General features: G+C 72.4%; 54 protein-coding genes (1 of these 54 running past the window's edge). 31 read left to right on the forward strand and 23 right to left on the reverse strand.

Features of this window, described 5'->3' with window-relative positions; all coding sequences use genetic code 11:
- Positions 1 to 167: 167 nt before the first annotated feature.
- From ACLJQF_RS46155 to ACLJQF_RS46175, 5 genes are all read right to left on the reverse strand, one after another.
- A complete protein-coding gene (locus ACLJQF_RS46155) occupies positions 168 to 1877 on the reverse strand; it encodes a hypothetical protein (protein WP_410616803.1) in 1710 nt (569 codons plus the stop codon).
- Between the two features lie 116 nt (positions 1878 to 1993).
- A complete protein-coding gene (locus ACLJQF_RS46160) occupies positions 1994 to 2875 on the reverse strand; it encodes a 3-methyladenine DNA glycosylase (RefSeq protein WP_410616804.1) in 882 nt (293 codons plus the stop codon).
- Positions 2872 to 3915 carry a hemolysin family protein gene (locus tag ACLJQF_RS46165; RefSeq protein ID WP_410616805.1) on the reverse strand — a complete coding sequence of 348 codons (1044 nt, stop codon included), beginning with the start codon at positions 3913 to 3915 and terminating at the stop codon, positions 2872 to 2874. Before ACLJQF_RS46165 ends, ACLJQF_RS46160 begins: the two co-directional genes overlap by 4 nt.
- Complete coding sequence (locus ACLJQF_RS46170) at positions 3912 to 5249, reverse strand: hemolysin family protein (protein ID WP_410616807.1); 1338 nt, start codon at positions 5247 to 5249, stop codon at positions 3912 to 3914. The genes ACLJQF_RS46165 and ACLJQF_RS46170 overlap by 4 nt, the downstream gene beginning before the upstream one ends.
- Before the next feature lie 210 nt (positions 5250 to 5459).
- Complete coding sequence (locus ACLJQF_RS46175) at positions 5460 to 6041, reverse strand: TetR/AcrR family transcriptional regulator (RefSeq protein WP_103352903.1); 582 nt, start codon at positions 6039 to 6041, stop codon at positions 5460 to 5462.
- Positions 6042 to 6224: 183 nt separating this feature from the next.
- Between ACLJQF_RS46175 and ACLJQF_RS46180 the strand changes: the two genes are divergently transcribed.
- From ACLJQF_RS46180 to pip, 5 genes are all read left to right on the forward strand, one after another.
- Positions 6225 to 6620 (forward strand): hypothetical protein, encoded by a 396-nt coding sequence (locus ACLJQF_RS46180; protein WP_410616809.1) that lies wholly within the window; start codon positions 6225 to 6227, stop codon positions 6618 to 6620.
- Between the two features lie 11 nt (positions 6621 to 6631).
- A complete protein-coding gene (locus ACLJQF_RS46185) occupies positions 6632 to 7270 on the forward strand; it encodes a DUF3558 domain-containing protein (RefSeq protein WP_410616811.1) in 639 nt (212 codons plus the stop codon).
- A 3-nt stretch (positions 7271 to 7273) separates the two neighbouring features.
- Complete coding sequence (locus tag ACLJQF_RS46190; protein ID WP_410616813.1) at positions 7274 to 8644, forward strand: hypothetical protein; 1371 nt, start codon at positions 7274 to 7276, stop codon at positions 8642 to 8644.
- A 25-nt stretch (positions 8645 to 8669) separates the two neighbouring features.
- Positions 8670 to 9398, forward strand: a complete 729-nt coding sequence (locus tag ACLJQF_RS46195) for an ESX secretion-associated protein EspG (protein WP_410616815.1) — start codon at positions 8670 to 8672, stop codon at positions 9396 to 9398.
- Between the two features lie 79 nt (positions 9399 to 9477).
- Positions 9478 to 10425, forward strand: coding sequence for a prolyl aminopeptidase (gene pip / locus ACLJQF_RS46200; protein ID WP_410616816.1), 948 nt, complete (start codon positions 9478 to 9480; stop codon positions 10423 to 10425).
- On the opposite strand, the gene ACLJQF_RS46205 is transcribed toward pip, so the two are convergent.
- Entirely contained in the window at positions 10415 to 11608 is a 1194-nt protein-coding gene (locus ACLJQF_RS46205; protein WP_410616817.1) for a Glu/Leu/Phe/Val dehydrogenase dimerization domain-containing protein, read from the reverse strand. The genes pip and ACLJQF_RS46205 overlap by 11 nt on opposite strands.
- 119 nt (positions 11609 to 11727) lie before the next feature.
- On the opposite strand from ACLJQF_RS46205, the gene ACLJQF_RS46210 reads away from it, so the two are divergent.
- From ACLJQF_RS46210 to ACLJQF_RS46245, 8 genes are all read left to right on the forward strand, one after another.
- Positions 11728 to 12654: a LysR substrate-binding domain-containing protein gene (locus ACLJQF_RS46210; protein ID WP_410616818.1), complete on the forward strand. Its 927-nt coding sequence runs from the start codon at positions 11728 to 11730 to the stop codon at positions 12652 to 12654.
- Positions 12655 to 12786: 132 nt separating this feature from the next.
- The gene (locus ACLJQF_RS46215) at positions 12787 to 14049 is read left to right on the forward strand and encodes a glutamate-cysteine ligase family protein (protein WP_410616895.1); all 1263 of its coding nucleotides are present in this window, start codon (positions 12787 to 12789) and stop codon (positions 14047 to 14049) included.
- The gene (gene egtB, locus ACLJQF_RS46220) at positions 14046 to 15428 is read left to right on the forward strand and encodes an ergothioneine biosynthesis protein EgtB (protein ID WP_410616819.1); all 1383 of its coding nucleotides are present in this window, start codon (positions 14046 to 14048) and stop codon (positions 15426 to 15428) included. The genes ACLJQF_RS46215 and egtB overlap by 4 nt, the downstream gene beginning before the upstream one ends.
- A 4-nt stretch (positions 15429 to 15432) precedes the next feature.
- The gene (gene egtC, locus ACLJQF_RS46225; protein WP_410616820.1) at positions 15433 to 16188 is read left to right on the forward strand and encodes an ergothioneine biosynthesis protein EgtC; all 756 of its coding nucleotides are present in this window, start codon (positions 15433 to 15435) and stop codon (positions 16186 to 16188) included.
- Positions 16185 to 17162, forward strand: a complete 978-nt coding sequence (gene egtD, locus ACLJQF_RS46230; RefSeq protein WP_410616822.1) for an L-histidine N(alpha)-methyltransferase — start codon at positions 16185 to 16187, stop codon at positions 17160 to 17162. Before egtC ends, egtD begins: the two co-directional genes overlap by 4 nt.
- 46 nt (positions 17163 to 17208) lie before the next feature.
- Positions 17209 to 17631 (forward strand): nitroreductase family deazaflavin-dependent oxidoreductase, encoded by a 423-nt coding sequence (locus ACLJQF_RS46235; RefSeq protein ID WP_410616896.1) that lies wholly within the window; start codon positions 17209 to 17211, stop codon positions 17629 to 17631.
- A 141-nt stretch (positions 17632 to 17772) separates the two neighbouring features.
- Positions 17773 to 19371 carry an alpha/beta hydrolase gene (locus ACLJQF_RS46240; protein WP_410616823.1) on the forward strand — a complete coding sequence of 533 codons (1599 nt, stop codon included), beginning with the start codon at positions 17773 to 17775 and terminating at the stop codon, positions 19369 to 19371.
- A 207-nt stretch (positions 19372 to 19578) separates the two neighbouring features.
- Positions 19579 to 20298 carry an MgtC/SapB family protein gene (locus ACLJQF_RS46245; RefSeq protein ID WP_410616824.1) on the forward strand — a complete coding sequence of 240 codons (720 nt, stop codon included), beginning with the start codon at positions 19579 to 19581 and terminating at the stop codon, positions 20296 to 20298.
- Positions 20299 to 20354: 56 nt separating this feature from the next.
- On the opposite strand, the gene ACLJQF_RS46250 is transcribed toward ACLJQF_RS46245, so the two are convergent.
- Complete coding sequence (locus tag ACLJQF_RS46250) at positions 20355 to 23168, reverse strand: aconitate hydratase (protein WP_410616825.1); 2814 nt, start codon at positions 23166 to 23168, stop codon at positions 20355 to 20357.
- A 355-nt stretch (positions 23169 to 23523) separates the two neighbouring features.
- Between ACLJQF_RS46250 and ACLJQF_RS46255 the strand changes: the two genes are divergently transcribed.
- From ACLJQF_RS46255 to ACLJQF_RS46265, 3 genes are read left to right on the forward strand one after another with little or no spacing between them, the layout of a single operon-like run.
- Positions 23524 to 24837, forward strand: coding sequence for an NlpC/P60 family protein (locus tag ACLJQF_RS46255; RefSeq protein ID WP_410616826.1), 1314 nt, complete (start codon positions 23524 to 23526; stop codon positions 24835 to 24837).
- Positions 24838 to 24881: 44 nt separating this feature from the next.
- Positions 24882 to 25598, forward strand: a complete 717-nt coding sequence (locus ACLJQF_RS46260) for an SAM-dependent methyltransferase (RefSeq protein ID WP_410616827.1) — start codon at positions 24882 to 24884, stop codon at positions 25596 to 25598.
- A 9-nt stretch (positions 25599 to 25607) separates the two neighbouring features.
- A complete protein-coding gene (locus ACLJQF_RS46265) occupies positions 25608 to 26153 on the forward strand; it encodes a molybdenum cofactor guanylyltransferase (protein WP_410616828.1) in 546 nt (181 codons plus the stop codon).
- A gap of 83 nt (positions 26154 to 26236) precedes the next feature.
- On the opposite strand, the gene ACLJQF_RS46270 is transcribed toward ACLJQF_RS46265, so the two are convergent.
- Positions 26237 to 27145: an HD domain-containing phosphohydrolase gene (locus ACLJQF_RS46270; RefSeq protein ID WP_410616897.1), complete on the reverse strand. Its 909-nt coding sequence runs from the start codon at positions 27143 to 27145 to the stop codon at positions 26237 to 26239.
- Complete coding sequence (locus tag ACLJQF_RS46275) at positions 27054 to 27863, reverse strand: hypothetical protein (protein ID WP_410616830.1); 810 nt, start codon at positions 27861 to 27863, stop codon at positions 27054 to 27056. Before ACLJQF_RS46275 ends, ACLJQF_RS46270 begins: the two co-directional genes overlap by 92 nt.
- A gap of 263 nt (positions 27864 to 28126) precedes the next feature.
- On the opposite strand from ACLJQF_RS46275, the gene ACLJQF_RS46280 reads away from it, so the two are divergent.
- The 3 genes from ACLJQF_RS46280 to ACLJQF_RS46290 are packed head-to-tail and all read left to right on the forward strand — an operon-like array spanning position 28127 to position 31129.
- A complete protein-coding gene (locus ACLJQF_RS46280) occupies positions 28127 to 29200 on the forward strand; it encodes an AAA family ATPase (RefSeq protein ID WP_410616832.1) in 1074 nt (357 codons plus the stop codon).
- 7 nt (positions 29201 to 29207) lie between these two features.
- Complete coding sequence (locus ACLJQF_RS46285; RefSeq protein ID WP_410616833.1) at positions 29208 to 30152, forward strand: DUF58 domain-containing protein; 945 nt, start codon at positions 29208 to 29210, stop codon at positions 30150 to 30152.
- On the forward strand, positions 30149 to 31129 hold the full coding sequence (locus tag ACLJQF_RS46290) for a VWA domain-containing protein (RefSeq protein WP_410616834.1): 981 nt from the start codon (positions 30149 to 30151) through the stop codon (positions 31127 to 31129). Before ACLJQF_RS46285 ends, ACLJQF_RS46290 begins: the two co-directional genes overlap by 4 nt.
- Before the next feature lie 40 nt (positions 31130 to 31169).
- Here the strand turns inward: ACLJQF_RS46290 and ACLJQF_RS46295 are convergent, their stop codons facing one another.
- Entirely contained in the window at positions 31170 to 31679 is a 510-nt protein-coding gene (locus ACLJQF_RS46295; RefSeq protein WP_410616835.1) for a hypothetical protein, read from the reverse strand.
- A 514-nt stretch (positions 31680 to 32193) separates the two neighbouring features.
- Between ACLJQF_RS46295 and ACLJQF_RS46300 the strand changes: the two genes are divergently transcribed.
- Positions 32194 to 33042 carry a DUF222 domain-containing protein gene (locus ACLJQF_RS46300; RefSeq protein WP_410616836.1) on the forward strand — a complete coding sequence of 283 codons (849 nt, stop codon included), beginning with the start codon at positions 32194 to 32196 and terminating at the stop codon, positions 33040 to 33042.
- A 40-nt stretch (positions 33043 to 33082) separates the two neighbouring features.
- Here the strand turns inward: ACLJQF_RS46300 and ACLJQF_RS46305 are convergent, their stop codons facing one another.
- The 7 genes from ACLJQF_RS46305 to ACLJQF_RS46335 all read right to left on the reverse strand — a co-directional run bounded on the left by ACLJQF_RS46305 (position 33083) and on the right by ACLJQF_RS46335 (position 39106).
- Positions 33083 to 33550, reverse strand: a complete 468-nt coding sequence (locus ACLJQF_RS46305; protein ID WP_410616838.1) for a tRNA (cytidine(34)-2'-O)-methyltransferase — start codon at positions 33548 to 33550, stop codon at positions 33083 to 33085.
- A 4-nt stretch (positions 33551 to 33554) separates the two neighbouring features.
- Positions 33555 to 33977 (reverse strand): acyl-CoA thioesterase, encoded by a 423-nt coding sequence (locus tag ACLJQF_RS46310; protein ID WP_410616840.1) that lies wholly within the window; start codon positions 33975 to 33977, stop codon positions 33555 to 33557.
- Between the two features lie 116 nt (positions 33978 to 34093).
- The gene (locus tag ACLJQF_RS46315; RefSeq protein ID WP_410616842.1) at positions 34094 to 35053 is read right to left on the reverse strand and encodes a TAXI family TRAP transporter solute-binding subunit; all 960 of its coding nucleotides are present in this window, start codon (positions 35051 to 35053) and stop codon (positions 34094 to 34096) included.
- Positions 35050 to 36444 (reverse strand): sensor histidine kinase, encoded by a 1395-nt coding sequence (locus ACLJQF_RS46320; RefSeq protein WP_410616844.1) that lies wholly within the window; start codon positions 36442 to 36444, stop codon positions 35050 to 35052. Before ACLJQF_RS46320 ends, ACLJQF_RS46315 begins: the two co-directional genes overlap by 4 nt.
- Positions 36445 to 36447: 3 nt before the next feature.
- Positions 36448 to 37116, reverse strand: a complete 669-nt coding sequence (locus ACLJQF_RS46325) for a response regulator transcription factor (RefSeq protein ID WP_410616846.1) — start codon at positions 37114 to 37116, stop codon at positions 36448 to 36450.
- 23 nt (positions 37117 to 37139) lie between these two features.
- Positions 37140 to 38468, reverse strand: coding sequence for an MFS transporter (locus ACLJQF_RS46330; RefSeq protein ID WP_410616848.1), 1329 nt, complete (start codon positions 38466 to 38468; stop codon positions 37140 to 37142).
- Positions 38469 to 38548: 80 nt separating this feature from the next.
- On the reverse strand, positions 38549 to 39106 hold the full coding sequence (locus ACLJQF_RS46335) for a hypothetical protein (RefSeq protein WP_410616850.1): 558 nt from the start codon (positions 39104 to 39106) through the stop codon (positions 38549 to 38551).
- Between the two features lie 158 nt (positions 39107 to 39264).
- On the opposite strand from ACLJQF_RS46335, the gene ACLJQF_RS46340 reads away from it, so the two are divergent.
- The 4 genes from ACLJQF_RS46340 (at position 39265) to fabI (ending at position 42626) form a co-directional block, all read left to right on the forward strand.
- The gene (locus tag ACLJQF_RS46340; RefSeq protein ID WP_410616852.1) at positions 39265 to 40320 is read left to right on the forward strand and encodes a sensor histidine kinase; all 1056 of its coding nucleotides are present in this window, start codon (positions 39265 to 39267) and stop codon (positions 40318 to 40320) included.
- Positions 40317 to 40943, forward strand: coding sequence for a response regulator (locus ACLJQF_RS46345; protein WP_410616854.1), 627 nt, complete (start codon positions 40317 to 40319; stop codon positions 40941 to 40943). The genes ACLJQF_RS46340 and ACLJQF_RS46345 overlap by 4 nt, the downstream gene beginning before the upstream one ends.
- 177 nt (positions 40944 to 41120) lie before the next feature.
- The gene (fabG, locus tag ACLJQF_RS46350; RefSeq protein ID WP_410616855.1) at positions 41121 to 41825 is read left to right on the forward strand and encodes a 3-oxoacyl-ACP reductase FabG; all 705 of its coding nucleotides are present in this window, start codon (positions 41121 to 41123) and stop codon (positions 41823 to 41825) included.
- 33 nt (positions 41826 to 41858) lie between these two features.
- Entirely contained in the window at positions 41859 to 42626 is a 768-nt protein-coding gene (gene fabI / locus ACLJQF_RS46355; RefSeq protein ID WP_410616856.1) for an enoyl-ACP reductase FabI, read from the forward strand.
- A 3-nt stretch (positions 42627 to 42629) separates the two neighbouring features.
- Here fabI and ACLJQF_RS46360 read toward each other — a convergent pair whose 3' ends face one another.
- Together ACLJQF_RS46360 and ACLJQF_RS46365 are read right to left on the reverse strand one after the other, a co-directional pair.
- Positions 42630 to 43790: a Cmx/CmrA family chloramphenicol efflux MFS transporter gene (locus tag ACLJQF_RS46360; protein ID WP_410616857.1), complete on the reverse strand. Its 1161-nt coding sequence runs from the start codon at positions 43788 to 43790 to the stop codon at positions 42630 to 42632.
- Between the two features lie 90 nt (positions 43791 to 43880).
- Positions 43881 to 44465, reverse strand: a complete 585-nt coding sequence (locus ACLJQF_RS46365) for a TetR/AcrR family transcriptional regulator (RefSeq protein WP_410616858.1) — start codon at positions 44463 to 44465, stop codon at positions 43881 to 43883.
- Between the two features lie 86 nt (positions 44466 to 44551).
- Here ACLJQF_RS46365 and ACLJQF_RS46370 point away from each other — a divergent pair, with 86 nt between their 5' ends.
- On the forward strand, positions 44552 to 45595 hold the full coding sequence (locus tag ACLJQF_RS46370) for a ferrochelatase (RefSeq protein ID WP_410616859.1): 1044 nt from the start codon (positions 44552 to 44554) through the stop codon (positions 45593 to 45595).
- On the opposite strand, the gene ACLJQF_RS46375 is transcribed toward ACLJQF_RS46370, so the two are convergent.
- Complete coding sequence (locus tag ACLJQF_RS46375; RefSeq protein ID WP_410616861.1) at positions 45592 to 46350, reverse strand: class I SAM-dependent methyltransferase; 759 nt, start codon at positions 46348 to 46350, stop codon at positions 45592 to 45594. The genes ACLJQF_RS46370 and ACLJQF_RS46375 overlap by 4 nt on opposite strands.
- 9 nt (positions 46351 to 46359) lie before the next feature.
- Positions 46360 to 47157: a hypothetical protein gene (locus ACLJQF_RS46380; RefSeq protein ID WP_410616862.1), complete on the reverse strand. Its 798-nt coding sequence runs from the start codon at positions 47155 to 47157 to the stop codon at positions 46360 to 46362.
- Positions 47158 to 47270: 113 nt separating this feature from the next.
- Here ACLJQF_RS46380 and ACLJQF_RS46385 point away from each other — a divergent pair, with 113 nt between their 5' ends.
- The 4 genes from ACLJQF_RS46385 to mshC all read left to right on the forward strand — a co-directional run bounded on the left by ACLJQF_RS46385 (position 47271) and on the right by mshC (position 52286).
- A complete protein-coding gene (locus ACLJQF_RS46385) occupies positions 47271 to 48668 on the forward strand; it encodes an ATP-binding protein (protein ID WP_410616863.1) in 1398 nt (465 codons plus the stop codon).
- On the forward strand, positions 48665 to 50626 hold the full coding sequence (locus ACLJQF_RS46390) for a hypothetical protein (RefSeq protein ID WP_410616864.1): 1962 nt from the start codon (positions 48665 to 48667) through the stop codon (positions 50624 to 50626). The genes ACLJQF_RS46385 and ACLJQF_RS46390 overlap by 4 nt, the downstream gene beginning before the upstream one ends.
- A gap of 74 nt (positions 50627 to 50700) precedes the next feature.
- Positions 50701 to 50994, forward strand: coding sequence for a hypothetical protein (locus tag ACLJQF_RS46395; RefSeq protein ID WP_410616866.1), 294 nt, complete (start codon positions 50701 to 50703; stop codon positions 50992 to 50994).
- Between the two features lie 53 nt (positions 50995 to 51047).
- Positions 51048 to 52286 carry a cysteine--1-D-myo-inosityl 2-amino-2-deoxy-alpha-D-glucopyranoside ligase gene (mshC, locus tag ACLJQF_RS46400; protein WP_410616867.1) on the forward strand — a complete coding sequence of 413 codons (1239 nt, stop codon included), beginning with the start codon at positions 51048 to 51050 and terminating at the stop codon, positions 52284 to 52286.
- 84 nt (positions 52287 to 52370) lie between these two features.
- Here mshC and ACLJQF_RS46405 read toward each other — a convergent pair whose 3' ends face one another.
- Both ACLJQF_RS46405 and ACLJQF_RS46410 read right to left on the reverse strand, forming a co-directional pair.
- Positions 52371 to 53987 carry an ABC-F family ATP-binding cassette domain-containing protein gene (locus ACLJQF_RS46405; RefSeq protein ID WP_410616869.1) on the reverse strand — a complete coding sequence of 539 codons (1617 nt, stop codon included), beginning with the start codon at positions 53985 to 53987 and terminating at the stop codon, positions 52371 to 52373.
- A 156-nt stretch (positions 53988 to 54143) separates the two neighbouring features.
- Complete coding sequence (locus ACLJQF_RS46410; RefSeq protein ID WP_410616871.1) at positions 54144 to 54620, reverse strand: MarR family winged helix-turn-helix transcriptional regulator; 477 nt, start codon at positions 54618 to 54620, stop codon at positions 54144 to 54146.
- Between the two features lie 145 nt (positions 54621 to 54765).
- Between ACLJQF_RS46410 and ACLJQF_RS46415 the strand changes: the two genes are divergently transcribed.
- Positions 54766 to 55353 carry an ArsR/SmtB family transcription factor gene (locus ACLJQF_RS46415; RefSeq protein ID WP_410616873.1) on the forward strand — a complete coding sequence of 196 codons (588 nt, stop codon included), beginning with the start codon at positions 54766 to 54768 and terminating at the stop codon, positions 55351 to 55353.
- Positions 55350 to 56312: the 5' portion of an MFS transporter gene (locus ACLJQF_RS46420; protein ID WP_410616875.1), read on the forward strand. It continues 276 nt past the right edge of the window; only the first 963 of its 1239 coding nucleotides appear in the window; the start codon lies at positions 55350 to 55352; the stop codon falls past the right edge of the window. The genes ACLJQF_RS46415 and ACLJQF_RS46420 overlap by 4 nt, the downstream gene beginning before the upstream one ends.

Consider the following 56312-nt stretch of genomic DNA (forward strand, 5'->3'; position numbering starts at 1 on the left):
TAACCCCTTCACCCCGGGCCCCGGCTCCGCTGCGCTACGCCGGGGGCGCTACCGCGCGCCCACAGTCACCTCGATTTACGAGCCAGGACCTCGCAGGTCCTGAATGAGTCATTCAAGACCTCCGCACTCGCCGCCGCGCCTGGCGACGAACCTCGCCACGCGCGACGCTAGGCGGCCTTGATGCCCGCCGCGGCGAAGTCGGCCTGCTGGGCGGGCTGCTCCAGGTACTCGCGGAACGTCTGGGCGGCGCGCAGCGCGGTGTCGTCGATGCCCGGGCCGGCGAGCCCGATGAACGGGTAGTCCGCCGAGCGCGCGTTCGCCACCGACTGGGCGGGCGAGCCGATCATCTCGGGCTTCTTGGTGGTGAGCTCGCTGACCCAGTACGACGATTCGGGCAGCCACGCGGCCGGGAGCCCGCCGATGGAGTCGATCTTGGCTCGCCCGACCAGCGCGTCGAGCACCTGCGCCGACGGCTTGGCTTCGATCATGATGTGCACGCACTGCCCGTGGACGACGGTGGCGGCCTGGTTCCACCGGTCGGCCGCGGCGGCGACCGGCTTCTGCACGCTCGGCGTGACGACGACCCGCATGTGCGAGGTACCGCCGTCGCAGCTGGCGGCCTGCGCCTCGGCGCGACTGTTCAGCTCGTTGTCGGCCCAGTTCCAGCCGACGACGCCGAGCCCGATCAGGATGGCGAGCACGAGGCAGGCGATCGGCCAGCCGGCGATCCGGCGGCGGGGCGCCTTCTTCCCGACGATGCGGTGCGAACCGGTGGCGTCGCTCTTGGCGACGACGCGGTGCGAACCGGTGCCTTCGCCGCGAGGGGTCCGGTCCGGCCCGGTGCTGTCGCCGCGGCCGTCGCGCTGCGGGCCGGTGGGGTCGCCGCGCTCGCCGCGGACCGCGGCCCGGGTGCCGGTGTCCCCGGTGCGGTCGAGGGTGCGTGCCGTTTCGCCGCGGGCGGTGACGTCGTCGTCCTGCCGGGTGATGACCTCGGTCCGCTCGGCCGCGGATTCGGCGGGGGCTTTGCCGCCCTTGCGGCGCGAGCGGGGGGCGGCCGATTCGGCCGGGGTGGCGAGGTTGGCGGTGGGGTGGGCGCCGGAAGCTTCGGCTCGGCGGGCGGCTCGGGTGGGCCTGCCGGAGGTGGGCGCTTCGGTGCGGTCCGGTGCCGGGCCGGCCTTGCGACGGGAGCGCCTGGTGGTGTCGGTGGTGGCGAAGGCGCCCGTCTCGGCGCGGCCGGCGGCCGGGTGGGCGCCGGTGGCGTCGCGGCGAAGCGCGGCGGTGGTTTCGCCGGTGCCGGCCGGGTGGGCGCCGGAGGCTTCACCGCGGCGGGAGGCGCGGGTGGCGGTGGTTTCGCCGGTGGCGTCACCGCGGCGGGTGGAGAGGGTCGTGGTGATTTCGCTGCTGCTCGTGGCCGGGTAGGCCCCGGAGGCCTCACCGCGGCGAGGCGCGTGCGTCACGGTGGACTCGCGGCCGGCGACCGGGTACGAGCCGGAAGCTTCGCCGCGGCGGGGGGCGTGGGTCACGGTGGACTCGGCTCTGCCCGGAACCGGGTACGAGCCCGAAGCCTCACCACGGCGAGCGCCCGCGGCCGGGTACGACCCCGAAGCTTCGCCCCGCCGGGTGACCGGCTGCGCCGGGCCGTTCTCGGGTGGGAAGCCGGGCGCCTCCGCCCCTTCCGTGAAGAACGCCGAACCGGACGACTCGCCCGGCGTGCGCGCGGCGGCACCGCGGCCGGCGATGCCGAAGGCGTCGGAGATGGAGCTGCGTCCCGGGGTGCGGAAGGCGCCGGAAGTCTCGCTGCGTCCCTCGGCGGGGACTTGCGGCGTGCGGTCCTCAGGGTGCGGCACCGGCTCCTCGTCCCGGTAGTGTCGCCCCATCCGTCATCCTTTCGGGGTGAGCGCATGCCAAGCACGCGCTGCTATGCAATCAAACCGTTATCACCCTAACAGGTGAGTATCGGAGAGAGAATAATCTGACTCACAGTGGGCTGTTCTCAGGGTGCTGCGCTGACCAGGCGATGGCAATGCGCAATCAGGCGATGACGCAGCGGCGCCGCCCGGCGGGCGAACTCCCCTTGGGCCCTGGCGTACCCGGCCCGGCCCGCGGCGGTCTCGATCCGCACCGGCGGGTAGCCCAGCTCCGCCAGGTCGTACGGACTCGCCCGCATGTCCAGCGTCCGGATCTCGACCGCCAGCTCGAAACAGTCCGCCACGAGCTCCGCGGGCACGAACGGGTCGAGCTTGTACGCCCACTTGAACAAATCCATGTTCGCGTGCAGGCACCCCGGCTGCTCGAGTGCGATCTGCGTCTCCCTCGACGGCGTCAGCTCGTTCAACGGCCGCGCGGGCGCCGTGAAGAAGCGGTACGCGTCGAAGTGCCCGCAGCGGATGTCCAGTGACTCGACGACCGCGTCGGTGCCCGCCGAGCCCAGCCGCAGCGGTACCTGGTCGTGCCGCACCGAATCCGCCGGCTCCCGGTACACCATCGCCCATTCGTGCAGGCCGAAGCAGCTCAGCCGGGGCGCGCGGGACGCCGTCGCGGTCAGCAGGCCGAGGACGAACTCGGCCGTCCGCACCTTGCCCGCGCCGAAGCCGGCGGGATCCAGCACCACGCCGTCCGGCGTTTCGACGTAGCCCTTGCGGTCCAGGAAGCGCCGCGCCGCGGGCCCGGCGAGCGCGACGCCGGGCCCGGGCTGCCACCGCTCGAGGTGGGATGGCCGGTACGAGTAGTACGTGAACAGGAAGTCCAGCACCGGGTGCTTCTCGCCGCGCGAGCGCCGCTCCTGGTGTGGGCCGGTCCACCGGCGCATCCGCGAGACGTGCTCCGCCTCCCGGGCCAGCCAGTCCGGCTCGGCGAGCACCTCGACGGCGGTCATGCGCCCACGTGGGTGCCGTCGCGCACCGTGCCCACGTACTCCTCGACCAGGTCTTCCAGCGCGACGACGCCGACGGCGTTCCCGGCCGCGTCCAGCGCCCGCGCGAGGTGGCTGCGTTCCTTGCGCATCGCCGAAAGGGCCTCGTCGAGCCGGGCGTCGGCGCGCAGTTCGGTCAACGCGCGCGTCTTCGAGTCGGGCACGGTCGTGCCCGGGTCCTGCCCGGCCAGGTCGAGGATGTCCTTGACGTGGATGTAGCCGGTCAAGCGCCCGTCGTCGGTGCACACCGGGAACCGCGAGAACCCGGTGGACGACACCGCCCGCTCGACGTCGCCGACGGTCGGCCCGCAGGGGAGCGTGGTCAGCTCGGCGGTGGGCACCAGCACGTCGGCGACGGTCTTCTGCACCGACGAGAGCGTCTGGGCGAGCCGCTGGTGCTCGGACTGGTCGAGCAGGCCCTCGCGGCGGGACTCGCTGAGCAGCTCGGCCAGCTCGTCGGAGGTGTAGGCCGTCTCCAGCTCGTCCTTCGGCTCGACGTGGAACGCGCGCAGCAGCGAGTTGGCCACCGAGTTCAGCAGCCAGATGAACGGGTTGACCAGCTTCACCCAGGCGACGTGCGCCGGCACCAGCCACAGCGCGAGCCGTTCGGGCTCGGCGATGGCGAGGTTCTTCGGCACCATCTCGCCGATCAGCACGTGCGCCACGGTGATGAAGGCCAGCGCGATGGCGAACGAGATGGGGTGCAGCAGCGCCTCGGGCAGACCCACCGCGTCGAACGCCGCCGACAGCCGGTGCGCGATGGCGGGCTCGCCGAGGCGCCCGAGCAGCAGCGAGCAGATGGTGATGCCCAGCTGCGCGCCGGCGAGCATCAGCGACACGTGCTTGCTCGCGTTGATGACGATCTTCGCGCGCGTCTTGCCCTGTTCCAGCAGCGCTTCGAGCCTGTCGCGCCGCGAGGAGATCAGGGTGAACTCCGCGCCCACGAAGAAGGCGTTGGCCAGCAGCAGGACCGCGACGAGGGCGATGTTCAGCCAGTCGTTCACGAGGCCACCTCCACTTCCGCGGCCGCGCGGACCGGGGCGACTTCGACCTCGGCGATCCGGCGCTTGTCCATCGTGGTCACCGTGAGCAGCCAGCCGTCGACCTCGGTGGCGTCGCCCTCGGCGGGAATCTTGCCCAGCCGCTCGAGGATCAGCCCGGCGATGGTCTCGTAGTCACCGTCCGGCATCCGGAACCCGGTGACGCCGGTGACCTCGTCGGCGCGCAGCTGCCCGGAGACCAGCCAGCTGTCCGCGCCGACCTGCTGCGACGCGGGTGCTTCGCGTTCGTCGTGCTCGTCGCGGACGTCGCCGATGATCTCCTCGACGACGTCCTCCAGGGTCACCAGCCCGGCCGTGCCGCCGTACTCGTCGACGACGATGGCCAGCTGGAAACGCGAGTCGCGCAGGCGCAGCAGCAGGTCGTCGCCGGGCAGGGACTCCGGCACGGTCGGCACCGGCCGCATCACCGAGCCGATCGGCACGGCGGCCCGATCCGCGGCAGGCACCGCAAAGGCTTGCTTGACGTGCACGGCACCGCGGACGTCGTCGAGGTCCTCGTCGTGCACCGGGAATCGCGAGAACCCGGTGCGGCGGGAGATCTCGATGAGGTCTTCCACAGTGTCGTCGATCGCGAGGGATTCGAGCTGCACCCGCGGGGTCATCAGCTCTTCCGCGGTGCGCTCGCCGAACCGCAGCGAGCGGTCGAGCAGCTCGGCGGTGGACGTGTCGAGCGTGCCGCTTTCGGCGCTGGACCGCACGATCGAGCCCAGTTCCTGGGGCGAGCGCGCGGACCGCAGCTCTTCCTGCGGCTCGACGCCGAACTTGCGCACGAGGAAGTTCGCGCTGTTGTTCATCAGCGTGATGAGCCAGCGGAAGAGCGAGGAGAACCGCGAGTGGTAGCCGGCGACCGCGCGTGCGGTCGGCAGCGGCCGGGCGATCGCCAGGTTCTTCGGCACCATCTCCCCGAGGATCATCGACAGCGACGTCGCCAGGACCAGGGCGATCACGATCGACGCGCCCCCCGCGAACCCGGTCGGGAGCCCGAGGCCGGTCAGCAGCGGCCGGACGAGCTCGCCGATCAGCGGCTCGGCCAGGTACCCGGTGATCAGCGTGGTCAGGGTGATCGCGACCTGGGCGCCGGAGAGCTGGAAGGACAGCGTCCGGTGCGCCTTCTGGACGGTCAGCGCGCGGCGGTCGCCGACCTGGCGGACGTTGGCCTCGACGGTGCTGCGCTCGAGCGCGGTCAGCGAGAACTCGGCCGCGACGGCGAGCCCGGTACCGACCGTGAGCAGCACGAAGAGGAGGACGCCGAAGACGGCGAAGAGGATCTGGATCATTTCGCACCCGCCTCGGCGGCGGGGGATGAACCTATCGGACAGCCGGGTCGGTCACCCGGCCCGGTACTGTCACCGGGTGACTGCGCTGCGCGCACGAAACGGTCACTCCTAGCAATAAATCGGCGTGTACTGCGGATATGCGGACAAGCTTAACGTGTCCCGGCCCGGGTTCGCTGGCGTGCCCGGTGTGTCGGAGCGCTCATCTGCGGATCAGGCGGTCCCCGGCCGGTGCCGCCGCACGGTTTCCTCGACGAGGTCGAGCACCGGCCCCAGGCCGGCGGCGGGCAGGCCCATGGCCAGGTGCGAGACGAGTCCTTCGAGGACGAGCTCGAGGAACGCGGTGAGGACGTCGACGTCGACGTCGTCCCGCAGGTTCCCGGCCTCGCGCTGACGCAGCAGGCGCAGCCGGGTGGCGGTGGTGAGCTGCTCGGACCGTTCGGCCCACCGCGCCCGGAATTCCGGGTCGGTCCGCAGCCGCCGGGACACTTCGAGCCGCGTGCCGAGCCAGTCGGCGGGGTGGTCGCCGCCGGCCAGCAGGTCCCGCATCACCTGGACGAGGCCCTGTTCGGCGACGACGTCGGCCATCCGGAGGGCGTCGTCCTCGGCGAGGGCGAGGAAGAGCGACTCCTTGTCGCGGAAGTGGTGGAAGATGGCCCCCCGCGAGAGGCCGGTGGCTTCCTCCAGGCGCCGGACTGTGGCACCTTCGTAGCCGTAGCGCGCGAAGCAGACACGCGAGCCGTCGAGGATCTGGCGCCGGCGTGCGTCGAGGTGATCCTGGCTTACGCGTGGCATCCTGAAATCCTGGCACCGCGGACCGGGATCTCGCAATCCGTACGTACGTACTGTGACCCGGAGTGCGGGGAACCGTTCTCCCCGCCCGGCCGTCTGAACGTTGCGGCGATTCGCTGACACGAAGTGAGACGGTTGGCTAAGGTTTGCCCCATCACGGTGGGTGAGCTGAGGGGAAGGTGCGGCGTGATCATCGGCGAGGCCGGAGCGGCGGCGCAGGCCCTGTGGGGAGACGTCCTCGGTACGCCGGGCCGCGTCTACGGCGGCGGTGGCAAGGGCGGCCGGTTCCAGATGGACCCCGAGGAGCTGTCGACGGTGATCGGCCAGTGGGAAGACCTGGTCGACAAGATCGCCGAGGACGGGGACAAGATCAAGAACCTGGCCTACTTCGGATCGCTGGCGCCGGGACAGGATGCGGCCAGTGGCAGCTTCGCGTCGACGAGTGGCGACTCGATCGCCGCACTGCAGCGCCAGAACGATTCCATGCGCAAATACGCGCAGGAGTACATCAAGAAGCTCAAGAAGGCTCGGGAAGCGGTCCAGGGCACCGACCAGAGCATGTCGGACTCCCTCAAGGCATAGGCGACAACCTCGTGCGAAGCAAAATCTGCGTCCTTGTCCTGTCCGTGATCGTCTCCGGGGGGCTCGCGGCTGCCTGTAGCCCGACGACCGGGGGCACCGCGTCCCCCGCACCGAGCGCCTCGGCGTCGACGGGCGCGCTGTCGGCGGATCCGGAGGTCCCCAAGGTGACCCAGCCGCCGCTCGATGCGACCAAATACGTCTCGGACCCCTGCAAGCTGGTATCCACGGACCTGCTCACGTCCATGCGGTACACCGACGCCGGCGTATATCACCCCGCGGGCAACACGCCGCTGACCGCGGCAGGACCGTCCTGCTCGTGGCGGATCAAGGGTGAAGGCGTCGGTCTCCAGGTGATCCTCGGTACCGGGAACCGTGAACGGGGTGCCGGCGGGCTGGCGGGCAGCTATGCCGCGTACCGCAGCGGGACGATCGCCCGGTTCCTCGAACGTGCTCCGGATGTCGAGGGCTATCCGGCCATCTACTTCGACGTTCAAGACGAGCGTTCGATGGGCACCTGTGGCCTCGTCGTCGGCATCGCGGACGATCTTTCCTTCAGCATCCAGGCCCAGGGGTACCAGGGCCAGGACGATTCGTGTGCGGCGGCGGCCCAGGCGGCCGCCGGTGTGGTCAAGACACTCAAGGGGGCATGACGAGTGGACGGCAAGCAGATCTACGACAACTTCAGACAGGGCGACACGACCGGTCTGACCCAGATGGCCGAGACGGTTCAGCAGCTGTCGGATGCCTATATGGAGCGCGGCGCGAGCATCAAGGCGCTCCAAACGCGCATGGTGAACTCGTGGACCGGCGACGCCGCCGATGCGGCGAACGCCGGGGCGGGCCCGCTTGAACAGGCCTTCCGGGACACGGCTATGCCGCTCGACGTGACCAAGGTTTCCGTCGACACCCAGACCGCTGTCTTCGACTCCTCCAGCAATGCCGTCGTCGAAGTCCCGCCGAAGCCGGACAAGCCGAACCCCTGGACCACCGGCCTGAAGGCCGCCATCCCGATTGCCGGCCCGTTCATGGCCAAGGACGACATCGACAACTACCAAGAGGGCATGACGCGGTACAACGCCGCGAACGAAACCAACGTTCGCGTCATGGACCAGTACAGCAACGTCACCAGTGGCACGAGGGCGGCCATCCCCACTGAATACGGCGTCCTCGAGGCCGACGGCGCCGCCATCGCCGTGAACACCCCGGAGGGCCCCGGCCGGATCATCGAGCCGACCGACCGGAGCAGGTGGCTGCCGGAGCACCCCGGCGGTGACCCGGGCAGCGCCGACCACACCTCCACCACCAGCGTCGATCCCTCCCGCACCGGCGGACCCGACCAGCCCGGCGGGACCGATCGCCCCGGCGGGACCGATCGGCCGGGTGGGACCGATCGGCCGGGTGGGACCGATCGGCCGGGTGGGACCGATCGGCCGGGTGGGACCGACCGCCCCGGCGGGACCGACCGGCCCGGCGACGACACCCACACCACCGGCTCCGGCCGCCCCACCGTGCCGACCAGGCCCGGCCGGCCGGCCGACCAGCCCGGCAAGACGCCGCCGAACACCGGGGGGATCGACTTCTATCCCACCGTCACCGGCGGCGGCCAGAACTACGGCCAGAACTCCCCGAACCCCAACGATCCCTACTCCGGACGCGGCCCGAACAGCGGCAACGCCGGCGGCCGGCTCCTCGACCCGACGGGCCGAGGCGGCGCCGGCAGCGGCACCGGTGCCGGCAGTGGCGCCGGAGCGGGCAGTGGCAGTGGAGCAGCGGGTGAACGCGGGCTCGGCGGCGGCCGCGGTTCCGGCATGGGCAGCCTCGGCAACGCCGCCGCCGCGGAGGCCGCGGCCGCGCGGGCCGCCGGTTCGAGGTCGGGGCAGATGGGGCCGATGGGGCCCGGGGGCCGCCGCGGTGAAGGCGATGAAGACGATGAGCACCAGCGGCCGGACTACCTGATCGAAGCGGATCCGGACGCGATCTTCGGCATCGACCAGCGGACCAGTCCGCCGGTGATCGGCGAGTAGGCGGGTGGGCGTGGCACCAGGCCGGGTGGACGTTCCGGTCGAGGCACTGGCGGCGCTGGCCGACCGGGAACAGGTCGGCCAGTTGCACCTCACCCTGCGTCCGGAGCCGCTGTGGCTCTCGGACGAAGAGCGCGAGGAAGCCGGCAAGCGGGTCGACGTCGCGCTCGCCGAGGCCGGGCTGATCGATGCCCGCGGGCGGGCCACCGTCGACTTCCTCGACTGGCTTCCGCTGCTGGTCAGCCCCGCACGGGAGTGCTACGGCTGGGTCGGCGCCGGCGGCCGGACCTACGGCGTGCTCGCCGCCGCCAAGGGGCTGCAGGCCGTCCTGGCCGTCTCCGACGGGACGCACGTCGGCGTGCAGGAGATCGACCGGAACCGGCTGGCCGAATCCCTCGTCGAGCAGTTGCCCCCGGTCGGGGCGGGTGGTGGGCGGCCGCGCACCGTCCGGGTCGCCGACCTGACCGAGGCAGCCCGCCGCGGGCAGGCCGCCTACCCGCTGGACCCGGCCGTCGCCGACGTCGTCAGCCTCGTGCAGCGGCCGGTCTCGGGCAGCGGGGAGCTCTACGCCGGCCGGCGTGACGACGTCGGCCGGCACACCTGCCTGCAGCAGCCGCTGCACTACGCCGACACCGACTGGGGCCGCTACCTCAGCTACACCTCCGGCTCGGGCGACGACGCCGTCATCCACATCGGCCCGGCCGGCCCGCAAGAGCTGGCCGACACGCTCGCCGAGCTGGCCGGCACGCTCGGCTGAACCGGAAAAGACCGTGCGCGGGGGAGCGTGCGCCGCTAACGTGACAGCGCTGTTGCATCTCCGGTGGAAGGACGCGCTGATGCTGTATCCCGAGATCGAACCGTACGACCACGGCCTGCTCGACGTCGGCGACGGGCACGAGATCCACTGGGAGACCTGCGGAAACCCCGACGGCAAACCCGCGCTCGTCGTGCACGGCGGCCCCGGCACCGGCTGCTCGACGAACCTGCGCCGGTACTTCGACCCGGAACGCTACCGGATCGTCCTGGCCGACCAGCGAGGCTGCGGGCGCAGCACCCCGCACGCCGGCGCCCCGGTCGCCGACCTCTCCGCCAACACCACCGACCACCTGGTGGCGGACTTCGAACTCCTCCGCGCCCGGCTCGGCATCGAGAAATGGCTGCTTTTCGGCGGTTCCTGGGGCTCGGTGCTCAGCCTGACCTACGCCCTGCGCCACACCGAGCGGGTCAGCGAGCTGGTCCTGATGGGTCTCGCGACCGACCGGTTCATCGAAATCGAGATGCTCATCCGCGGGCTCGGGGCGTACTTCCCGGAGGCCTTCGAGAAGTTCCGCCAGGGCGTGCCGGAGGGCGAACGGGACGGCGACCTGTCCGCCGCCTACCACCGGCTGCTGATGGATCCCGACCCGGCGGTCCACCACAAGGCGGCCGGCGACTGGTGTGCCTGGGAAGACGCGATGCTCCCGGGCGTGCCCGCGTACAAGTCCTTCGAGGACCCGGCCTACCGGCTCTGCTTCGCCCGGCTGGTCACGCACTACTTCGCCAACCGGGCCTTCCTGCCCGACGGCGAAATCCTGCGCACCCTCGGCAAGCTCGCCGGGATCCCCGCCGTGCTGGCCCAGGGCGTGCTCGACACGAGCAACATCGTCGGCACGCCCTGGCTGCTGCACCACGGATGGCCGGGCAGTGAACTGGTCATGCTCGACAACGTCGGGCACTCCACGCAGGACGCCCCGATGCAGGACGTCCTGATCGGCGCGACCGACCGGTTCGCGCTCAGGGGATGAGCAGCGCCGGCTCGCCTTCCGGGGTGAGCGCGGCTTCGGCGCGCCCGGCGCGGTTGGCCTCGGCCAGCCGCAGCCCGGTGACGCGCAGGGGGAGCCGGTCCATGTTCCACTCCGCCAGCAGCAGCGCGATCTTCGCCTGCATTTCGGTGCGCAGCCGCAGGAACGAGTCCGCCGGATCCGCGCCGACCTCGCCCAGCAGCAGCCACCACGCCCAGGCCGCCGCGCCCGCGTTGGCGACGAAGTCGGGCACCACCGCGACCCCGCGGGCCGACAGCGCCGCCTCCGCTTCCGGCGTCGTCGCCGCGTTGGCCGCTTCGACGACCACCTTGGCCTTCACCACGCTCTCGTTGTCCGGCCGCAGCGCGTAGGAGATCGCGGCCGGCACGAAGATGTCCGCGTCGATCCCGACGATCGTCTCGCGCGGCAGCGAACGGACCCCGGCGGGCAGCCGGGACCGGTCCACCTCGCCGAAGCGGTCGCGCAGGTCCAGCAGTGCCGGGACGTCGAGGCCGGTGGGGTCGTACAGCGTGCCCGCGGCGTCGGCCACCGCGACCACCTTGACCCCCGCCTCGTGCAGGTACCAGGCCGCGCCGCCGCCCATGGTGCCGATGCCCTGGATCGCCACCGTCGTCTCGTGCACGTCCCAGTCCCACGCCGCCGCGATGCCCAGGCACGCCTGCGCCACGCCGTAGCCGCCGACGACGTCGCCGAGCAGCAGCCCGCCGGGGACCGGCGCGGTGAGGCCCGCCTGCACCCGGCGCAGGGTGCGCGCCGGATCGGCCGAACGGCGGATCGCCGCGTGGTAGGACTGCTCCAGCCCGAGCTCGGCGAACACCGAGTCGATCAGGTGCTGCGGCACGCCCAGGTCCTCCGCGGTCACCCAGTGTGCGTCGAGCCACGGCCGCAGGAACGCGCAGAAGCGCTTCAGCACGTCGAACGCGCGCGGGTCCTTCGGGTCGAAGTCGATGCCGCCCTTGGCCCCGCCGACCGGAAGGTTGAAGGTCGCGGTCTTGGTGGCCATGCCCCGGGCGAGGTCCTCGACCTCGGTCATCGTGCAGCCGGCCCGCATCCGGGTGCCGCCGGTGGCGACGCCGGAGACGAGGCTGTGCACGACCAGGTAGCCGTGCGCGCCGGTGATGGGATCGGTCCAGGTCAGTCGCATCAGCGGCTCGGCGGGGGTCATCAGGCCACTCACCTCCAGGGAAGTCCGGGGCGGCCTCGTGACCGCCATCACGAGCGTGCGCCCCCGGTGGCCCGCCCGTCCATTTAACGCTCCTGCACGATCTCGTTTAGGTTTTGTGTATGGAGCTTTCGTTGCACCGCTTGCGGATGCTGCGCGAGCTGCACCGCCGGGGCACGGTGACGGCGGCGGCCGCGGCATTGCACTACACCGCTTCGGCGGTGTCGCAGCAGCTCGCGCAGCTCGAACGGGACGTGGGCGCGAAGCTGTTCGAACGGCTCGGCCGGCGCGTCCAGCTGACCGAGCTCGGCACCCTGCTCACCGAGCACGCCGAAGAGATCCTCGGCTCGGTCGAGCGGGCGACGCTCGCCTTGGAGGAGGCCCAGGAGGCCCGCACGGTCCGGCTCACCGCCGGGGTGTGGGCGTCGGTGGCTTCGGGGCTGTTGCCGACCGCTCTGACGGCGCTCGCCGGCGAGCATCCCGGCATCGAGGTCCGGACCCGCGAACTGGCGCCGGAAGACACCGCCGAGGCGGTCCGCGACGGCACCCTCGACCTGTCGTTCGTGATCGAGTACTCCGACGCGCCGACCTCCTGGGACGCCGGGCTGGAGCGGGCCGTCGTGGCCGTCGAACGGCTGCACGCGGCGGTGCCCAGGGGCGCCGTGCCGTCCGGGGCGGCGTCCCTGCACGACCTCGCCGAGCACCCGTGGATCCTGGCCAGCCCGAAGTCGCACTTCGGCCGCGCGATGCGCACGGCCTGCCAGCGCCACGGCTTCGCGCCGAAGATCAACCACGAGGTCGAAGAGCAGTCGACGGCGATGGCGATGGTGGGCGCCGGGCTGGGCATCACCCTCGTGTCGGACCTCGGCCTGCGCCTGCTGCGGCCACCCGGGATCGACGTCGTCACGCTCACGACGCCGCTGCTGCGCACGGTGTCGATCGCCTACCGGCGCACCGCGCCCCGGCGGCCCGCGCTGCACCTGGTGATCGACGCCGTGCGGGCTTCCGCGGCCGAGCTCGGGCTCGGCACCGAACCCGCTTTGCCCTGATCAGGGGCTTCTTACAGAGTGGTGAACACCTCCCGGTGCGCAAGATCCGCCCTGAATTTGTCGTACCCCGCGTGTAGCGTCCGAAGGCGAGAAGTTCCCCAACAGACCTATCCACAGGGAACAGGAATGGACATGCAAGCGGTGCACGATTTCCCCGAGAAGTCGGGTAGTGCGTCCAACCGGACCGCGCGGGTCCTGGCGGACCGCGCGGCCGGCGAGGCGTACGTCGCATCGGTGTGTTTCAAGCACGGGCCACCCCGCCTGACCGGCGTGGAGCTGGAGTTCACCGTGCACCATGCCGACGACCCGGCCAGACCCCTCGATCCCGACGTCCTCGCCGCGGCGCTGGGCCCGCACACCCCGCGGACGCTCCGCCCCGACAGTCCCGCCGCCCCGCTCCCGGCCGGCTCGCCCATGAGCCTCGAACCCGGGTGCCAGGTCGAGATTTCCGCTCTTCCCCAGGCCTCGCTGCGTGAGCTCGACGCAGTCGTCACGGCCGACCTCCACCACCTGCGCGACCGCCTCACCCGGCACGACCTCGTGCTGGGCGAAACGGGCATCGACGCCCACCGAGCGCCCCGCCGGCTGCTCCACACCCCGCGGTACGCGGCCATGGAGCGCCGGTTCACGCCGATCGGTCCCGGCGGCCTCACGATGATGTGCAGCACCGCGGGCCTGCAGGTCTGCGTCGACGCGGGGGAGCCCGAGCACTACGCCGCGCGGTGGGCGGCCGCGCACGCGATGGGCCCGCCGCTGCTCGCCCTCTTCGCCAATTCCCGCGTCCACGCCGGACGCGATACCGGGCACGCCTCGGCCCGCTGGCTGGCGGTGCACGACACGGAAGCGGTGCGCACGCGTACGGCCACCGTGGCGGGCGACGACCCGGCCGGAGCGTGGGCCGGGCGCCTGATGGACGTCCCCCTGATGGTGCTGCCCCGCGGCGACCGGCCGTGGGACGCGCCCGAGGGGCTGACGTTCGCCGACTGGATCGACGGCCGGGGCGCGGCGGCGCTGCTGCCGCGGCCCACCGTCGAGGACCTCGACTACCACCTCACGACCATGTTCACGCCGGTCCGCCCGCAGGGGTACCTGGAGATCCGGTACCTCGACGCGCAACCGCCGGACGAGTGGCTGGCCCCGGTGGCCCTGGTGTCCGCGCTGCTCGCCCGCCCGGCCACCGTCGACAAGGTGCGCGAGATCTGCGCGCCGGTCGCCGGCCGGTGGACCACGGCGGCGCGGCGCGGCCTGGCCGACCCGGAGCTGGCGGCCGTCGCGGCGGTCCTGGCCGACCTCGGCTGTGCCGAGCTGGGCGCGACCGGGCTGGCGGAGGAGTCGATCAGCGAGATCAGCGAGAGCGTGCAGGGGCGCGCGTACCGATCGGGGAACGAAGCATGAGCACGGAAGCACTGGGTGAAGCGGCACTGGGTGAAAAGACAGTGCGCGAAAAAGCGCTGGGTGACCTGAGCGCGCAGGACCTGCGTGCCCGGGCGGCCGAAGCGCTGACCCGGGCGCGGGCGCGCAGCGTCGCGCTGACCGACGCCGTGGACGACGAGGACCTGGTCCGCCAGCATTCGAAGCTGATGTCGCCGCTGGTCTGGGACCTGGCGCACATCGGTGTCCAGGAGGAGCTGTGGCTGGTCCGCGACGTCGGCGGCCGGGAACCGCTGCGCCCGGAAATCGATGACATCTACGACGCGTTCCAGCACGCCCGCGCCGACCGGCCGGAGCTGCCGCTGCTCGGCCCGGCCGAGGCGCGCGCGTACGTCAAGCAGGTCCGCGAGAAGGCGTTCGACGTGCTCGAACGCGTGCCGCTGCAGGGCAGCAGGCTGACCGAGCAGGCGTTCGCGTTCGGCATGATCACCCAGCACGAGCAGCAGCACGACGAGACGATGCTGGCCACCCACCAGCTCCGCAGGGGCGACCCGGTGCTGCACGCGCCCGAGCCGCCGCCCGCGCGCTCCGGCACGCTGCCGGCCGAGGTGCTGGTGCCGGGCGGTGCCTTCACGATGGGCACGTCGGCCGAGCCGTGGGCCCTGGACAACGAGCGCCCGGCGCACGAGATCGCCGTCGACGCGTTCTGGATGGACACCGTGCCGGTGACGTGCGGCGCCTACGTCGAATTCCTCGACGGCGGCGGCTACGACGACGAGCGGTGGTGGAGCCCGGCCGGCTGGGCCTACCGGCAGGACAACGGCATCACCGCGCCGCGGTTCTGGAAGCGCGAGCAGGACGGCTGGTGGCGCACCCGGTTCGGGGTGTACGAGCGGATGCCGGCCGGCGAGCCGGTCGTGCACGTCTCCTACCACGAGGCCGAGGCCTACGCGGCCTGGGCCGGGCGGCGGCTGCCGACCGAGGCGGAGTGGGAGAAGGCGGCGCGGTTCGACCCGGCGACCGGCCGGTCGCGCCGGTTCCCGTGGGGCGACGACGAACCGGCCGCCGAGCACGCCAACCTCGGCCAGCGGCACCTGCGCCCGGCGCCGGTGGGGGCGTATCCGGCGGGCGCGTCGCCGACCGGCGTGCACCAGCTGATCGGCGACGTCTGGGAGTGGACGAGCACGGACTTCCACGGCTACCCCGGCTTCGCGCCCTTCCCGTACCGGGAGTACTCGGAGGTGTTCTTCGGGCCGGAGCACAAGGTGCTGCGCGGTGGCTCGTTCGGCACCGACTCGGCCGCGATCCGGGGCACGTTCCGCAACTGGGACTACCCGGTCCGGCGCCAGATCTTCGCCGGCTTCCGCACCGCCCGCGACGCCGCACCCGGCGAGGTGGGATAGGCGCATGTGCCGTCACATCGGCTACCTCGGCGAGCCGGTCCCGCCCGCCGAGGCGCTTTTCCGCGCCCCGCATTCCCTGCTGGTGCAGTCCTACGCGCCGGCGGACATGCGCGGCGGCGGCTCGGTCAACGCCGACGGGTTCGGGCTGGGCTGGTACCCCGGCCCGGGCTCGCCACCGCTGCGCCACCGCCGGTCCACTCCACTGTGGACGGACGAGACGCTGCCGCCGCTGGCGGCGGCGGTGACCGCGAGCGCGTTCGTCGCCGCGGTCCGCAACGGCACCACCGGCCTGCCGGTGACCGAGGCGGCCGCGGCGCCGTTCACCGCCGGGCCCTGGCTGTTCAGCCACAACGGCGTCGCCGGTGGCTACCCGGACTCGCTGGCCGAACTGGCCAAGACCCTGCCGGTCACCGAACTGCTGACGCTGGAAGCGCCGACGGACTCGGTGGTGCTCTGGGCGTTGCTGCGCGCCCGGCTCGCCACGGGGGAGGACCCGCTGACGGCGGTGGCGGAACTGACCCTCGCCGTCGAAGCGGCCGCGCCCGGCTCCCGGCTCAACTTCCTGCTCACCGACGGCGCAACGCTGATCGGCACGACCTGGACGCACGCGCTGTCCGTGCTGGAGACCCCGGCCGGCGTGTGGCTTGCGTCCGAACCCCTCGACGGGGACCCGCGCTGGCGGCCCGTCCCCGACCACCACGCCGTGCGCGCCACCGCGGCCGGCGTCGACCTGCTTCCCCTCACCCAGGAGTCTCGATGACCGAAGTCGATCTCGACCACCACCGCTCCGGCGACGCCGTCACCGCGGAACTGCGCGCCGACGTCGTCGCCGGGCTGACCGCGGCGCAGAAGTGGCTGCCGCCCAAGTGGTTCTACGACGCCGACGGCAGCGAGCTGTTCGAGAAGATCACCCAGTTGCCGGAGTACTACCCGACCCGCAGCGAGCGCGAGGTGCTGGCCGCGCACGCCGGCGACGTCGCGGAGCTGACCGGCGCGCACACGCTCGTCGAGCTCGGCTCGGGGTCGAGCGAGAAGACCCGGCTGCTGCTCGACGCGCTCACCGCGCACGGCACCCTGGAGGCGTTCGTCCCCCTGGATGTGTCCGAATCCGCGCTCGCCGAGGCCGCCGAGGCGATCTCGAAGGACTACCCGGACCTCGCCGTCCGGGGTGTCGTCGGCGACTTCACCCAGCACCTCGCCCTGCTGCCGGACGGCCAGCCGCGGGTCGTGGCCTTCCTCGGCGGCACGATCGGCAACTTCCTGCCCCCCGAACGCGCGGCCTTCCTGCGTTCGGTCCGGGACGTCCTCGACGAGGGGGAGTGGCTGCTGCTCGGCACCGACCTGGTCAAGGACGCGGCCATCCTCGAACGCGCCTACGACGACGCCGCCGGTGTCACGGCCGAGTTCGACAAGAACGTGCTGCGGGTGATCAACGCCCGGCTCGGCGCGAACTTCGACCCCGACGAGTTCGAGCACGTCTCGCACTGGGACGCGGACAACGAGTGGATCGAGATGCGCCTGCGGGCCCGCCGGGACCTGACCGTCGAGATCCCGGGCGCGGACCTCACGGTGACCTTCGCCGCGGGCGAGCACATCCGGACGGAGATCTCGGCCAAGTTCCGGCCGGGCGGCGTCGAGGCCGAGCTGGCCGCGGCCGGCTTCGCCCTCGAGCACTGGTGGACCGACTCCCAGCAGCGGTTCGGGGTGAGCCTGGCAAAATCCGTGCGTGGCTAATCCTCTCCGGGCACTGGCCCGGGCCGCCGGCACGAAACCCTGGCTGATGCGCACAGCCCGGTTCGTCGTCTGGGCGGACCAGAAACTGCACAAGGCGTTCGGCGGCCGGGTGAGCCTCGTGGCGCTCGCCGGGCTGCCGTCGCTGCGGCTCACCACGACGGGCCGCAAGAGCGGGCTGCCCCGCAGTACCAACCTGCTCTACCACCCGCGCGGCGGCGACTTCGTGCTGACGGCGTCGAACTGGGGCCGTCCGCACGACCCGGCGTGGGCGCTCAACCTGCGCACGAACCCGAAGTGCCAGGTCGCGCTGGCCGGAAAGCCGGTCGACGTCGTCGCGCGGGAGCTGCACGGCGAGGAGTACGAGCGGATGTGGGCCGAGTTGCTCGCCTTCTGGCCGGGGTATGCGATGGAGCAGCGCGAGGCCGCCCGGCCGTTGCCGGTTTTCCTCCTGACGCGGGTGGCCCGATAGGTTCCGACCATCCGTTCGGCCGGTGCCGGGATTCACCGGTTTGTGCCAGTCTCACCCGGGTAACGCGCCGTGACGTCGTGACCGCGCGGCGGAGCGCGTGACCTAGGGAGGGACGTCTTGCCGAGATCTGCACAAGGCCGGATGCGGTCGTTCGCACTGGTGGGGGCGCTCGTGGCCGGCGTGGGACTGGCCGGGCCGGCCGGGACCGCCGCCGCGGCCGAGGACGCCGCGATCAAGCCCGCCGTCGTCGGCGCGACCCCGGCCGTCGCCTGGGGTACCTGCGCGAGCGACGTCCTCGCCGGCGTGCCCGCGGACCAGGTCCCGTTCTACAGCTGCGCGCGCTACCGCGTGCCGATCGACCACGACAACGCTTCGCTGGGGACCATCGACATCGCGCTGCTCAAGCGCGCCGCCCGCACGCCCGACAAGCGCGTCGGGTCGCTGTTCCTCAACCCGGGCGGTCCCGGTGGCCCGGGCTTGACCATGCCGATCGCCGGCCAGGCGATCTTCCGGCCGCAGGTCCTCGACCGCTTCGACCTCATCGGCTTCGACCCGCGCGGGGTCGGCGCCAGCAACCCGCTGCGCTGCTTCACCACCCAGGAGGACGCGGACGAGGTCTTCGGTTCCGTGGTCGGTGTGCCGCTGTCGCGCGCCGAAATCTCGGGCACCCTGGCCGGCTACCGCGACTACGGCCGGTTCTGCAAGAACAACGCCGGTTCGCTGCTGAACCACATGTCCACCAAGGACGTCGTGCGCGACCTCGACACGCTGCGCGCGGCGGTCGGCGACCGGAAGCTGACCTACGTCGGCTTCTCCTACGGGACGCTGATCGGCTCGACGTACACATCGATGTTCCCGAAGCAGTCGCGGGCGATCGTGATCGACGGCAACGTCGACCCGGCGCTGCGCACCAGCGACGGCGTGCAGTACGACCGCGAGCGCGCGCAGGGCTTCGAAATCGCGCTGGACGCGTTCCTGAAGCGCTGCGACCAGGTGGGCGCGAAGTGTGCGTTCAGCGACGGCGACCCGCGGGCGAAGTTCGACGAGCTGCGGGAATACCTGCGCAAGCAGCCGATCACCATCCCCGGCGCCGGCCCGCTCGACATCAGCATGTTCACCGGCACCGTGGGGAGCTTCCTCTACAGCCCGGGGGCGTTCGGCGGCCTGGCCGAATTCCTGCAGGCGCGCTACACCGCGATCCACCCGTCCGCGCAGGCGCAGGCCCCGCAGCCGCGGCCGCTGAAGGCGCCCGCCATCGGTCATCGGGGCCTGGCCGACCTGAGGCCGGACAGCCCGTACACCAGCGACGACTCGTACTTCGCCGTCAACTGCGCGGACAAGCCGTTCCGGATCAGGCAGGAGCAGGCGCCGGACATCGCCGCGAAGTGGGAGCGCGAGTCGCGGACCTTCGGCCGGTCGCAGGCGTTCTCGGACACGGCCGCCTGCCCGGTGTGGCCGGCGAAGAAGCCGGACGCCTACCGCGGCCCGTGGCGCGCCAAGACCGACGTCCCGGTGGTCGTGGTCGGCAACTACTACGACCCGGCGACGCAGTACAAGTTCGCCCAGCGGATGGCGGCCGAACTCGGCAACGCGCGACTACTCTCGGTCGACGCGTTCGGCCACTGCATCCTGGGTGACGCCCTCGGCGTCGACCAGGCCGTGGCCGACTACCTGACCGACCTGAAGGTGCCGGCGAACGGGCAGGTGTTCCAGCCGAACGTCCAGCCCTTCGGAGTGTGAACCCGGTCCCGCGGCCCTTCCCCGGGCCGCGGGACCGGCTACCCTGGCGACGTTGATCATCGACGAACACGGGAAGCGAGGTGAGCGGCACATGCCAGCGGACAGTCCACGGACGGCCGGGCACGCGCTCACCGGAGGTTTCCGGCGGGGCTGAGTCCGCACCGCCCCCTGTCCGGCAGTGCGCGCACGCCGGAAAAGAGCCGGATCATGACCATTTTTCGAAATGATGCTGCCGAAATGCTGCTGCGCGTGGGCGCCGGCGTCGGCCTGGGCGCCGTCATCGGGGTCGAGCGCCAGTTCCGCGCCCGAATGGCCGGGCTGCGCACCAACGCCCTCGTCGCGGTCGGCGCGACACTGTTCGTGCTGCTGTCGGCCCACGGCTTCGGCGGGCTGGCGGCGAGCGGCGACGCCGACCCGACCCGGGTGGCGGCCCAGATCGTCTCGGGCATCGGGTTCCTCGGCGCCGGGGTCATCATGCGCGATGGCCTCAACGTCCGCGGCCTCAACACGGCCGCGACGTTGTGGTGCTCGGCCGCGGTGGGCGCCCTCGCCGGGGCGGGCCTGTACGCGATCGCGGCGGCCGGGACCGCCGTCGTGGTCGGGGTGAACGTGGTGCTGCGCCCCCTCGGCCGGGTCGTCGACCGCCGGCCCGACGCGGGCGACGAGACGCCGACCCGGTACGCGTTCCAGGCCGTCACGCGCGACTCGACGGAAGCCCACGTGCGGGCGTTGCTCGTGCAGTCCTTGACCCGCACGGACTTCCGGCTGCTCTCGGTGCTGAGCACCGACCGCGAGGACCGCACGGTGGAGGTACGGGCGGAGCTGGTCGGCGACCAGCGCGACGACGCCCAGATGGAGGCGGCGGTGTCGCGGCTTTCGCTCGAGCCTTCGGTGTCCAGCGTCCGCTGGGAGGCGGTGCCCGCGTAGCGAGAAGGCCTCCCCGCTCAACCGAGCGGGGAGGCCTTCGGGGAACCGCGAAACCCTTACGCCTGCGTCATCTTCCGCAGCACGTACTGCAGGATGCCGCCGTTGCGGTAGTAATCCGCCTCGCCCGGGGTGTCGATGCGGACGTCCGCGTCGAACTCCACCTTCGTCCCGTCCGCCTTGGTCGCCGTGACGTGCACCGTGCGCGGCGTCGAACCGTCGTTGAGCGCCGTGATACCCGCGATGTCGAACGTCTCGGTGCCGTCGAGGCCGAGCGACGAGGCCGACTCGCCCGCCGGGAACTGCAGCGGGATGACGCCCATGCCGATCAGGTTGGAGCGGTGGATGCGCTCGAACGACTCGGTGATGACCGCGCGGACGCCCAGCAGCGAGGTGCCCTTGGCCGCCCAGTCACGCGAGGAACCCGAGCCGTACTCCTTGCCACCCAGCACGACCAGCGGGGTGCCGGCGGCGGCGTAGTTCTGCGCGGCGTCGTAGATGAACGCCTGCGGCGCGCCCTCGACGGTGAAGTCGCGGGTGTAGCCGCCCTGCACGTCGTCCAGGAGCTGGTTGCGCAGCCGGATGTTCGCGAACGTGCCGCGGATCATCACCTCGTGGTTGCCGCGCCGGGAGCCGTAGGAGTTGAAGTCCTTCTTGTCCACGTTGTGCTCGGTGAGGTACTGCGCGGCCGGGGTGCCCGGCTTGATCGCCCCGGCGGGGGAGATGTGGTCGGTGGTGACCGAGTCGCCCAGCTTCGCCAGCACGCGCGCGCCGGAGATGTCGGTGACCGCGGCCGGCTCCGGCGTCATGCCCTCGAAGTACGGGGGCTTCCGGACGTAGGTGGACTCGGCGTCCCACTCGAAGGTCTTGCCCTCCGGGGTGGGCAGCGACTTCCAGCGCTCGCCGCCGTCGAAGACGTCGGCGTAGTCCTTGGTGAACATCTCCTGCGTGATCGCGTAGTCGATGGTCTCCTGGATCTCCTGCGCGGTCGGCCAGATGTCCTTGAGGAAGACGTCGGTGCCGTGCTCGTCCTGGCCCAGCGGCTGGTTCGCGAAGTCGAAGTCCATCGTGCCGGCCAGCGCGTAGGCGATGACCAGCGGCGGCGACGCGAGGTAGTTCATCTTCACGTCGGGGTTGATCCGGCCTTCGAAGTTCCGGTTGCCCGAGAGCACCGAGACCGCGGTGAGGTCGTTCTCCTGGATGGCGGCGGAGATCTCGTCCGAGAGCGGGCCGGAGTTGCCGATGCAGGTGGTGCAGCCGTAGCCGACCAGGTGGTAGCCCAGCTTCTCCAGGTACGGCCACAGGTTGGCCTTGGTGTAGTAGTCGGTGACGACCTGCGAGCCCGGCGCCATCGACGTCTTCACCCACGGCTTGACCGCGAGGCCCTTGTCGACGGCGTTGCGCGCGAGCAGCGCGGCGCCGAGCATGACCGACGGGTTCGAGGTGTTGGTGCACGAGGTGATCGAGGCGATCACCACGGCGCCGTGGTCGAGGACGAACTCGCCGCGGTCGGAGGTCGAGACCTTGACCGGCTTGCTCGGGCGGCCCGACGCGCCGTTCGCGGCGGAACTGGTGACCGGCGCGGCGTCGTCCTCGGCGAACGACAGCGACGGGGCGTCGCTGGCCGGGAAGGACTCCTCCGAGGCCTCGTCCATCTTGGTGTGCGGCGTGGTGTCCTCGCCGTCCACGTAGTCGTGGATCGACTTGCGGAACGCCGACTTCGCGTCCGACAGCTCGATGCGGTCCTGCGGGCGCTTCGGGCCGGCGATCGACGGGACGACCGTCGAGAGGTCCAGCTCGAGGTATTCGGAGTAGGCCGCCTCGCGCGTCGCGTCGTGCCAGAGGCCCTGCTCCTTGGCGTAGGCCTCGACCAGCGCGACCTGCTCGGCCGAGCGGCCGGTCAGCTTGAGGTAGCGGACGGTCTCCTCGTCGATCGGGAAGATCGCGGCGGTCGAGCCGAACTCCGGGCTCATGTTGCCGATCGTGGCGCGGTTGGCCAGTGGCACCGCGGCCACGCTCTCGCCGTAGAACTCGACGAACTTGCCGACCACGCCGTGGCGGCGCAGCATCTCGGTGATGGTGAGCACGACGTCGGTGGCGGTGACGCCGGCCGGGATCTCGCCGGTCAGCTTGAAGCCGACGACACGCGGGATGAGCATCGACACCGGCTGGCCCAGCATGGCCGCCTCGGCCTCGATGCCGCCGACGCCCCAGCCCAGCACGCCCAGGCCGTTGACCATGGTGGTGTGCGAGTCGGTGCCGACGCAGGAGTCGGGGTAGGCCTGGCCACCCCGGGACATGACGGTGCGGGCGAGGTGCTCGATGTTGACCTGGTGCACGATGCCGGTGCCCGGCGGGACGACCTTGAACTCGTCGAAGGCGCCCTGGCCCCAGCGCAGGAACTGGTAGCGCTCGCGGTTGCGCTCGTACTCGATCTCGACGTTGCGCTCGAAGGCGTCCGGGCGGCCGAAGACGTCGATGATCACCGAGTGGTCGATGACCAGCTCGGCCGGGGCCAGCGGGTTGACCTTGTCCGGGTCGCCGCCCAGGTCGGTGACCGCTTCGCGCATGGTGGCGAGGTCGACGACGCACGGGACGCCGGTGAAGTCCTGCATGATCACGCGGGCCGGCGTGAACTGGATCTCGATCGACGGGTCGGCGTTGGGGTCCCAGGAGCCGAGCGCGCGGATGTGGTCGGCGGTGATGTTCGCGCCGTCCTCGGTCCGCAGCAGGTTCTCGAGCAGGATCTTCAGGCTGTAGGGCAGCCGCTCGGCGCCCTCGACCTTGTTCAGGCGGAACACCTCGTACGAGGCGTCGCCGACCTTCAGCGTGTCTTTGGCGCCGAAGCTGTCCTTGCTGGCGGGTGAGGTCACGTCTAACTCCAGTGGCGGGGACGCCGCTCCATCGCGGCAGGGGAGTCCCGGGTCAGTTCGGTCGGTTCGGTGGGGCGAGTCTTGCGCACCCCCACCGTAGGACCGGATGCGGGATGGCACACCTCGCGGTGGTTCAAACAGTACGCGTGTCCTGTTTAGGGTTCAAGGTGACACGCGGTGTGGGCTGCGTCATCTGAGCAGCCGACACCGCGGGGGTCCCTCAATGAGGGGAATTGGTGCCTACGTTGTGTAAGTTTCCGCTGATGCTTGTGATAGTGATGTGACTGCAGTGACACGCGGTGTGGGCTGGTGAGCGGAGGTGTCGGTCTTGAGTGGACGGTGCGGAGGTCCGCGGGTGCCGCGCGTCCGCCGGGGACTCAGCGTGAGCACGCTCACGCTGGTGATCTTGTTCGGCGCCGGCGGCACGGGCCTCGCGGCGCCCCCGCCGCCCCCCAATCCCAGCGACTCCGAGATCCAGGCGGGCAAATCCGACGCGAACGCGAAAGCCGGTGAGGTCGGCCGGCTGACCAACCAGCTGGCCCAGGCCGAGCAGAAGCTGACGCAGCTGCAGGACGACGTCGAGCTCAAGCAGGAACAGGCCAACAAGGCCCTGGTCGACCTGCAGACCGCGCAGGACGACGCGGCGCAGGCGGAGAACGACGCGAAGGCGGCGCGCACCGAGGCGGACGCGGCCTCGGCGGCGATCGAGAAGGCCCGGGCGGACCTCAGGACGTTCGCCGCCGCGAGCTTCCAGCAGGGCAGCACGGTCGGCTCGCTCTCGGCGTACCTGAGCGCGGACAGCCCCAAGGACATGCTCGCCCGCGCGCAGCTGCTCGACGCCGTCGGCGGCAACCGGCTCAACGCCCTCGACCGGCTCCAGCAGGCGCAGACCGAGAAGTCCAACAAGGACGCCGCCGCTCGCAAGGCGGCCGAGATCGCCCAGCAGAAGCAGGACGCGGCCCGCCGGGCGAAGAGCAGCGCCGACGCCGCGCAGACCACCGCCGAGCGGGCCCAGGACGGCCAAGCCGCCCAGAACGCTCAGCTGGAGAAGAACAAGACCGACGTCGAGCAGCAGCTCTACACCGCCCAGGCCAAGGTCAGCGGCCTGCAGGGGCAGCGGCAGCGCTACCAGGACTGGCTCGCCCAGAAGCAGCGAGAAGACGAGGAACGCGCCCGCCAGGCCGCGCTGGCCGCGGCCGGGGGCGGTGGCCGTCCCGCGGGTCGCCCGGCGCCGTCGGGCCCGGCCGGCTCGTCGGTCGAGGCGGTGATCGCGCGGGCGCTGTCCAAGCTCGGCATGCCGTACGCGTGGGGCGGCGGCAACACGAGCGGCCCGACCCGCGGCATCCGCGACGGCGGCGTCGCCGACCGCTACGGCGACTACAACAAGATCGGCTTCGACTGCTCCGGCCTGATGATCTTCGCCTTCGCCGGGATCCGCTCGCTGCCGCACTACAGCGGCTACCAGTACTCGTCGGGCCGGCAGGTGCCGCTGTCCCAGATGCGCCGCGGCGACCTGCTGTTCTGGGGCGGCCCCGGCGGCATCCACCACGTCGCGCTCTACCTCGGCGGCGGGCAGATGGTCGAGGCGCCCCAGTCCGGCCTGCGGGTCCGGATCGCCCCGGTGCGCTACGGCGGGATCATGCCGTACGCGACGCGGCTGGTCGGCTGAAACCCGTTCGACGCCGCCCGCCGCCGGGGCCCAGAATCGCCCCGGTGGACGACGAACTGAACCTGCTGCGGCGCTCGCGGATGTGCTGGAACACGCCCCTGTCCGAGACGCACGCCGAGCTGCTGCTCGACCGGATGGACCTGACCGGTGGGCACCTCGTCGACCTCGGCTGCGGCTGGGGCAAGTTGTTGCTGCAGGCGCTCGGCCGGGCCCGGGACCTGCGCGGGACCGGCGTCGACACCGACGAGGGGGCGCTGGCCCGTGCCCGCGCGGCCACTCTCGACCGGGGCCTCGGCTCGCGGGTGGACTGGGTCGAGGCGGACGCCGCCGACTGGGCCGATCCCGCCGAGCGGGCCTTCTGCATCGGCGCCGCCCACATCTTCGGCTCGACGAAGGAGGCGCTCGAGCGCCTCGCGCGGGTGGTGCCGTCCGGCCGGCTGCTCTACGGCGACGGCTTCTGGGCGGCTCCGCCAGGGCCGGCGGCTCTCGAGATCTTCGGCCCGGACCTGCTGACCCTGCCGGAGCTGCTCGACGCCGCGGACGCCGCCGGCTGGCGCGTGCTGCACGTCAGCACCGCCGACCAGCTGGAATGGGACGACTTCGAGTCGACGTCGCGCGCGGCCTGGGAGGAGTGGCTGGCCGGCCACCGGGACGATCCGCGGGCCGGGGAGGTCCGGGAGTGGCTCGACCGGCGGTTGCGCGAATACGTCCGGGACTACCGGGGCGTGCTGGGCTTCACCTACCTCGTGCTGGGCCGCTAGGGTGCCCCGGTGCGCTACGCGGGGATCGTGGTGGCCGGTGGCTCGGCCCGCCGGCTGTCCGGTGTGGACAAGCCGGCGTTGACGGTGGGCGGGAAACCGTTGCTGGCCCGCGCGATCCACGCCCTGGCCGGCGCCGAGCGGGTGATCGCGGTCGGCCCGCGGCGCCCCGGCTTCGACGTGGTGTGGACCCGCGAACCGGTGCCGGGCACCGGACCGGTGGCGGCCCTGGCGGCGGGCCTGGCGTTCGTGCCCGACGACGTCGAGGCGGTCGTGGTGCTGGCCGCCGACCTGCCGGGCGTCCGCCGGTCCACAGTAGACAGACTGGTCGCGGCCATCGGCGACGGCGAGGGAGCGGTCCTGGTGGACGGCGCGGGGGAGCGGCAGTGGCTGCTGGGCGCCTGGCGGCTCGCGCCATTGCGGGCGGCGGTGCCGGAGCAGGCGGAGAACGCGGCCCTGCGCCGGGTCCTGGGCGGGCTGGCGGTGGCCGAAATCCCGGCGGAACGGGGCGAAGCGGACGACATCGACACGCCCGAGGACCTCGAGCGCCACCGCTGACCCGCCTTTGCAGCGGGGGAGCCCGGTGTCTTGAATGACTCATTCAGCCAGGACCTCGGACGACGCTGTTGGCGAATTCGGATTCATGCCGACCGGAGCGGCCAACACGGCGACCGGAGCGGCCAACATGCCCGGGTGCTCCGGTGAGTTGGCCGCTCCGGCTGGTGAGTTGGCCACAGAACCGGACTCAGCACACCGCCCGAATTCGCCAACAGCGTCCGCGTCGTGACCCCGAGCTTCGCGTAGATGTGCTCCAGGTGGGTCGACACGGTCTTGCGCGAGACGGTCAGCGCGGCCGCGATCTCGGCGTTGGACAGCCCGCGCGCCAGCTGGACCAGGACCTCCGTCTCCCGTGCGGTCAGCCCGGACCGGCCGGGCAGGGGGCGGCGCACCCGCCGTCCGGCCGCGGCCAGCACGGCCTCGACCGCCTGGCCGTCGAGACGTCCGGCGCGGGCTTCCTCCGCCAGCACCTCCGCGGCGGCCGACGCGGGCCGGGCCGCGCGATGCGGGCGGGACTCGCCCAGTGCGTGGTAGACGTCCGCGGCCGCGAGGACCCGCGAGGGCATGGCCAGTGCGTCGCCGGAGAGACCGTGGGGGTAGCCCGAGCCGTCGAGCCGTTCGTGGTGCTGCGCCGCGCACCGCGCCACCGGCGCCAGCGCCGGCACCCGCGCCAGCATCCGCTCGGTCAGGTACGGGTGGGTCCGGGCCCGTTCGCGCTGGGACCGGGACCACGGCTTCGGCGCGTTCCACACCGCGCTCGGCACGCCGATCATCCCGATGTCGTGCACCCACCCCGCCCGGCGCACCACGGCGACGTCCGCCTCGGCCAGGCCGAGCCGGGCCGCCGCGGCCGCCGCGAGCCCGGCGACGCCGCGGGAGTGCCCGAGCCGGTGCGGCGACTTAAGGTCCGCGAAGTCGGCGAACGCCTGCAGGGCCCGGTCGAGCTCCTCGTCGGGAAGCCGCTCGCCGAGCCGCGGGTCGAGCGCGATCACCTCGTCCCAGGCCCGGACGTCCTCGAGGCCGGCGAGCACGGTGGCGTGCCGGTCGAGGAAGCAGTCCACCAGCCGCGGGTCGAACTGGGTGCCCCGGCGTTCGCGGGCGACCGCGAGCGCGCCCACGACGCCCCGCGGTGTGGTGGAAGGCCTCGACGTGGTCGGCGAGCTGCACCAGCCGCGTCGCCAGGGCGAGCTCGTCGCCGCCGGCCAGGCCCGGCACCCCGCGGCCGTCCCAGCGCTCGAACGCCTGCAGCAGCGGGCGGCAGACGTCGTCGCCGAGCCGCAGCCGGTCCGCGAGTTCGCTGGCGCCCTGGCAGTGCGCCTGCATCACCCGCTGTACCGGCTTCCCGGCCGTGGCGAGGAACTTGCCCACCAGGCCGGCCCGCCACAGCCGCGAGCTGCCGCCGCCGAGGTGCCGCGCGATGAACATCGCCATCGTGACCCCGGCCAGGTCTTCGTCGTGGGTGTCGGCGTAGAGCTGCGTCTCGTCCCCGAACAGCTCGGCCAGCTCGCTCGTGTCCGCCGCACAGCCGATCCAGGTCAGCAGCGACGTGTAGCAGGCCGCGGCCCGGATCCCGGGCTCGACGCCGGCCGCGTCGGCCAGCCGCAGCGTGATCACCGTCTGGCGCAGGACCCGCTCCATCGGGCGGCCCATGCCGAGGTCGGCCACCAGCGACAGGGTGGCGACCAGCTCGGCGAGCCTGACACGGGTCACCTCCGCATCCTCGCCCAGCCCGGGCCCCCTGTCAGTTCGAGGTGCACAGTCAGTTCGAGGGCACAGTCAGTTCGAGGTGCACAGTCAGTTCGAGGTGCGCCGCCGGGGGGCTTCACAGGTGCCACACCGCTGACCGTGTTGGCTGATCGTGGGCCCAGTGCGTCCGTCCGCGTGCCGGATGAGACGGACGACCGGGGGCGCAGTACGGTCGCACCGCGTGATCACCGTCGCGGGGGCGGCGCACGAGATTTCGAGGAGGCAGAGTGACCGAGCCCGGCTACGCCGAGGGCGGGAACGGGCAGCAGCCCGGGACGCCGGCCCGGGACGCCCAGTTGCTGGAGCGGACCGTGTTCGAGGTCAAGCGGATCATCGTCGGCCAGGACCGCCTGGTCGAGCGGATGCTGGTCGGCCTGCTGGCCAAGGGCCACCTGCTCCTCGAAGGCGTGCCCGGCGTGGCGAAGACCCTCGCCGTCGAGACGTTCGCGCGGGTCGTCGGGGGCTCGTTCTCGCGCGTGCAGTTCACCCCCGACCTGGTGCCCGCCGACATCCTCGGCACCCGGATCTACCGTCAGGGCGCCGAGCGCTTCGACGTCGAGCTCGGCCCGGTCGTGGCGAACTTCGTGCTCGCCGACGAGATCAACCGTGCGCCCGCCAAGGTCCAGTCGGCGATGCTCGAGGTGATGGCCGAGCGGCACGTGTCGATCGGCGGGCAGACGTTCCCGATGCCCGACCCCTTCCTCGTGCTCGCCACGCAGAACCCGATCGAGAACGAGGGTGTGTACCCGCTGCCGGAAGCCCAGCGCGACCGGTTCCTGTTCAAGATCGTCGTCGAGTACCCCTCCGCCGAGGAGGAACGCGAGATCATCTACCGGATGGGCGTCACCCCGCCCACCCCGCACGAGGTGCTCAGCCCGGGCGAGCTGGTCCGGCTGCAGGGCGTCGCGGCGCAGGTGTTCGTGCACCACGCGCTGGTCGACTACGTCGTGCGGCTGGTGCTGACCACCCGGACGCCGAACGAGCACGGCCTCGCCGACGTCGCCGGCTGGGTCTCCTACGGCGCTTCGCCGCGGGCGAGCCTCGGCATCATCGCCGCCGCGCGGGCGCTGGCCCTGGTCCGCGGCCGCGACTACGTGCTGCCGCAGGACGTCGTCGACGTCGTGCCGGACGTGCTGCGTCACCGGCTCGTGCTGTCCTACGACGCGCTGGCCGACGGCGTGCCGATCGACCACATCATCACGCGCGTGCTGCAGACCGTGCCGCTGCCGCAGGTCTCGGCCCGGCCACAGGGCGGGACGGGCCAGGGCGGCCCGGTCCCGGCGGGCGCGCCGGTCAGGTAACCCGGCGATGGCGAAGAAAGAGGACGGCGTCCGCCCTTCGTGGGCGCCGCCGGTGCTGCGCGGCGACCGGCTGGAAGCGGGGCTCCGGACGCTGGAGCTCGACGTCCGCCGCCGGCTCGACGGGCTGCTGCAGGGCAACCACCTCGGCCTGGTGCCCGGGCCGGGGTCCGAGCCCGGCGAGGCGCGCCCGTACCAGCCCGGCGACGACGTCCGCCGGATGGACTGGGCGGTCACCGCCCGCACCACGACCCCGCACATCCGCGAGACCGTGGCCGACCGCGAGCTGGAGACGTGGGTGGTCGCCGACCTTTCGGCGAGCCTCGACTTCGGCACCGCGCTGTGCGAGAAGCGCGACCTGGTGGTCTGCGCCGTCGCGGCGGTCGCCCACCTCACCGGAGGCGGCGGCAACCGGATCGGCGCGCTGGTCTCCACCGGCGCCGACACGGTCCGCATCCCGGCCCGCGGCGGTCTCGCGCACGCCCGCGGGCTGGTGCGCAAGCTCGCCGAGACACCGCGCGCGGCCGAGGGCACCCGGGGCGACTTCGCCCAGGCCCTCGAAGCGCTGCGGCGCCCGCCGCGCCGGCGTGGGCTCGCGGTGGTGATCTCCGACTTCCTGGGCGACACGTCCTGGGAGCGGCCGCTGCGGGCGCTGGGCGGGCGCCACGAACTGATCGCGATCGAAGTCCTCGACCCGCGCGACATCGACCTGCCCGAGGTGGGCACCGTCGTGCTGGCCGACCCGGAGACAGGGAAACAGCGGGAAGTGCACGCTTCGGCCTTGCTGCGCAAGGAGTTCGGGGCCGCGGCCCACGCCCACCGCCAGCGCGTGGCGGCCGGTCTGCGGCGCGCGGGTGCGGCCCACCTGACGCTGCGCACCGACGCCGACTGGATCGCCGACATGGTGCGGTTCGTCGTCGCCCGCAAGCGCCGCTGGTCGGGGGGTGTGGCGTGAGTTTGACGGGGTTCGCGTCACCCTGGTGGTTCCTGCTGCTGATCGCGGTGGCCGCGGTCGCCGTCGGGTACGTGCTCGCCCAGCGGGCGCGCCGGAAGCGGACCATGCGGTTCGCCAACCTGGACCTGCTCGATAAGGTCGCGCCGAAGAGCCAGGGCTGGGTCCGGCACCTGCCGGCGGTGCTGATCGTGCTGTCGCTGCTGCTGCTCACCGTGGCGCTCGCCGGGCCGACTGCCGAGCAGAAGGTGCCGCGCAATCGGGCGACCGTGATGCTGGTGATCGACGTGTCGCTGTCCATGGAGGCCACCGACGTGCTCCCGACGCGGCTGCAGGCGGCCCAGGAGGCGGCGACGAGCTTCGCGCGGAACATGACGCCGGGGATCAACCTGGGGCTGATCTCGTTCGCGGGCACGGCGACCGTGCTGGTCAACCCGACCACCGACCGCAACGGCGTGATCAAGGCGATCGAGAACCTGAAGCTGGCCCAGTCGACGGCGACCGGTGAGGGCATCTTCGCGGCGCTGCAGTCGGTGGAGAGCTTCTCGAGCGTCGTCGGCGGGGCCGACGGGCCACCGCCGGCGCGGATCGTGCTGATGTCGGACGGGAAGCAGACCGTCCCGGAGGATCTCTACGCGGCGCGCGGCGGGTACACCGCGGCGCAGGCGGCGAAGCAGGCCGCGGTGCCGATCTCGTCGATTTCCTTCGGCACCACCCACGGTTCGGTCGACATCGACGGCAAGGCCCAGCCGGTCAGCGTGGACGACGAGTCCCTGCGCGAAATCGCCCGGCTGTCCGGCGGCGACTTCTACAAGGCGGCCAGCGCCGAGGAGCTGAAGAAGGTCTACGCCGACCTCGGCGAGCAGATCGGCTACGAGCTCAAGGACGCCGACGCGAGCAAACCGTGGGTGGTGGTGGGAACGGTGATCCTGATGCTGGGCGCCGCGGCCAGCCTCTTCTTCGGGCAGCGGCTCCCGTAGCGACCATGGGGGCACTTTCACGTGAAAGTGCCCCCATTTTTCAAGGGTGGCGGACGCCGTACAGGCTTCCGCCGAGCAGGGTCACCCCGGACAGCGTGCCGCTGAGGAACGGCACCCACTCCGCGGCGGTCCCGAGCAGGGCGAGCCCGACGACGCCGAGCGCGGTCAGGACCACGCCGACCACGAGGATCGAGCGGGCCTTCCACGCCGAGGCCAGTGCGACGAAGTGCAGGCCGACGACGGTCGCGATCCAGGCGACGTTGGCCTGGACGGGCGCCTCCAGCAGGCGCAGGACGAAGAACCCGGCGAAGAGGAGCACGACCTCGCCGAGCACGATGAACCGGTAGCTCGGGCCGAACATCGGCCGGCCTTCGAGTGTCGGCCGCCCGCCCGCGCGGACGCCGAGGACCACCACCGCCGCCAGGGCGAGCACGGCGAGGGCGCGCAGTATCCAGCCGAGTGCCGCGGGGAGTGGGTCACCGGAGTTGACCAGGACGAAGACCGTGCCGAACGCGGCGCCGATGAGCGCCCCCAGAAACTGCTGTCGCATCCGGCGAACCTACCGGAAGCCGGTTTGGGGCCAGGCTTCGTAGCCCGCTGCCGCGCTCTCCGGGGCGTGTCTCGATCGTCCATTGTGGAGTACCTGATCGTGTGACGATGTTCGAACAGGCGTTCGGGTAATGTGGGGGCATGGCCGAGACCGGGCACACCGCAGCGTGGCAGCTCTCCGACGAGGAGCTGGCCGCGGCTGTCTGCACGTCCGAGAAGGCCATGCGAGCCGCCTATGCCCGGCATCTGGATCTGGTGGCCGAGGCCGATCGGCGTGGGCTGGGGCCTGCTTCCGGGTGCCGGGACACCGCCGGGTTCCTGGTCGGGTCACAGCGGATCTCGTGGGAGGAGGCCCGCACGCAGGTGGCGATCGCGACGGCTGATCAGCCTGGGGTGCGGGCGGCGCTGGCAGCGGGGGAGATCGGCCGGGAGCAGGCCGTCGAGATCGTGAAGGTGCTGCGCCAGGCCCGCCCGCTCTCGGGGCTGATCAGGTCGCCCTGGACGAGGCGACGCTGGTGGAGCTGGCGCGGCAGGCGATCCCGTCGACTGTGCGCAAGGCCGGGCAGCGTCTCCTGGCCTATGGGGACCTCGAAGACAAGGCACCCCGGGTCCTTGAGGAGCAGCTGGCCCGCCCGCGACGGGAGTTCCGCTACACCTGGACACGTGATGGCCGGATGAAGTTCTCCGGCGAGTTCGATGCCGAAACCGGGCAGCTGGCGGAGGAACTGTTCGTGCCGCCGGCCAAGCCGGACCCGGCCGACGAGCTCGGCGGCCCCGACCCTCGCACCGCCACCGAGCGCCAAGGTGATGCAGTGGCGGCGATCTTCGACCTCGCGGCGCGGGCGGAGGGTTTGCCGGTGCGGGCGGGGGAACGTGCGGTCGCGACGGTGACCGTCCCCTACGCGGACCTGCTCCGCGAAAGCGGGCAGGTCACCCTTGACGACGGCCGAACCCTGCCCGTCTCGCACCTTCGCCGGCTGCTGTGCGATGCGCGGATCTACCCGGCGGTGCTCGGTGGTGAGGGGCAGGTTCTGGATCTGGGACGGTCGGCCCGCACGGCCACCCCGGCGCAGCGGCGGGCCCTGGCGATCCGGGACCGGGGCTGCACCCGGCCGGGGTGTCCGCGGGGGCCGAAATGGACCACACCGCATCACGTGATCTTCTGGGCAACCCAGGGCGGGGAAACCACCATCAACGATCTCGCCCTGGTTTGCGAACGGTGTCATCAGCTGATTCACCACGGCGGCTGGGATATCCGGATCCGCCGCGGGGTGGTGTCGTGGATTCCCCCGGCTTGGCTGGATCCGCGGCGAAGACCGGTGCGCAACACCGCCCACGACCCGCCACACCGCCAAGCGGCTTGACCCGCCGTGACGGCCGAGGCAAAGTCCGCCGGTGGCGGGGTCAGGCTTCCGGGATCGCGAAGCCGTTCTGGCGCCAGGCCTCGTAGACCGTGATCGCCGCGGTGTTGGCGAGGTTGAGCGACCGGTTGGACGGCCGCATCGGCAGCCGCAAGCGGTCGGTCACCTCGGGCGCTTCCTGGACCGCGGCGGGCAATCCCACCGACTCCGGGCCGAACATCAGGACGTCGCCCGGGGTGTAGGCGACATCGGTGTACAGCCGCGTCGCCGAGGCGGTGAAGGCGTAGACCTTGGCCGGGAGCAGGGCGTGCCACGCCGTTTCGAGGTCGGCGTGGACGTGGACGCGCGCCAGGTCGTGGTAGTCGAGCCCGGCTCGCCGCAGCTGCTTGTCCTCCAGGGTGAAGCCGAGTGGCTCGACCAGGTGCAGTGCGCAGCCGGTGTTGGCGGCCAGGCGGATCGCGTTGCCGGTGTTGGGCGGGATTTCGGGGTGGTAGAAGAGAATGCGGAACACGGGCTCAGCCTCCGAGCAGGGCCGCGTAGACCTTGCGCACCGCTTCGGGCGGCGCCTGCGGCCGCAGCGTGTCCGGCTCGATGAACACGTACCGGATGGTCGCGGTGGCGACCAGGGTTTCGCCGCGGTGGATCTCGAAGTCGAAGATCAGCGACGTCGTCCCGAGGTGGTTCAGGTACTGGGCGACGAGCAGGTCGTCGTCGTAGCGGGCGGGGGAGCGGAACTTGACGTTCGCTTCCGCGACCACCACATCGGCGCCGTGCGCGAGCATCTCCTGGTGCGAGCCGAACAGGGCCTTCTCCGCCTCGAACGAGCACATGTCCACATAGGCCAGGTAGTGGGCGTTGAAGACGATGCCCTGCCCGTCGCACTCCTGGTAGCGCACGCGCAGCGGCATCTCGGCGATCGGGCGGCGAGGTGCGGTCACGCGCTCAATCTAGTTCCCGATCCGGCCAAAAGCAGGCCGACCCCCCGCGCGGCACGTAAGCGTTGCTACGAAGCCATTCGGCCGTGACCGTGGCCGGATCGGGAACAGCGGCACAGTCAGCCGTGCAGCGCTCGGTACGCGGCCGCCGCGCCTGGCTGCAGCGGCACCGGCTGCGTCCCGATCAGCGTTCGCACGTCGAGGAACTGCGTCCCCACGGCCTCGGCGGGCACCAGCGCCGTTGCGCGCTCGACGAGCAGCCGGACCACGGCTTCGGCGACGTCGTCGGGCAGGGACGGTGCGCACACCAAGAGGTTGGCCACGCCGATCGTGCTCAGCGCGCCCACCCCGCGGTACGCGCCGTCGGGGACCTGGACCTGGTCGTAGACCGGGCCGTACGCCGCGCGCAGGGGCGGCACCACCGAATCCAGCGGCAGCAGCGCGATCGGCGTCGTGCGGGTGAGCTCCGCGAGCTTCGGCGTCGGGACGCCGCCCGACCACAGCATCGCGTCGATGCGGCGGCCGGCCAGCGCGCGGACCGCGTCGTCGAACAGCAGGTGGCGGGCGTCCACCGCGACGCCCGCCACGGCGAACAGGCGCTCGCCGAGCTGGGCCGCTCCGGAGCCGCCCGCGCCCAGGGACACCGCGCGGCCGGCGAGGTCGGCCAGGCGGCGTACCGGCCCGTCCGCCCGCACGACCAGCTGCAGGTAGTTCTCATACACCCGGCCGAGCGCGCGCAGCGGCACCTTCCCGGCGAACGGCGGGCCCCCGGCGAGCGCGGTCTGGGCGACGTCGGCGAGCACCAGCCCGAGGTCGGCCTGCCCTCGCTGCACGAGGCCGACGTTGGCGACGCTCGCCTCGGTCGGCACGGCGGTGGCGTGCAGCCGCGGTTCCGCGCGGTTCAGCTCGGCCGAGAGCAACTCGGCGAAGGCCAGGTAGAACCCGCCGCGCTCGCCGGCCGCGATGGTGAGCGGGCGTTCCGGGCCGCCGTAGCCGGCCGTCGAACAGCCGGCCGTCGAACAGCCGGCCAGGGCCAGGCCGAGGCCGCCGAGCAGGGCCGTGCGGCGGGTGAGCGTCATCCCGGCACCTCCTGCAGCGGCAGCGTGACGCGGACTTCGAGGCCGTGCGGGTGCGCCTGCCGCAGTGCGAGGACGCCGCCGCGGGTGCGCACCTGCTGGTGGGCGATGGCCAGGCCGAGGCCGGTGCCGCGTGGCGCGCCGTCGCCACCCGCGCGCCAGAACCGTTCGGTCGCCCGTGCTCTGTCCTCTTCGGACAGTCCCGGTCCGTCGTCGGTGACGACGAGGGTCGCGGTTTCCGTGCCGCTTTCCCAATCGGCGGTGATCTTCGCGCCGCGGCCGGCGTAGTGGACGGCGTTGTCGAGCAGGACGTCGAGGATCTGCGCGAGCTCGCCTTCCGGGCAGCGCACGGTCACCGGCTCGTCGTGACCCGGCGGCGGGACGATCGCCGCACCGGCGTCCTCGGCGGCCGGGCGCCAGGCGTCGACGCGTTCGGCGAGCACGGACGCCAGGTCGCATGCCTCGCCGGTGCCCCCGGCCGCGACGCGGGTCGCGGTGCTCTCGGCCAGCGCGAGCGCGAGCAGGCCGTCCAGGAGCTTCTCCAGGCGCTCGACCTCGGCGACGGTCGCGCGGTAGGTGGAATCGTCGCCCTCGATGCGCCCGGCCAGGGAATCGACGCGCAGGCGCAGCGCGGCCATCGGGTTCCGCAGCTGGTGCGAGGCGTCGGCGACCAGCCGGTGCTGCTGCTCGGCGGCTTCGAGCACGGCCTCGGACATCCGGTTGACCTCGGCGGCCAGTGATCGCAGCTCGCGCGGCCCGGTGCGTTCCGGGACGTGCGCGCGGTGCCCGCCGGCCACGGCCAGCACCCCGGTCTCGAGCTCGTGCAGCGGCCGCACCATCCACCGGGCCAGCACCACGGCGAGCAGCACGAACACCATCGCGACCAGCACCGCGCCGGCCCCGATGGTGCCCCACCGGGTGGCGACGTCCGCGGCGGCCGCCGCCACCGACGCACGCAGCACGACCACCCCGGACACGCGCGTGCCGGTGCCGACCGGGCGGGCGAAGTAGGCCGGTTCGGCCGACCACGGGTCCAGCCGGTCCGTCCGCGGCGCGGGTTCGTTGCGCATGGTCGCTTCCACCAGCGTGCGCACCGCCGGGTCGCCCGCGGTCAGGCCGCCCGTCTGCACCAGCGGGAGCCGCCGGGCGTCGACGATGACGACGCCTTCGCCGTACAGCTGGGCGTAGCGCTCCGCGTCGGCCGCGAGGGCCGCGGGGTCGCGGGTGTCGACGGCCTGCTGGGCGAGCACGACGAACCGGTCGACGTCGGCGGTGCGGGAGATGACCAGCTGCTGGGTGCGCTGCTCGGCGGTGGCGGTCAGCAGCGGCACGGCGAACGCGGCGACCACCGCGAGGGCGAGGGCGACCAGGACCACCAGCAGCCGGGTGCGCACGGGTCAGTCCCGGCCGAGCCGGTAGCCGAAGCCGCGGATGGTGGTGAGCAGGCCCGGCCGGTCGAGCTTGGCGCGCAGCCCGGTCAGGTGGACGTCGAGCGAGCGCGACACCGCGAGGTACGCGTCGCCCCAGACCTCGTCCATCAGCTGCTGGCGGCTGACGGCCGTGCCGGGGCGCGCGGCGAGCACGGCCAGGATCTCGAACTCCTTGGTGGTGAGCCCGACGTCGTGCCCGGCGACGAGGACGCGGCGGGCGGCGAGGTCGATCTCGACGTCTTCGACGTGCACGACGTCCCCGGCCGGGGTGGCCCGGGCCACCGCGCGCCGCACGACGGCGTCCATCCGGGCCAGCAGCTCGGCGAGCCGGACCGGTTTGGTGAGGTAGTCGTCGGCGCCGAGCCGCAGCCCGCGCACGACCGAGCGTTCGTCGCCTCGGGCGGTCAGCACGATGACGGGGACCGGCGAGACGGCCCGGATCTTGCGGAGCACGTCGAGGCCGTCCAGGTCGGGCAAGCCCAGGTCGAGCAGGACGAGGTCGGCGGCGCGGTGGTGGTGCAGCGCGTCGGCCCCGCGGGCGACACTGGTGACCGGATGGCCGCGCGCGTGCAGCGACTCGGCGAGCGCGCCGGCCACACCCGCGTCGTCTTCGACGAGGAGCACGCGCACGGCCATCCCCCTGTCAGTGTCGATCCAGCTCAGTGGTGGTGATCTTCCCTACGTTGTTCCAGCTCGGAGGTCTTCGAGGTTTCCCGCATTGTGCCGTAGACGATCAGGGACACCAGGACACAGCCCGCGACGTACCAGAAGAACACCGTCTCGTGCCCGGCGCTCTTCAGCGCCTGCGCGATCAGCTCGGCGGTGCCGCCGAAGATCGCCACGGTCAGCGCGTAGGGCAGCCCGACGCCGAGGGCGCGGATCTTCGTCGGGAACAGCTCGGCCTTCACGATGGCGTTGATCGAGGTGTACCCGGCCACGACGACGAGGCCGGCCAGCACGAGGAAGAACGCGCCGACGGGGTTGCGGGTCGAGCCCATCAGCGTCATCAGCGGGACGGTGAGCAGCGTGCCGCCGATGCCGAAGAACAGCAGCAGCGGCCGGCGGCCGATCCGGTCGGACAGGCGCCCGAACACCGGCTGCAGGACGGCGGCGACCAGGATCGCGCAGAACAGCACGATGGTGACCTGCCGCCGGGGGACGTGCGCGGTGTTCTCCAGGAACTTCTGGCTGTAGGTGGCGAAGGTGTAGAAGGCGACGGTGCCGCCGAGGGTCAGGCCGACGACGAGCGCGATCTCCTTGGGGTACTTGGCCAGCGCGCGCAGGGTGCCGCGCTCGCCCTTGCTTTCGCCGGCTTCGCGCTGGTAGCTCTCGGATTCGTCCATGCCCCGCCGCAGCCACATGACGGTGAGCGCGGCGAGCGTGCCGACGCCGAACGCGATCCGCCAGCCCCACGACGTCAGCTGCTGCTCGGTGAGCAGCGCCTGCAGGATCAGCTGGAGCCCGAGCGCCAGCAGCTGCCCGCCGTAGAGCGTCACGTACTGGAAGCTCGAGTAGAAGCCGCGCTTGCCGGGAGTGGCCACTTCGGACAGGTAGGTCGCCGAGGTGGAGTACTCGCCGCCGACCGACAGGCCCTGGATCAGCCGGGCGATGAGCAGCAGGATCGGCGCGGCGATCCCGATCGTGTGGTAGCTCGGCGTGACGGCGATGAGCAGCGAGCCGCCCGCCATCAGCGTCACCGACAGCACGAGTGCGTTGCGGCGGCCGAACCGGTCGGCGAACCGGCCGAGCATCCACCCGCCCAGCGGCCGCATGAGGAACCCGACGGCGAACACGGCCGCGGTTCCCAGGAACGCGGCCGTGGTGTCGGACGTGGGGAAGAAGGACTTGGCGAAGTAGGTGGTGAACGCCGCGTAGGCGTACCAGTCGTACCACTCGACCAAGTTGCCGATCGAGCCGCGCAGCACGTTGCCGATCACGCGCTTTTCGCTGACGGTCGCCGGGGTGGCACCGCTGAGCCGGGTTGTCATCGTCGACCTCCTGTGTTGCGACTCACGGTGACCAACCGGCGGGGGAGCGGCAAGGCAGGGAGGCAGTTCCTAACACGTGCTTAGGACGGTCGTGGCTCATCGGTCGGGACGGCGCAGGCCAGCCACACCAGCGCCCCGCCGGCCACGACGTGCACGCCACTGGTGACCGGGGTGTCCGGCAGCCGCGACGCGACCGCCAGCACGGGCAGCGCCACGAGGTACGCCACCGCCGGGACGCGGGGGTGGATCCCGGCTCGCAGCAGGGACACCCCGAACAGCGCCGCGCCGGTGGCGAAGACCAGCGCGCTGCCCAGCAGGGCCACCCTGGTCGGGCCGTGCAGCAGTTCCCTGACCACCGCGTCGTCGAGGAAGAACAAGGCCAGGTTCAGGGTGAACGCCGCGCCGCCGAAGAGGCCGAGGCCGACCGCGTTCACCGTGTAGGCGACGGCGCCGAACGCGCCGGCCGCCGTGGCCTGCCGCAGGTGGAGCACGGTCAGCAGCGGGATGGCGAACGCCGGGGACAGGCCGAGCACGAAGCTCGTCGGCGCGGTTTCGCCGGTGAACGCCTCGATCAGGCCGGGCACGGCGATGGCGAGGCCGGCGAGCACACCGCACCAGGCACCCAGTCGGGTCAGCATGGGGAATCTCCCTTGGGACGTAAGAGTTTCCCCGAACGGTAGGAACCGCGACCGGCACGCGGGAAGTGCCGGCCGGCCAGTGACCGCGTGGCCACCCGGCACGTGCCGTTCGGTCGAAGCCGGGTCCCGGCGGCGGCGAACGGCCGTAGGCTCGGGTGATGGTGACGCGGATCGTGCCGTGGGTTTCCAGTGCCGTGTACGGGATCGTGCTGCTGGCCGGGTGGTACTACGTGCTCGCCGGCCTCGGCCCGGCGAACGCGGCACGGCTCGCCGGCTTCGTCGCCGGGATCGGTGCGTTGTTCGTGCTGGAGGCGGTCGAGCGGCGGGTGGCTCGCATGCCCGTCGCGTTCCTCGCCGGGCGGCTGGCGCTGTTCTTCGCGGTCGCGGCGCTGGACGAGTCGGGGCTGTCGCGGGTGCTGTTCGTGCTGGTGCCGTTCGTCGCGTACCTCACGTTCGGCCGTGGGGCCGGGCTCGTGCTCGGCGGGCTCTGCCTCGCGGTGCTCGTCTGCGGGTTCACGGCGTGGGTGCCCGGCTGGTACCGGGACACCGAGTCCGTGTCCGACGTGCTCATGTTCACGACCGGACTGGTGCTGGCCCTCGCGATGGCCGACGTCGCGGTCCGGGAACGCCGGGCAGCGTCGCGGGTCGCGGAGCTTTCCGCCGCGGCCGAACGCAACCGGGTGGCCCGCGACATCCACGACAGCCTCGGCCACCACCTGACCACCGTCTCCATCCAGCTCGAGAAGGTGGCCGCGTTCGCCGAACGGGACCCGGACGTCGCCGGCCAGGCGCTGGCCGACGCGCGCCGCTCGGTGAGACACGCGCTGGAGGACGTCCGGACCTCGGTCAGCACGCTGCGGGCCGGCCGGCGTTCCCTGGTCGACGTGCTCAGCGAACTGGGTGTGGCGCTCGATGTGCACGGCGAGGAACCCGACCTGGACCACGCGACGGTCACCACGCTCCACCGGGCCGCGCAGGAGGCGGTCACGAACGCACGCCGGCACGGCGAGGCCGGTCAGGTGCGGGTTTCGGTCACCTTCGGCGCCGTCACCAGGCTGGTCGTCACCGACGACGGCCGCGGCTTCGACACCGGCGAGCCCCGGTCCGGGTTCGGCCTGCTCGGCCTGCGAGAACGCGCTGCGCTCGTGGGTGGCGCCGTGACGGTGGACAGCGAGCCGGGCACGGGCACCAAGGTCACGGTGACCGTGCCGTGAGCGTCCGGGTGCTCGTGGTCGACGATCAGCGGCTGGTCCGCGAGGGCATCGCGTCCCTGCTGGGCATCCAGCCGGGGATCTCGGTGGTCGGCATGGCGGCCACCGGCCGGGAGGCGATCGAACAGACCCTGGCGCTCGGCCCGGACGTGGTGCTGATGGACGTGCGGATGCCGGAGATGGACGGCGTCGACGCGGTCGCCGTGCTGCGCCGCCGCGCCCCGGGCTGCCGCGTGGTGATGCTGACGACGTTCGACGACGAAGAGTATGTCGTGCAGGCGCTGCGGGCCGGTGCGGCCGGCTATCTGCTGAAGGACCTCCCGGCCGCGGAACTGGCCGAATCGGTCCGGCTGGCGCACGCCGGCGTCACCCAGCTCGATCAGACGGCGGCCCGGCACGTCGCCGCGGCGCTGTCGGCACCCCCGGCTCCCACGGAGGCCCTGACCAGCCGGGAGACGGAGGTGCTGCGGATGGTCGCGACCGGGGCGACGAACCGGGAGATCGCGTCGAGGCTGTTCCTCAGCGAGGGCACGGTGAAGAACCACATCTCCCGCATTCTCGGCCGCCTCGGCCTGCGCGACCGCACACAGGCGGCCGTCTACGCCCGCGACCGGGGCCTCATCTGAGCCTGTGTTGCGACTCACGGTGACCAACCGGCCGGTAACCACCAAGGTCGGGAGGCAGTTCCCGACACGCGCTCAGGACGGTCGCGGCGAGCCCGGGCGCGGGTGCGCGACCCGGCGGCGCTGCCGATAACCTCGTGCGCGTCAGCCGCGCAGGAGTTCACGAAGAGGGAGAACACAGTGGGACGGTCGGTTCTGGTCACCGGGGGCAACCGGGGCATCGGTCTGGCGATCGCCCGGGACCTCGCCGAGCAGGGGCACCGGGTCGCCGTCACGCACCGTGGTTCGGGGGCGCCCGATGGTCTCTTCGGGGTCCAGGCGGACGTCACCGACACCGAGCAGGTCGACGCCGCGTTCAAGCTCGTCGAGGAGCACCAGGGGCCGGTCGAGGTGCTCGTCTCCAACGCCGGGCTGACCGATGACACGCTGCTGATGCGGATGAGCGACGAGCAGTTCGAGCGGGTCATCAACGCCAACCTCACCGGCGCCTACCGCGTTGCCAAGCGGGCGTCGCGCGGCATGCTGCGCGGCAAGTGGGGCCGGTTCGTCTTCATCTCCTCCGTCGTCGGGCTCTCCGGCTCGGCCGGGCAGGCCAACTACGCCGCCTCGAAGGCCGGCCTGGTCGGGTTCGCGCGGTCGCTGGCCCGCGAGCTCGGCTCGCGCAACATCACCTCGAACGTCGTCGCGCCCGGGTTCGTGCACACCGACATGACCGACGAGCTGCCCGAGGCGCGCAAGAAGGAAATCCTCGCGCAGGTGCCCTCCGGCCGGTACGCCGAGCCGTCGGAGATCGCCGCCGCGGTGCGGTACCTGGCCTCCGAGGAAGCCGGCTACGTCAACGGGGCCGTGCTGCCCGTCGACGGCGGCCTCGGCCTCGGCCACTGACCTTTCACACCCCGAACAAGACTTGGAGGACCCGTGCCCGGACTGCTCGAAGGCAAGCGCCTGCTGATCACCGGCATCATCACCGACGCGTCGCTCGCCTTCCACGCGGCCAAGATCGCGCAGCAGGAGGGCGCGAAGGTGGTCTTGACCGGCTTCGGCCGCATGTCGCTGGTCGAGCGCATCGCGAAGCGGCTGCCCGAAGAGGCGCCCGTGATCGAACTGGACGTCACCAACCAGGAGCACCTGGACGGTCTCGCCGACAAGGTCCGCGAGCACGTCGACGGCCTCGACGGCGTACTGCACTCGATCGGCTTCGCCCCGCAGACCTGCCTCGGCGCGCCGTTCCTCGACGCGCCCGCCGAGGACGTCAAGACGGCGATCGAGATCTCGACGTACTCGTACATGTCCCTGGCGAAGGCGTGCCTGCCGCTGATGGGCCGCGGCGCGTCGTACGTCGGCATGGACTTCGACGCGCGGGTCGCGTGGCCGGTCTACAACTGGATGGGCGTCGCGAAGGCCGGGCTCGAATCGGTCAACCGGTACCTGGCCAAGGAGCTGGGGCCGCAGGGGATCCGCGTCAACCTGATCAGCGCGGGCCCGATGAAGACGATGGCCGCGAAGTCCATCCCGGGCTTCGTCGACCTGGAGGACGGCTGGGGCGAGCGCGCGCCGCTCGGCTGGGACAGCACCGACCCGGACCCGGTGGCGAAGAGCGTCTGCGCGGTCCTGTCGGACTGGCTCCCCGCCACCACCGGCTCGATGATCATGGTCGACGGCGGGGTCCACTTCCTCGGCGTCTGAGCCTCACGCGGCCAGGAGCTCACGGTCGTCGTTCCGCTGGACGGCGGCGGCGACCGTGAGCGCGGCCAGCGTGGCCACACCGAGGGCGATGCCGGTCCAGGCGACGCTCGGGAAGCCGAGCCCGGCGCCGATCGCGACGCCGCCCAGCCACGGTCCGACGGTGTTGCCGACGTTGAACGCCGCCGTCGTGCTCGCCCCCGTGAGCGTCGGCGCGTCGCCGGAGACCTGGTAGGCGCGCACGTTCAGCGCCGGGTTGGCGCCGAACCCGGCGACACCGAAGAGCACCACGGCCGCGACGGCGACGAGTGTGTCGGTGGTGAGGGCTAACACGAGCAGGGCCGCCAGCGCGAGGCCGATGCTGCCGTACAGCGTGGCGAACGGCCGCCGGTCGGCGAGCCGGCCGCCCGCCGTGATCCCGATCAGCGCGCCGGCGCCGAACAGCGCGAGGACACCCGGCACCCATTCGACGGGGAGGCCGTCGGTCTCGGTCAGCAGGGGCGCGAAGTAGCTGAACGCGGCGAAGACCATGGCCTGGCACAGGGCGATCACGCCGAGCGTGAGCCACACGCGGCCGCGCCGGTACAGCCGCAGTTCGCCGCGGATGCCGCCGGTGCCGCCGGTCGTCTCCGGCACGAATGCCGCGACGCCGCCCGCCGCGAGCAGGGTCACGACGGCGACCGCCCAGAACGCCGTCCGCCACCCGGCGTGCTGGCCGAGGAACGTCCCGGCGGGCACTCCGGCGATATTGGCCACGGTGAGCCCGCCGACCAGCACCGCCATCGCCCGGCCCCGCCGGTCGACGGGCACGAGCGCGATCGTGGTCGCCGCCGCGACGGCCCAGAACCCCGCACAGGCGAGCGCCGCCACCACCCGCGTCGCGAACAGGAGCGCGTACCCCTCCGCGAGGGCGCCGACGACGTGCGCCACGACGAACACGGCGAGCATCGCCAGGAGGGTTCGGCGGCGGGGGAGGCGCAGGGTGCCGATCGCCAGCAGCGGCGCCCCGACGACCATGCCGATCGCGAAGGCGGAGATGAGCAGCCCGGTGTCGGGGATGCTCACGCCGAGGTCGGCGGCCATCCCGGGGAGCAGGCCGGTGATCATGAACTCGGACGTGCCCAGCGCGAAGACGCTGAGCCCGAGGACGAAGACGGCCAGTGGCACGGGACCTCCTTGGTCGGGTATCGATCGTTGTTGTGTATCGATCAGTTCAAAACGGGTGCAGCGCTCCGGCGGCTCGATCCGGATGCGGGGTCAGCGAGCGACGATCGCCGCGAGGGCCAGATCGGCGACGGTGTGCATGGCGTCGCGGCCGGTACCCCGGCGAGCCATCACCCGCAGGCCGGAGATGGTGCTGAGCAGGAACTCCGCCACGTCGGCGGGGCTCGGGCCGTCCCGGAGGCTGCCGTCGAGCACGCCTTCCCGGGCGCATTCGGCGAACATGGCCAGGTTCTGGCGGGTATCGCTGCGCAGGGCCGCGCCGACCTCGTCGTCCGGCAGGCCGAGTTCGGCGAGGGTGTTCACCACGAGGCAGCCGCGGCGGCGGTCTTCCAGGTCGGCTTCGACGGCCGTGTCGAGCACCTCGGCGAGCCGTTCGGCCGCGGTGCCCGGGCCGTCCAGGATCGCCTTCCGCTTGCCGAGCTCACGGGTGGTGTAGTGCTCCAGTGACCGCCGGAAGAGCGTTTTCTTGCTGGTGAACGTGTTGTAGACGCTGCTGCGGCCGAGCCCGGTGGCCTCGCACAGGTCCTGCGTCGACGTCCCTTCGTAGCCGCGCTCCCAGAACGCGTGCATCGCCTTCTCGACGGCGGTGCTTTCGTCGAACTCCCGTGGCCTGGCCATGGGAACACCGTACCAGGGTTTTGTACTGGTTGATTCATAACGGGCCCGGGTCGGCGTGCGGGCGGCCACATCGGCAAGATGACGGGGTGGGATACGACGCGCTGCTGTGGCTTTCGTTCGGCGGTCCGGAAGGGCCCGACGACGTCATGCCGTTCCTCGAGAACGTGACCAGGGGCCGGGGGGTGCCGCGCGAGCGGCTCCTGGAGGTCGCCGAGCACTACCGGCACTTCGGCGGCGTCTCGCCGATCAACAAGCTCAACCGCGACGCGATGGCCGCGGTCGAGAAGCAGCTCGCGGCGGCCGGGGTGGACCTGCCGGTGCACTTCGGCAACCGCAACTGGCACCCGATGGTCGAGGAAACCTTGGCCACGCTGACGTCGGACGGCGCGAAGCGGGTGCTGGTGTTCCCCACGAGCGCGTACGGCGGCTACTCGGCGTGCCGCCAGTACGACGAGGACATCGAGCGCGCCCGCGCGTCCGTCGGGGCCGGCGCCCCCGAACTGGTGAAGATCCGCCAGTTCTTCGACCACCCGCTGTTCGTCGCGGCGGTCGCCGACGGCGTGCGCGCGGCCCACGCGTCCCTGGGCGACGAGCCGGGGATCCGCACGGTCTTCACGGCACACTCGGTGCCGGAGAGCGCGGACCGCGCCTCGGGGCCGCCCGCCGACGGCGGCCGCCGCTACTCGCGACAGATCGCGGAGGCGGCGGGGCTGGTGGCGGCCGAGGCGGGGATCGCGGAGTACGACGTCGTCTGGCAGTCGCGGTCCGGGCCGCCGCAGGTGCCGTGGCTGGAGCCGGACATCGTCGACCACATCGACGCGCTGCACGCCGAGGGCGTCCGGGGCGTGGTCGTGTCCCCGATCGGGTTCGTGTCGGACCACCTCGAGGTGATCTGGGACCTGGACAACGAGGCGGCGGAACGCGCGGCCGAGCACGGAATGGCCTTCGCCCGCGCGGCGACCGCGGGCAGCGACCCACGGTTCGCGGAACTGGTCGTGGAGCTGATCCGCGAGCACACGCACGGGGTGGAGCCGCGGAAGCTCTCGCCGTTCCCGGCGGCGGGCTGCACGGTCAACGGCGCGCCGTGCGCGATCGGCTGCTGCGAACCGGCGAAGCGCCCGGGCCGTTAGGCCTTGCGCCCCACGAGGTGGAAGACGCGGCTGAGCCGGCGGTAGGGATCCCGCCGGCCGGCCTCGAACTCGACGGCCGCGATGCGCTCGGCGTCGGCCCGGTCCGGGGCAGCGCCGCTGAGGTCGAGCCAGTCGACGAACAGCCAGACGCCGTACCACGCAACGGGTTCGACCCCGCGGCGGTGGAGGGACTCGCTGAGTTCCGCCACGGTGTCGGCGCGCGTCGGCAGGCCGAGCACCCCGATTTCGGTGCGGGCGTCGAAGGCGGCGAGGGCGTCCTCCCAGCGTCCTTCCAGCGCCGGGCGCACGGCCGCCGCGTCGGCGTTGCCGGTCATGATCGAGACGAGGCCGCCGGGCGCGGCGCACCGGCACAGCTGGTCGAGGACGGGTTCCGGCCGGTCCAGGTAGCCGAGCACGCCGTGGCACAGGACGGCGTCGAAGCGGTGGCCGTCGACCGCTGCCGCGGCGTCCGCGCCGTCGGCTTCCACGAGCGTCACCCCGCCCGGGAGCCGCTGCCGGGCCTTGTCCAGCATCGCCGCCGACGAGTCGAGCAGGGTGACGTCGTAGCCCGCGCGGGCCAGTGGGAACGACTGGTGGCCGGCGCCGCCGCCGACGTCGAGCACCGAGGCCGGCGGGGCGGGCAAATGCTCCAGCAGCTGCCGGTGCATCACATACGTGCGCACGCGTCCCTTCGCGGAAGCGTAGGCACCGTCGGCGAAGTCGTCGGCCACCGCGGCCCAGGTGTCCTCGGTCATCGCGGAAAGTCAGCCTTCGCGGGCCGTCTGCTCCGCGAACACCCGCACCGCCTCGTCGACCGCCGAGCAGCGGGCCGTGCGGACCGCGTCCGACAGCGGCCGCAACGCCTGGGCCCGCAACGTCGAAGCCGACGCCGACAACGCCCCACCCGGGTCGTCCGACGACGCGACCGCCAGGATCGCGGAGATCTCCTCGGCCCGCTGCAGCACGCGCAACGCGCGCCCGGGCGTCCCGGCCGGCCAGTCGACGTCGGGCCGCGAACGCAGGTGGGCCGACAGCTCCGCACGGACGCCCGGCCGGTCCGAGGCCACGTCGAGGGTCTGCAACGCCCCGGCGCTGGCGCGGATCGCGTCGGTCAGCCCGTGCTCGGCCTCACCGAGCGGGACGTACTCCGGGGTCGTCGGCGACGGCAGCGAGTAGACCGTCCAGCGCACGAGGCCTTCGGCGATCGGCTCCGGCACCAGGCCGAACCCGAGGTCGGGGAGGACCAGCGCATCGCCTGAGCGCAACGCCGCTTCGGTGAACGGGCCGCCGCCGCCGAGGCCGCGGACGTCGCCCGGGACCGGAAGCACCAGGTGCAGCGATTTCGCTCCTTGCGAACGCAGCGCCATCAGCAGCTGCACCGGCGTGGCTGCCCGGTTGAACGCCAGCGGGAGCGCGAAAGCGTCGGCCGCGGCCGCGTCGGCGGCCACGACGTCGTGAGCCTCACCCCACGCGAGCAGGGCATCGAGGACATCGTCGGACGCGGCGGCCCCGTTGAGCCACGCGCTCGACCAGACGGCGAAAGTCGCACTGGGACGGCACACAGTTCGCTATTTTACTGCCCCATTTTACCGGGCCGCCCCCTGCACCGAGCGCGCGCCCACGCTGGAGCTGCTCCACGTCGACGGGCCGCCGTTCCGGCAGTAGCGTCGAACGGGTGAACGATGTACCAGACGGTCTTCCCCGCACCGCCGGGGCCCTGCGCGCGGCCGGGTACGAACCGCGCCCGATCGCGCAAGAGATCCACGACAACCTGCTGTCCGCCCTCAGGAACGGCGAAGACGCCTGGCCCGGCATCGTCGGCTTCTCCCGCACGGTGCTGCCGCAGCTCGAACGCGCGCTGCTGGCCGGCCACGACGTCGTCCTGCTCGGCGAACGCGGCCAGGGCAAGACCCGCCTGCTGCGCACCCTCGCCGGCCTGCTCGACGAGTGGACGCCCGTCATCGAGGGCTCCGAACTGGGCGAACACCCACTGCAGCCGATCACGCCCGCGTCGATCCGGCGCGCGGGCGAGCTCGGCGACGACCTGCCGGTGGCCTGGCGCCACCGCTCCGAGCGCTACACCGAGAAGCTGGCCACGCCGGACACCTCCGTCGGCGACCTGATCGGCGACGTCGACCCGGTGAAGGTCGCCGAAGGCCGCAGCCTCGGCGACCCGGAGACGATTCACTTCGGCCTCGTCCCGCGGGCCCACCGCGGCATCGTCGCCATCAACGAGCTGCCCGACCTGGCCGAGCGCATCCAGGTCGCGCTGCTCAACGTGATGGAGGAACGCGACATCCAGGTCCGCGGCTACACGCTGCGGCTGCCCCTGGACGTGCTGCTCGTCGCCACCGCGAACCCCGAGGACTACACCAACCGCGGCCGGATCATCACCCCGCTGAAGGACCGCTTCGGCGCCGAGATCCGCACCCACTACCCCCTCGACGTCGAAGCGGAGATCGCCGTCGTCCGGCAGGAGGCCAACCTCGTCGCCGAAGTCGGCGAGCCGCTGCTGGAAGTCCTCGCCCGGTTCGTCCGGAACCTCCGGGAATCCACCGTGATCGACCAGCGCTCCGGCGTCTCTGCGCGGTTCGCCGTCGCCGCGGCGGAAACCGTGGCGGCCGCGGCCCTGCGGCGCTCGGCGCTGACCGGGGAGGAGCCCGCGGTGGCGCGTCCGGTCGACCTCGACGCAGTGCCGTCCGTGCTGCGCGGCAAGATCGAGTTCGAGCCCGGCGAAGAGGGCCGCGAGATCGAGCACCTCGTCCACCTGCTGCGCCTCGCGATCGCCGAGACCGCCCGCGACCGGTTCGCCGGTCTCGACCTGCGGCCCCTGGCCGACGCGGTCGGCGACGGCCACCTGGTCGCCACCGGCGAGCGCGTGCCGGGCAAGGACGTCCTCGAAGCCCTGCCGGAGCTGCCGGTGCTGCACGAGGTTGCCCGGCGCGCCGGGGTCGCCGCCGACGAGCCCGCCGGACGGATCGCGGCCGCCGTCGAACTCGCCCTCGAATCGCTGTTCCTGTCGCGAAGGCTCGCGAAGGACTCCGACGACGCGACGACCGTCTACGGCCGATGACCGCGGTCCCGCTTCCCGACGGCTACTCCTACGGCCCGTGGCACGACGGGCCGGACCCCCTCGCGCCGCCGGCCGACCTGCGTGACGCGCTCGACGAGATCGGCCAGGACGTCATGGCCGGCGCCTCGCCGCGGGCCGCGCTGGAGGAAATGCTGCGGCGCGGCACGAACCGCACCGCGGGCCTCGACGAGCTGACCCGGCGCCTGTGGCAGCGCCGGTCGCAGATCCAGCGGCGCAACAACCTGGACGGCACTCTGCAGGAGGTCCGGCGCCTGCTGCAGGAGGCCCTCGACGCCGAACGCCGCGAGCTGTTCCCGGACCCGGACGACGACGCCCGGTTCCGGGAGGCCCAGCTCGACGCGCTGCCGCCGGGCACCGCCGCGGCCGTCAACGAACTGGCGAACTACGACTGGCGTTCCGAACAGGGCCGGGAAAACTACCAGCAGATCCGGGACCTGCTCGGCCAGGAGCTGATGGAATCCCGGTTCCAGGGCATGAAGCAGGCGCTGCAGAACGCCGGGCCCGAGGACGTCGAGCGGATCAACGAGATGCTCGGCGACCTCAACGACCTCCTCGACGCCCACGCCCGCGGCGCCGAGGACATCCAGCAGCGCTTCGAAGACTTCATGGGCAAGCACGGCGAGTTCTTCCCCGAGAACCCGCGGAACGTCGAGGAGCTGATCGACGCACTGGCCGAGCGGTCGGCGGCCGCGCAGCGCATGCTCAACTCGATGTCAGCCGAGCAGCGCGCGGAACTCGCCGAGCTGACCCAGCAGGCCTTCGGCGACCCGCGCCTGGCCCAGCAGCTGTCCCGGTTGGACGGTCAGCTGCGGGCGGCACGGCCGGGCGAGGACTGGACGGGGTCGGCGCGCTTCCGCGGCAACAACCCGCTGGGCATGGGCGAAGGCGCGCAAGCCATGGCGGATCTGGCCGAGCTGGACGCGCTGGCCGAGCAGCTGGGTCAGTCCTACCCCGGCGCGCGGCTGGAGGACATCGACCTGGAAGCCCTGGAAGCCCAGCTCGGCAAGGACGCGGGCGTCGACGCCCGCCGGCTGGCCGAACTGGAACGCGAGCTGCGCCGCCAGGGCCTGTTCGAACGCGCCGCCGACGGCTCGCTCCGGTTGTCGCCCAAGGCGTTGCGGCGCCTCGGCGAGACGGCGCTGTCCGACATCGTGAACGCGCTGCGCGGCAAGACCGGCGAGCGCGAGACCGAGTCGGCGGGCGCGGCCGGCGAGCCGACCGGCGCGTCGCGGCCGTGGCGGTTCGGGGACATGCAGCCCTGGGACGTGCCGCGGACCATCCGCAACGCCGTGCTGCGCTCGGTGTCGGTGGGGGAGCGGCAGGTGCGTCTCGACGTCGAGGACGTCGAGGTGGTCGAGACCGAACACCGGTCCCGGGCGGCGGTGGCGCTGCTGGTGGACACGTCGTGGTCGATGGTGCAGGAAGGGCGCTGGCTGCCGATGAAGCGCACGGCGCTCGCGCTGCACCAGCTGATCAGCACCCGCTTCCGCAACGACGCCCTGCAGCTGATCACGTTCGGCCGCTACGCCCAGTCGGTGGAGCTGCCGGAGCTGATCGGCCTGGAAGGCGCGTGGGAGCAGGGCACCAACGCCCACCACGGGCTGCTGCTCGCCGGGCAGCACCTGCGGCGGCACCCGGACGCCCAGCCGGTGGTGCTGATGGTCACCGACGGCGAGCCGACGGCCCACCTGGAACCCGACGGCGAAGCGATCTTCGACTACCCGCCCCAGCCCCGGACGCTCCACAAAACACTGTCCGAAGTGGACCGGCTGGCCAAGCTGGGCGCGTCGATCTCGGTGTTCCGCCTGGGCGACGACCCGCGGCTGACGTCGTTCGTGGACCTGATCGCCCGCCGCTCGGGCGGCCGGGTGATCGCCCCGGACCTCGACGGCCTGGGTGCGGCGGTGGTCGGGGACTACCTGCGCACCCGCCGGTGAGTTCAGGTACCCACCTGCCATGAGGGGCACCTAAAGTCCATGAAGGTGCCCCTCATGGCGGCAGTCGGGCGGCGGTGTGGCCTTCGACACCGTCCAGGCCGTCCAGGCGGGGCACGCCGCCGCCCGGAGCGCCGCGCTGGTCCGGCGGCTGGCCGCCGCCGTGCGTTCCGGGGCCGCGCCGGACGACCTCCGCCGCGCTCGACGCCGTCGCCGAGCACTACGAGTCCGTGCGCCAGTTCTGGCAGCCGGCCGCTGCGGCCTACGCCGCGACGGGCGGGCTGGACCTCGACGATCCCCGCCGGCGGGCGCCGGCCGAGGGGGCCGCCCCGCGCTCCCGGCGCGGGCGAGCGGAGCGTACGCGCGGGTGAGGCTCGTCCCACCGCTCGGGAACGCAGGACGCACCAGCCCTTACAGTCGAGGTATGCAGACTTGGTCATCGGTCGACGTGCCCCGCATCCCCGGCACCCCCCGCCCGCTGCGGCTCCACGACACGGCCACCGGGCAGATCCGCCCGACCGCGCCCGGCGCCACCGCCCGGATGTACGTCTGCGGCATCACGCCCTACGACGCGACGCATCTGGGGCACGCCGCGACGTACCTCGCCTTCGACCTGGTGAACCGCATCTGGCGGGACAACGGGCACGACGTCCACTACGTGCAGAACGTCACCGACATCGACGAGCCGCTGCTGGAGCGGGCCGAGCGCGACCAGGACGACTGGGTCGTGCTGGGGATGCGCGAGACGGCGCTGTTCCGCGAGGACATGGTTGCGCTGCGTGTACTGCCGCCGAAGCAGTTCGTCGGCGCGGTCGAGAGCATCCCGGAGATCGTCGAGGTCATCGCGAAGCTGCTGGCCAACGGGGCCGCGTACCGCGCGGACGACCCGGAGTTCCCCGACGTCTACTTCGACCACGCGGCGACCGGGAAGTTCGGCTACGAGTCGAACTACGACGCCGAGACCATGGCGAAGTTCTTCGCCGAACGCGGCGGCGATCCCGACCGCGCCGGCAAGCGGCACCCGCTGGACGCGCTGCTGTGGCGGGTGGCCCGCGAAGGCGAGCCGTCGTGGGAGTCCGAACTCGGCCCCGGCCGCCCCGGCTGGCACATCGAGTGCAGCGCGATCGCGGTCAACCGGCTGGGCCTCGGGTTCGACCTCCAGGGCGGCGGCTCCGACCTGATCTTCCCGCACCACGAGTACAGCGCGGCGCACGCCGAGGCCGTCGCCAAGGACGGGCCCTTCGCCCGCCACTACGTGCACGCCGGGATGATCGGTCTCGACGGCGAGAAGATGTCGAAGTCGCGCGGGAACCTGGTGTTCGTCTCGCGGCTGCGGGCCGACCGGGTCGACCCGGGCGCGATCCGGCTCGCGCTGTTCGCCGGTCACTACCGCGCCGACCGCCCCTGGACGGCTCAACTGCTGACGGACGCCGAAACCCGGCTCGCACGCTGGCGGGAAGCCGTGTCTCTTTCCACCGGACCGGTCGCGGAGGACACCGTCACGCGCCTGCGCGACCACCTGTCCGACGACCTCGACACGCCGAAGGCCCTGACGGCCATCGACGCGTGGGCGAACGAGGCCCTCCGCCGCGACGGCACCGACCCGACCGCACCCGGCCTGATCCGCGACGCCGTGGACGCCCTCCTCGGCATCACCCTCTGACCGCTGCCAAGTTCGTGAAGGCCACCTTGAGGAACTTCAAGTTCCTCAAGGTGGCCTTCACGAACTACGGCTGCGGATAACGGGCTAGGCGGCGGGCAGCTTGAGGTGGTCGCCGGCCCAGTCCCGGCGCAGCCGGCGGTCGTGGGACGCGATGACGACCGCGCCCGGCGCCGTCTCCAGGGCCGCGAACAGTTCTTCCGCCAGGGTCAGCGAAATGTGGTTCGTCGGCTCGTCGAGCAGCAGCACGTCCGGCGGATCGGCGAGCAGGACAGCCAGCGCCAGCCGCCGCCGCTGCCCGACCGAAAGCGCACCCACCGGCTGCCGCAGATCGCGCGACGCCAGCAGGCCGAGCCGGCTGAGCGGGGGAGCGTCCTCGCCGAGCGCGTCCCGGTACACGCGGGCCGCGTTCCGGTCCGGCTCGGCGAACACCACGTCCTGCTCCAGCAAGCCGACCCGCACGCCGTGTCCGAAGTGGACCGTCCCGGCGGCGGGCGCGAGCCGGCCGGCCAGCACCGAGAGCAGCGTCGACTTCCCGGCGCCGTTCCCGCCGGTGACGAGCAGCCGGGCCGAGCCGTCGACGTCGAGCCGGGGCAGCCGCAGCCGTCCCGGGACCTCCAGTGAACGCACCGAGATCGCCGGGCCGTCGCCGGTCGCCCGGCCGGTGAGGTCCGCCTTGAACCGCAGCGGCGCCGGGGGTTTGCGCACCTGGTCGCGTTCCAGGTTCTCCAGGCGCTGCTCGGCGTCGCGCACCCGCCGCGAGATCGTCTTCTGGACGCGGGCGCCCTTGAAGGCGTGGATGAACTTGTCGTTGTCGCGGGGACCGCGGCCGTAGGCGACGTTGCGCGCCGTGACCGCGACGGTTTCCCGCAGCTCCTTCAGTTCCTCCTGCTCCTCGGCGAACCGCTGTTCCCAGCGCGCCCGCTCGGCCTTCTTGTGGCCGAGGTAGTCGGTGTAGCTGCCGCCGTAGCGCACCGCGCCGCCGGCCTGCCGGTCCGCGGCGGCCGGGTCGAGGTCGACGATGTCGGTGCAGACGGCGTCGAGGAACACCCGGTCGTGCGAGGACAGCACCACGATCCCGGTCAGCTCGGTGAGGTGGCGTTCCAGGAAGTCCATCGCGGTGTCGTCGAGGTGGTTGGTCGGCTCGTCGAGCAGGAGCGTCTCCGGCTGCCGGATCAGCAGCGCGGCCAGGCCGAGCCGGGACCGCTGCCCGCCCGAGAGCGTGCCGAGCCGCCGGTCCGGTTCGACGCCGCCGAGGCCGAGCCCGTCGCAGACGAGCTTCGCGCGCCGGTCGGCGTCCCAGAGGTCGTGGGCCTGGGCCCACTCCAGCACCCGGCCGTATTCCTCGAGTACGCCCGGGTCGTCCGGCCGGTCGGTCATGGCCGCGGTCAGCTCGTCGAGCCGGGCCGCGGCGGCCCGGATCTCGGCGAGCGCGTCGTCGAGCACGTCGGCGAAGGTCGCGTTCATCGGGTGCGGCAGTTCCTGCAGCAGGAACCCGACGTCCGGACCGCGGAGCACCTCGCCGGAGCGCGGTTCTTCGAGCCCGGCGAGCAGGCGCAGCAGCGTGGACTTGCCGCTGCCGTTCTCGCCGACCAGGCCGAGCCGCTGCCCGGCCGATGCGGTGAGGGAAACGCCGTCGAGGACGACGCGGGTGCCGTAGCCGAAGACGACGTCCTTGGCCTGCACCGGGAAAACGAGAGACATGTGCGATCACCGAGCCCTGGGGGAAGAAAGCGGAGATCCCGGCCGGGCGTCGTGGCACGCGGGAGCGTCGGCTCGACCGGGTGCCGCCTCGGGCGGGATGGGCGCGGTTCAGTTCCTCATAGTGGCACCAGGTTAACGCAACAACCGTAGAGTTAGTCAACCGGTTATGACCTGGGTCACATTCGGCAGGTCTGCTGTCGACCGCTCGGCCGCCGCGGTGCCGTCGGTCAGGAACTCGAGCAGGGCGGTCAGCTGGCGGCGGTCGAAGCGGGCGAGGCGTTCGCCGACGAACCGGGCCATCGGCGCGTACAGCTCGGCGAGCTCGGCCATCCGGTCGGGCAGCGGCCGGACGACGAGCCGGCGGCGGTCCGCGGGATCGGGCGCCCGCTCGGCGAGCCGGTGCCGTTCCATCCGGTCGAGCAGCCGGGTGAACGCGCCCGTGCTCATCCCGAGCAGGCGGGCGAGCTCGGACGGCGAATCGCTGACGCCGCCGTGGAGCAGGTGCAGGCAGTGCAGCTCGGTGGGGGTGACGCCCATCCGCTCGGCGGCCGCCGCGTGGAAGAGCGCGGTCGAACCGACGAACCGAGGGAGGGCGAGAGCGGCGGCGGTGGCGAGTTCGCGCTGGTCGGGCAACGTCCATCCAAGGTTTAGTAACGGTGCAGTCACTGCTTCGTGCAGTCACTGCCCCGCGAACGATAGCGGAGTCGCTTGACAAGCCCGCAGGCGGAACCAAGTATGAAAGAAGACTTTCGAAATAGTTCTTTCAGATTGGACGACGATGGCCGGGCTGCCGCCGCGCAAGCGGATCGAAGACGTCGAGCTGCTGCGCGCGCTGGCGCACCCGCTGCGGTCGGCGCTGCTGAACCACCTGACCGCCGTCGGCCCGCGCACCGCGAGCGAGTGCGCCGAGGCGGTCGGCTCGACGGCGTCCAACTGCAGCTGGCACCTGCGGCAGCTCGCGCAGTACGGCCTGGTCGAGCGGGCCGAGGGCGAGGACGGCCGGGAACGGCCGTGGCGCGCCCGGCAGGTCGGCCTGGAAATGGGGGAGCTCGCGGACGACCCGGCGCACCGGGCCGCGCAGCTGGGCGTAGTCGGTGCGACGCTGAGCCACGAGCAGGAGCTGACCCAGCGGTACCTGGACTCCCTCGACGACCTCGACCCGGCCTGGCGCGCCGCGACCGGGCTGTCGACCTACTCCCTGCGCGTCACGCCGGCGGAGCTGACCCGGCTGACCGAAGCGATCGACGCGCTGATCCGCCCGTACATCGGCGCCATCCGGACCGACGCACCCGCGGACGCGCGCTCGGTGCACGTGGGCCTGCGGGCGTTCCCGCGCATCGACCACTCGGGGAAGGCGGAGGAATGAAACAGCTGCTGGGGGTGCCGGCGTTCGCGCGGCTGTGGGTGGCCGCGTTCTTCGGCGAGACGGCCGAGTGGATGCTGCAGGTCGCGCTGCCGATCTACGTCTTCCAGCGCACCGGCTCCGCCGCGACGACGGCGTTGAGCATCGTGCTCGGCCTGGTGCCCGCGGTGCTGCTGAGCCCGGTGGCCGGCGTCGTCGCCGACCGGTGGAACCGGCGCGCGGTCCTGTTCGGCGTCTGCCTCGGGCTCGCCGTCGTGGCGCTGCCGCTCCTGGCCGAACCCGGCGTCACCGTGGTCTACGCGGTGCTGGCCGCCCAGGCGGCCCTGGCGTCGGTGTTCGAACCCGCGCGCAACGCACTCGTGCCCGAACTCGTCGGCGTCGCCGAAGTGACCGCGGCGAACGGGCTGATGAGCGTGAACGGCAGCGTCGCCCGGCTGGCCGGCGGCTGGGCCGGGGGCGCACTGCTCGGCTTCGGCGGGCTCGCCGACGTCATCACCGGCTACCTGGCCGTCCTCGCGGTGGCCGCGGCCCTGCTGGCCAAGCCGTTCCGCCGGGTCGCCGCGCCCGTGCCGGCGGCCGCGCGGGAACCGGTGGTGCGGGCCTGGCTCGACGGCCTGCGCGAGCTGACCCACAACCGGCGCCTGCGGCGCACCGGGCTGGCGTTGGTGTGCACGTCGCTGGCGCAGGGCATGTTCCTGGTGCTGTTCGTGGTCTACGTCCTGGACGTGCTCGGCGGCAGCGAAGCTGACGCCGGCCTGCTGCGCGGGGTGCAGGCGCTCGGCGGGCTGGCCGCCGGGTTCGCGCTGGCCACGGTGGCGCGGCGGGTCGCGCCGGCGGCGTTGGTCGGCTGGGGCGCCCTCGCGCTGGGGCTGGTGTCCGCGGTGATCTGGAACCTCTCCCTGGTCACGACGGCGCTGGGGGTGTACGTCGGGCTGTTCGCCCTGGCGGGCGCCCCGGGCGTG

Source organism: Amycolatopsis sp. lyj-109, assembly GCF_046548995.1.
GTDB lineage: Bacteria > Actinomycetota > Actinomycetes > Mycobacteriales > Pseudonocardiaceae > Amycolatopsis.

What these genes read in the sequence shown, in the direction of transcription:
- mshC (WP_410616867.1), top strand. Translation starts at nt 51,048, where the DNA reads ATGCAGACTTGGTCATCGGTCGACGTGCCCCGCATCCCCGGCACCCCC.
- ACLJQF_RS46210 (WP_410616818.1), top strand. Translation starts at nt 11,728, where the DNA reads ATGGAGCTTTCGTTGCACCGCTTGCGGATGCTGCGCGAGCTGCACCGC.
- ACLJQF_RS46285 (WP_410616833.1), top strand. Translation starts at nt 29,208, where the DNA reads ATGGCGAAGAAAGAGGACGGCGTCCGCCCTTCGTGGGCGCCGCCGGTG.
- ACLJQF_RS46215 (WP_410616895.1), top strand. Translation starts at nt 12,787, where the DNA reads ATGCAAGCGGTGCACGATTTCCCCGAGAAGTCGGGTAGTGCGTCCAAC.
- ACLJQF_RS46175 (WP_103352903.1), bottom strand. Translation starts at nt 6,041, where the DNA reads ATGCCACGCGTAAGCCAGGATCACCTCGACGCACGCCGGCGCCAGATC.
- ACLJQF_RS46205 (WP_410616817.1), bottom strand. Translation starts at nt 11,608, where the DNA reads ATGACCCCCGCCGAGCCGCTGATGCGACTGACCTGGACCGATCCCATC.
- ACLJQF_RS46240 (WP_410616823.1), top strand. Translation starts at nt 17,773, where the DNA reads ATGCGGTCGTTCGCACTGGTGGGGGCGCTCGTGGCCGGCGTGGGACTG.
- ACLJQF_RS46390 (WP_410616864.1), top strand. Translation starts at nt 48,665, where the DNA reads ATGACCGCGGTCCCGCTTCCCGACGGCTACTCCTACGGCCCGTGGCAC.
- ACLJQF_RS46375 (WP_410616861.1), bottom strand. Translation starts at nt 46,350, where the DNA reads ATGACCGAGGACACCTGGGCCGCGGTGGCCGACGACTTCGCCGACGGT.
- egtB (WP_410616819.1), top strand. Translation starts at nt 14,046, where the DNA reads ATGAGCACGGAAGCACTGGGTGAAGCGGCACTGGGTGAAAAGACAGTG.
- ACLJQF_RS46415 (WP_410616873.1), top strand. Translation starts at nt 54,766, where the DNA reads ATGGCCGGGCTGCCGCCGCGCAAGCGGATCGAAGACGTCGAGCTGCTG.
- ACLJQF_RS46330 (WP_410616848.1), bottom strand. Translation starts at nt 38,468, where the DNA reads ATGACAACCCGGCTCAGCGGTGCCACCCCGGCGACCGTCAGCGAAAAG.
- ACLJQF_RS46245 (WP_410616824.1), top strand. Translation starts at nt 19,579, where the DNA reads ATGACCATTTTTCGAAATGATGCTGCCGAAATGCTGCTGCGCGTGGGC.
- ACLJQF_RS46365 (WP_410616858.1), bottom strand. Translation starts at nt 44,465, where the DNA reads ATGGCCAGGCCACGGGAGTTCGACGAAAGCACCGCCGTCGAGAAGGCG.
- ACLJQF_RS46155 (WP_410616803.1), bottom strand. Translation starts at nt 1,877, where the DNA reads ATGGGGCGACACTACCGGGACGAGGAGCCGGTGCCGCACCCTGAGGAC.
- ACLJQF_RS46340 (WP_410616852.1), top strand. Translation starts at nt 39,265, where the DNA reads ATGGTGACGCGGATCGTGCCGTGGGTTTCCAGTGCCGTGTACGGGATC.
- ACLJQF_RS46235 (WP_410616896.1), top strand. Translation starts at nt 17,209, where the DNA reads ATGCGCACAGCCCGGTTCGTCGTCTGGGCGGACCAGAAACTGCACAAG.
- ACLJQF_RS46160 (WP_410616804.1), bottom strand. Translation starts at nt 2,875, where the DNA reads ATGACCGCCGTCGAGGTGCTCGCCGAGCCGGACTGGCTGGCCCGGGAG.
- egtD (WP_410616822.1), top strand. Translation starts at nt 16,185, where the DNA reads ATGACCGAAGTCGATCTCGACCACCACCGCTCCGGCGACGCCGTCACC.
- ACLJQF_RS46335 (WP_410616850.1), bottom strand. Translation starts at nt 39,106, where the DNA reads ATGCTGACCCGACTGGGTGCCTGGTGCGGTGTGCTCGCCGGCCTCGCC.
- ACLJQF_RS46170 (WP_410616807.1), bottom strand. Translation starts at nt 5,249, where the DNA reads ATGATCCAGATCCTCTTCGCCGTCTTCGGCGTCCTCCTCTTCGTGCTG.
- ACLJQF_RS46295 (WP_410616835.1), bottom strand. Translation starts at nt 31,679, where the DNA reads ATGCGACAGCAGTTTCTGGGGGCGCTCATCGGCGCCGCGTTCGGCACG.
- ACLJQF_RS46405 (WP_410616869.1), bottom strand. Translation starts at nt 53,987, where the DNA reads ATGTCTCTCGTTTTCCCGGTGCAGGCCAAGGACGTCGTCTTCGGCTAC.
- ACLJQF_RS46325 (WP_410616846.1), bottom strand. Translation starts at nt 37,116, where the DNA reads ATGGCCGTGCGCGTGCTCCTCGTCGAAGACGACGCGGGTGTGGCCGGC.
- egtC (WP_410616820.1), top strand. Translation starts at nt 15,433, where the DNA reads ATGTGCCGTCACATCGGCTACCTCGGCGAGCCGGTCCCGCCCGCCGAG.
- ACLJQF_RS46315 (WP_410616842.1), bottom strand. Translation starts at nt 35,053, where the DNA reads ATGACGCTCACCCGCCGCACGGCCCTGCTCGGCGGCCTCGGCCTGGCC.
- pip (WP_410616816.1), top strand. Translation starts at nt 9,478, where the DNA reads ATGCTGTATCCCGAGATCGAACCGTACGACCACGGCCTGCTCGACGTC.